A 48,670-nucleotide genomic window follows, 5' to 3' on the forward strand; every position below is an offset into this window, starting at 1 on the left:
AAATGGTACGGCCTGCCCGCCCAGGGCAGTCGGGCCCGCTGCCCCCGCCGACAGCGGCGGAGCGGCAGCGGGCCAGGGCGGTCGCTACGACGCCAGTCGGCAGTTGCTCAGCTCCATGCCGAACAGGGTCGGCATGACGGCCTGCGCGCCGTTGATGTCCGTCGTCTGGACCGTGGCCGTCGAGCCCGAGTCGCCGACGTTGCAGGTGTACGTCTGCGACGGGATGCTGCCGGTTTGGGTGTCGGTGTCGGCGGACGCCGTGGTCGGCAGCGTCGTCAGACCGACGATCGTCAGCAGCAGGCCGCCCGCCAGCACGGTTCCAAGACGACGGATCATGACCTCAGACCTCTCAGGAGTGAAGGGTGAAGGAAGAACGCGAGGAATTCGGTCAAATCCTCCAACCCGGACACTCGGAATCACTCGTGCGACACGAGTGAACCTCCGTCGAGCGGCGTTGACGTCGCCGGTTCGGGCTCGTCGCCCGCGGCGTCCTGGTCGGTGCAGTCGGTGATTTCGGCGCTCTCGGCGTTCTCCGAGACGTCGGCCGCGGTGGGCGGTTCCGCCGCTTCGGGGGACTCGTCGGTGCCCCTGCTCACGAGCGCGGCGCGGATCCGTTGCAGCAGCGCCTCGTCCACGGGGGACGAGGCGCGCAGCGACGCGGCCTCGGCGGGGGACATCGGGCGGTGCGGTCTGTCGTGCATCCGGGCACTCTACCCAAGCAAACTGGCTGATCAGCGCCCTGGGGTGGGGAGGGACCGTGCGCTGGTTGTGGAGATGCTGCGCACGCGCACGGAACCTCCCGCAGGAGCTGCTACGGGCTGCCGGTGGGCCCGACCTCAGGATGCCGACTCTCAGGATGCGGTCCTCAGGATCCGGTCCTCAGGATCCCGGGACGAGGACCCGGTCCAGGAACGGGCTGCCGAAGACGCCGTTCGGGTCCAGCGCCGTGAAGGTGGCCACCGCCGCGTTCCAGCCGTCGCCCGCCGCCTGGCCGTCGGAGTAGGAGGCGGGGATGGCCGCGCCGATCGCCGCGGTGTCCGTCCAGGCGCCGGAGGGGGTGTTGGCCCACTCCTTCGGCCACTCGTTGTGCACCGCCCCGTACGAGCCCGTGTAGTGCGAGCGGAACCACGTCTCCATCTCGCCCGTGAACTGGTGGCAGCCGGGTGTGATCGGCACCGTCGTCATGTCGAACCAGACGGAGGTGTCCCACTCGGGGTGGTCGGGGCGGGGGCGCAGCGGGGAGAGCTGGGCGCCGAGCGCGCCGGGGAGGGCGCAGTCGCCGGGCTGGTCGAGGCCGGTGACGCGGATCTCCAGCGGGGCGTTCATGGGGTACTGGCCCTGGGCCGCGTAGGCGGCCAGCTTCGCGCTGTACTGGGCGTAGAAGTCGCTCACCACCTGCTGGACGTTGGCCCGCGAGGTGACGACGTTGCAGCAGGTCGAGGTGATGCGCAGCGTCGTCGGGCGGACGTAGAGCAGCACGTCGCTGGACCAGCCCCAGATGTCCCAGGTGTCCGTCGCGATCAGGCCGGCGCTGATCGCGTCCATCTGCGCGGCGGTGAACTGCGGCGTCGCCGCCGCGTCCCCGGCGACGATCTGGGAGAGCAGGTCCGAGACGCTTTTGGGCACGATGTCGTTGAAGGTGAAGTCGTAGGGCCCGGTGACCGCGCGCGAGACCCACGGCTGGTTCGGCGTCGGCGTGAAGACCCGCAGCCAGGGCGATGTCGTGAACGGGAACCAGATGCACACCACGCGCCCGCACCGGTCGACGTAGGAGGCCAGCGACTTCGATCCGGCCGAGGTCGGGGGTGCGAACAGGTCGGTGGCCGCGACGTTGAACCAGCTCTGGCAGCGCAGCCGCTGGTCGGGGCCGACGCGCAGGGTGGCCTGCGTGACGAAGACCCGGCCGAGGTTCACCAGCAGCGCCTGGATCTGCGGGTCGGTCCGCTGGAAGGTGCGCAGCGTGTACGCGCCCTGCGTGGCGTCCCAGACGACGGCGGTCAGGCTCAGGATCAGGTTGCTGAGCGAGCCGTAGGTGTGGCCGGGGAGCCGGGCCTCTCCGACCGCCGGCACGCCCGTGCCGCGGCCGCCGGTCGCCAGCGCGCCGCCGACCGTCCCGGCGCCGAGCACCGGGAAGCCGGTGAAGCCGAGGCCGGCCGACTTGAGGGTGCCGAGCAGGGTGTCCATGGTCGCGCCGGGCTGGACGGTGACGCTCGCGCCGCCGCTTGCCGCGCCCGAGGCGTTGACGCTGATGCCCGTCAGGTTCGAGGAGTCGACCAGCACCACGTTGGCGGGCGTCCCGGCCGGGGCGACCAGCGGGGACCAGCTGTAGCCGCCGCCGCGCGGGCGCAGCCGCCAGCCGTTGGCGTGCGCCCAGTTGGCCAGCGTCACCACGTCCGCGGCGGAGCCGGGCGAGGCGCTCCACAGGCCCTCGACGACGACCTCCTCCGACCAGTTCTGGAAGGTCTGCTGGTACAGCGGGATCCCCGACGGGAACTGCGGCGGCGCGGGGATGGTGCTGGCCGCGCTCGCGGCGGCGACGCGGCCGAGCGGCGTCCACTGGGCGGCCGTCGCCGCCAGTGCCGCCGCGCCCGCGCCGAGCAGGGCCCGCCGCGTGAGCGCGGGGGAGCCCGGGCGGTTGCGGGCTGCGCGGTCCCGGGCATGTTCGACGTCGGCGGGGTCTGTGAAGTCTGTGAAGTCTGCGGAGTCCTTGCGCACGTGTCCCATGGCTTGCGTAGCCGTCCCTCCTGACGGGCCGCGCCGGGCTGCGTGCGGTCAGCTGACTGCGGTAGCTGATGTACCTGATGGAGCGTCAGATTGTACGGTGGGGCGGGATGTGCGAGAAGTCAAGCGTCGCCCGTTGGTGGGGTGGTCGGGCGCGCCGGTCATGGACGCGCGGTCGGCGGGGAAGACTGTTCGCATGCGTGTGGCACTGATGACGGCGGGCTCGCGAGGCGACGTCGCCCCCTACACCGGCCTCGGGCACGCCCTCGCGCGTGCCGGACACGAGGTGACGCTGGTGACCCACGGCCGGTTCGAGCACCTGGCCAAGGAGGCGGGCCTCGGATTCCACGCCCTCCCGGTGGACCCCCGCGCCGAGCTGGAGTCGGGCGCGGGCCGGGGCCTGCACCGCGCCACGACCGGCCCCGGCAAACTCGCCCGCATGATCGCGCTGGCGCGCTCCCTCGTCGCCGACCTCGCGGACGCGATGGTCGCCCCCGCGTGCCGGGCCGACGTCCTGCTGCTCTCCGCCGTGCTCGCCCCGATCGGCCACGTGCTGGCCGAGGGCCTCGACCTGCCCAGTCTCGGCGTCTACCTCCAACCCCTCGCCCCGACAAGCGAGTTCCTCGCCCCGGTGGTCGGCGTCCGGTCGCTGGGAGCCGCCGGAAACCGGCTCAGCGCGCGGGCCGTCAACGCCGCCCTGGACCTGATCTTCATCGAGGCCGCCCGGACCATGCGCGGCCGCCTCGGGCTCCCGCCCGAGGGGGTCCGCGCCACCCGCCACGCCCGCGAGCAGCAGCAGTGGCCCGTCCTGCACGGCTTCAGCCCGCTGGTCGTGCCGCGCCCGCGCGACTGGCGCGCGGGGCTCGACGTCTGCGGCTACTGGTGGCCGCACTGCCCGCCGACCGCGCAACTCCCGCCGCGGGTACGGGACTTCCTCCTGGCCGGGCCGCCACCGGTCTTCGTCGGCCTCGGCAGCGCGACCGTGCCCGACGCCGAGCGCACCTCCGCCGCGCTGGTCGCCGCACTGCGCGCGGCGGGCCTGCGCGGCATCGTCCAACGCGGCTGGGCGGGCCTCCACGCCGAGGGCGACGACATGCTCACCGTCGACGAACTCCCGCACGCCCTCGTCTTCCCCCACACCGCCGCCGTCGTCCACCACGCCGGCGCGGGCACCACCGCCGCCGCCCTCCGGGCCGGCGTGCCCTCCGTCCCGGTCCCGGTCCAGTTCGACGCGGCCTTCTGGGCCTCCCGCCTCGCATCCCTCGGCGTCTCCCCGGGCGCGGTCCCGCTGCGCCACCTGGACGCCCGCGCCCTCAGCACACTCCTCACCCGCGCCGCCCGCTCCGACGCCCACCGCGACCGCGCCCGCCACCTCGGCACCCTCATCCGCGCCGAGGACGGCTGCGGACCCGTCGTCTCCTGGCTGGACCGCCTGGGCTGAGCGGGGATCAGGTCCACCCACCCGTCCTCCCGGCCAGGGTCGGGCGTTGTCAGTCACGTCTGCCACGATCTCGCCATGCTCGACGACTCTCCGGTCACCGGGACCATGGACAGAGGCAGGCTCACCGTGGTGATCCCCGCGTACGACGTCTGGGCCGCCCCGCTGCGGGAGCGCGCCGGGCGGGCGGCGACGCCCGAACTCGGGGCGTTCCTGCGCCACATGACGGCCCTTTCCGGGCCGCGGCCGACGCTGCGGTGGCGGCGGGCGTGCAGGGAGCTCGCCGACGCGGCGTCGGGGGGCGACCTGGCGATGGAGGTGCTGCGCAGCCTGGCCGAGGACGAGCCGTTGTGCAGCAAGGAACGCGGCGCGCACGCGGAGTGGATGGGGGAGGGCTGGCACTACCACTTCCTGGTCCACCAGGACGACCGGGACCTGGCGCGGGGCCTGGTCTGGGCGGCGGCCCTCATCGGCGGGGCGGCGACGGTGCCTCACCTGGCCACCCTCGCGCTGCGCGTCGGCCTGCACGGCGGCAGTGGGGTGATCACCGACCTCAAGCTCGCGGGCGCGGCGATCAACGCTCTCGCGGAGGTCGAGGACGCGTCGGCACTGGATGCGCTGTGGCGCCTGCGGTCGCGGATTCGCGACCGGGCGCTGCGCAAGCAGGTGGACACCGCCCTGACCACGGCTGCCGCCCGAGCGGGCATCACGGCGGCCCAGCTCGTCGAGCGCACCGTGCCCGACCACGGGCTGGACCCCGGCGGTTCGTCGGAGCGGACGCTCACGGACGGCTACCGCGTCCGGCTGGCGATCGAGGACGGCACGACGGTCCGCCTGACCTTCACCGCGTCCGACGGCCGGACCTCCCGCACCGCTCCGGCGGCCGTCAAGGGCTCGGAGCAGCTCGCGCCGCTCAAGGCGCTGGCGAAGGAGGTGCGTGGCACGCTGTCCGGCGAGCGGGCCCGCCTGGAGGCGCTGATGTCGGCGGACCGCACCTGGCCCTACGAGGAGTGGTGCCGCCACTACCGCGACCACCCCGTCACCGGCACCCTCGTCCGCGGCCTGATCTGGGAGTTCGCGGACTCGGACGGCGGCCCCTGGCAGGCGGCGCCGCCGGGCGTCGACCCGGTCGGCCTCCCCGCAAGGGTCCGGCTCTGGCACCCGGTGCGCGCCACCGCGGACGAGGTCCGCTCCTGGCGCGAGCGGATCGTGGCGGACCAGCTGCGCCAGCCCTTCAAACAGGCATTCCGGGAGATCTACCTGCTCACTCCGGCCGAGGAGCAGACGGGCGGCTACTCCAACCGCTTCGCCGCCCACATCGTCCACTACCAGCGCCTCTACGCCCTCTTCAAGGAGCGCGGCTGGCAGGCCAACTACCTCTGCAATCACGACGGCGGCTGGGACGGCGAGGCCCGCGGCGAGTTCGGCGACGGCGGGTGGCGGGCCCGGTTCCACCACGAGCCGGCCGACGACGCGTTCCACGACAGTCCGGACCACGCGACGACGGACCAGGTCCGCTTCGACCGGCGCACCGGCCGCCGCTGGGAGCCGGTCCCGCTGCACGACGTACCGCCGATCGTCTTCACCGAGGCGATGCGCGACGTGGACCTGTTCGTCGCGGTCACGTCGATCGCCGCCGACCCCACCTGGACCGACCGCGGCGAAGGCCGCCATGCCGCCTACTGGCAGTCCGCCGTCTTCGGCGACCTCACTGCCACCGCGCAGATCCGGCGAGAGGCCTTGGGGCGCATCCTGCCGCGGCTGCGGATTGCGAAGAGGTGTTCGCTCGAGGGTCGTTTCCTGGTGGTGCGGGGTGAGTTGGCGACATACCGGATCCATCTGGGATCGGCGAACGTGCTGATGGAGCCGAGTGGCGCGTATCTGTGCGTGGTCCCTTCCCGGGGTGCGGGTGCGGGTGCGGGTGCGGGTGCGGGTGCGGGTGCGCGTGCGGGTGGCGGAGCGGGGCGGGTGTTCCTGCCGTTCGAGGACGAGCGGTTGTCGTTGGTGCTCAGCAAGGCGTTCCTGCTCGCGGACGACGCCCGGATCACGGACGAGTCCATCCTCACGCAGATACGGAGGGCGGTCTGATGGCCACCGTGATGTTCCGGGACGAGACCGCGACGGGGCGGGCCATCGCGGCGTTCGAGGTCGGCGGGCTGCCGGGGCGGGTGACGGTGCGCGAGTTGGTGCGGGTGCGGGTGCGGGAGGAGGTCGCACGGCACAACGCCCGGCCGGGCGTCCGCTTTCACGGGCTGGTGCGCCCCACCGACGCGGAGGTGGAGCTGAACGGCTACCGGCTGCGCGAGCCGCGGCGCCTCGACTGGGAGGAGCAAGCCGACGCCGCCGAGCGCGCGTTCGCGTCCAACGGGTTCTTCATCCTGCTCGGCGAGCGGCAGGTCGAGAGCCTGGACGAGGTGGTCGACCTGGACGCGGATCCGGCCCTGGTCTTCATCAAACTGGTTCCGCTGGTCGGTGGATGACGATTGGTCAGCCCGTGGTCGGTAACGCCTGCGAGTGATCTTCGTCTGTTACCCTCGGGCCGGACGACATCCAGTGGTCCATCGGGAGGGTTGGCGCGCATGTCGGTTCCCCAGTTCGACGCCGCGACGGTGGTGGCCCGGAACGAGCGCGACAGCAGCACCTTCGACGTGCTGCCGGCGGGCTCGGACACACCGGCGGTGCGGCTGTTCAAACCGTACTTCTACGACTCGCTGCACCCCATGGAGGCGTACGTCGGGCAGCGTCTCGACCAGCCGGTCGGATGGGTCACCACCGTCGGGGCCAAGGCGGTCGACGGGACGAAGCACGGCACCGTCAGCCATCACGCCGGCTCGCAGTTCCAGCTGGAGACCTGGACCGTCGAACAGCCCGGGTTACCGACGCTGACCGGCACCCCCCACGGCAAGGGCGCGCGGCTGCGCCACGCCGCGCCCCTCGCCGCCGTGCCGTTCGCGGGCGGGGCACTCGACCTCGTCCTCGACTACCGGATCTCCTTCGAGGGGCCCGGCAGCGACGGCTTCGAGCTCGCACGGCTCAAGGGCATGCACGCGCGCTACGCGCTGCAGTTGCACGACCGGCGGGTGAGCCTGCTGCTGGCCCTCGCCGTGGTCGTACGCTACGACTGGCTGCTCGCCCCGGACCCGAAGAAGGGTCTGCTGGACCTGACGTTCCCCAAGCGCAGCTAGGCCCGGCACAGCCGCGAGAACGACGAAGCGGCGCACCGGTGCGCCGACAGGACCCGGTGTGCCATGGTCGGGGGATGAGCGCGAGCGACGAGGTGGGACGTCCCGACGCGGTGGTGGTCGGGGCGGGGGTCATCGGGCTGACCACGGCGGTGGCGCTGGCCGAGGCCGGACTGCGGGTGCGGGTGGACGCCGATCGGCCGCCCCCGGCGACCACGTCCGCGGCCGCCGGGGCGACCTGGGGGCCGTTCATGATCGGGCCTGAGGACCGGGTCGGGGCCTGGGCGGCGACCAGCCTGGCGGTCTTCGAGGAGCTCGCCGCGGGCCCGCGGGAGACGGGCGTGGCCGTGATCGAGGGCACCCACCAGTCGCTGACGCCCGCCCGGCCGCCGCGCTGGGCCGTCTCCGCCGGCGCCCGGCCCTGCGCCGCCGCGGAGCTGCGCGCCGGTTACACCGTCGGCTGGCGGCTGCGGGCCCCCGTCGTCGACATGCCCCGCTACCTCGCCTGGCTGGAGCGGCGGCTCACCAGGGCCGGCGGACGCCTGCGCGCCCACACCTACCGCTCGCTGGCCGAAGCGGCGCACGAGGCCCCGGTCGTCGTCAACTGCTCGGGCTCCGGCGCCGCGACGCTCGTGCCCGACCCGGGTGTCACGCCCGTGCGCGGCCAGGTCGTCGTGGTCCGCCACGGCGGCGCGTTGCGCGAGTTCTTCGTCGACGAGACGCCCGACGCCCCGGAGCTGGTCTACGCGTTCCCGCACGGCGACACCGCCGTCCTCGGCGGCACGGCGCAGCGCGGGGACGCGACGCTCGAGCCCTCGCCGGCGCTCAGCGAGGCGATCCTGCGCCGCTGCCAGGCGGTCCTGCCCGAACTCCGCGACGCCGAGGCGGTCGGCACGCGCGTGGGCCTGCGCCCGGCCCGCGAGGAGGTGCGGCTGGAGACCGCCGAGGCTGCCGCCACCGGTCCGAACGCGGGGGTCCTGATCCACAACTACGGGCACGGCGGCGCGGGCGTCACCGTCTCCTGGGGCTGCGCCGCCGAGGTGCTGGACCTGGTCAAGCAGGGCCGGTCGGCCCCGCCGGCGGGCTGACGCGGCGTCGTGGGCCGCGTCCGTAGGGCGCTCCCACGCCAACGCTTCGGGCGGTACGTTGGTGGCAGCATCCCGCGCGACCCAGGAGGCAGGCGTTGAGCGTACAGCCGGTCCACCGAGCCGACGACGACCCGCGCGTCCCGGCCATCGCGCGCAGCATCCAGGCCGTCGGCAACGCGCTGAGCAGCGAGAAGCGCCTCGCCTTCTACGCCGAGGTGCTCGGCGCGGAGGCCGGTGAGCCGATCAACCTGGTGATCGAGACGTGGTGGCGCGAGGCCATGCTGGACCAGCTTCCCGGTCGTGCCGAACGCCTCGCCGACGCACTCGCGCGGCGCGGCGGCGTCACCCTGGAGGAGCTCACCGCCCGGGCCGGCGGGCTGGATTGACCGGGCCCGACCCGACGCCGCACCGCTGGAGCCTGGTCACCGGACCGGGCGTGGACGACGTGCTGCTCGACATGCTGAAATCCGACGACGCGGGCGAGGCGCTGTGCCGCTCCGTGCTGAGTTTCCTGCGCGCGCTCGCGCTGGAGGCGGGCGCGGCGGTCGACGCGGGTCGCGAGGCGCCGGGCGTACGGCTGTCCGACGGGCGGCTCTCGCTGGTGATACCGCGTGAGCCCGTGCTCGTCTCCTACGTGGTGCTGCCCGACCACCGCGAACTGCGCGTCACCGACGTGGTCTGGATGGCCTGAGCCTCAGCGACTGAGCGCCTCAACGTCGCAGCGCCGCAGCGCCGCAGCGGTGAGCCTCAGCCCGGCTGCGCCGAGGCTCACCGCCGAGCTCACCACGGAGCCTCACGCGAGCAGTGTCGCGGCCATACGCGGCAGCGTCCGACCCGGGATCGACGCGGAGGGGGAGGCGCCGACGACCTCGGCGCCCATCGCCCGGTAGAACGGCTCGGCGTTCGGATCCGCGTCCAGCTCCAGGCGCGTGCAGCCCAGCTCGCGCGCGGCCGCCGCCACGTGCCGGTAGAGCGCCCGGCCGACACCGCGCCCGATCGCCTCCGGGGCGACGAACAGCATCCCGAGCTCGCCCACCGGCGGCGTGCCCTCCAACGTGGCCAGCCCCAGCAGCCGCCCGTCCTGCTCCGCGACCACGGCGCGCCTCGCGGCCAGCTCCGCGCCGTCCAGGGTCAGCTCCTCCCGACACGCCGCCAGGAACGCCTCGCCGTATCCCCAGTAGCCCTTGGACCGCAGCGCGAGCTCGCTCAGCGCGGCGGCCTCCGCAGGCAGCGCGGGCCTGATCCGCATCACGACGTCCCTTCCCCTACCGTCCGCTGGGCGCGAGACGCTCGGTGTCCGCGCCGAACGGCAGGTGGACCGTGCGGACGGCGAGCAGCCAGCGCCCGTCGACCCTGCGGAAGACGTCCTCGTAGTGACCGACGTTGGCGGGCAGCCGCGGCTCGATCATGCCGCCGGTGTATCCGTCGACCCGGTACGTCGTCAGATACGAGACGGAGCGGGCCGTCGTCGCCGACTCGACCGTGACCAGGATGTTCGTCATCAGGCGCCGCGAGAGCCGGTCCGCCGGGCGTCCGGCGAAGTAGGCACGCAGCGTCTCGCGTCCCTCGACCCGGCGGTCGCCGTACGGCCAGTGCCACACCCCGTCCTCGGTGAACAGCTCCGCGACGGAACCGGGCTCGCCGAGGTCGAGGCGGTGGACGAAGTCGACGACGAGACGCTCGCAGGCCCGCTCGGCCAGCAGGGTCTCCAGGTCGCCGAGGGGAGTGGTGTCGGGAAGGCCGGCACGGTCATTCTCATTGAGCGTCATGGGCCCTTCCTACCAACCCGTTCGCGGCGTCGACCAGCGGATTTCCCCCGCCGGAGGGCCGGGCCGGGGTGAGGCCGCGTCCTCAGCCCATCCAGTCGAACGTGTCCGGGTCCGGGCCGATGCGCCCGCCGCGGTCGAGCTCCGCGATCACGGCCAGGTCCTCGGCGTCCAGGGCGAAGTCGAAGACGTCGAAGTTCTGCCGGATCCGCTCCGGCGTCACCGACTTGGGGATGACGACGTTGCCCAGTTGCAGGTGCCAGCGCAGCACGACCTGTGCGGCGGTCTTGCCGTGCTTCTTGCCGATCGCCACCAGCGAGGCGTCCTCCAGCAGCCCGCGGCCCTGCCCGAGGGGGCTCCACGCCTCCGTGGCGATCCCGTGCCTCGCGTGCAGTGCGCGCAGCTGCTTCTGGGGGAAGTACGGGTGCAGCTCGACCTGGTTGACGGCCGGCGCCAGGTCCGTCTCCGCGAACAGCCGCTCCAGGTGCTTGGCGTTGAAGTTCGACACGCCGACGGCCCGCGCCTGCCCGCCTGCGGCGATCTTCTCCAGCGCCCGCCAGGCGTCCACGTACCGGTCCCGCGACGGCACCGGCCAGTGGATCAGGTACAGGTCCACGTAGTCGAGGCCGAGTCGGGTCAGGCTGGCGTCGAAGGCGCGCAGCGCGTCGTCGTGGGAGTGCTCGGTGTTCCACAGCTTGGTGGTGACGAACAGCTCGTCGCGCGGCACGCCGCTCTCGCGCAGCGCGAGCCCGACGCCCTCCTCGTTCCCGTAGATGGCGGCGGTGTCGATGCTCCGGTAGCCGACACGCAGCGCCTCCGCGACGACGCTGCGGGCCTCCGCGTCCGGCACCTGCCAGACGCCGAAGCCCAGCTGGGGCATGGTCAGACCGTTGTTCAGCGTGATCGTCTGCATGGACGCCAGTCTGCCAGCCGGGACCCCGGACTCCCGCCAGGCACGGCCCGTGCCGCGGCGGAACCCGCCTCGCCCACGCCGTACGGTCGGTCAGTGACTGCCGTCCGGCGGGCAGTTGCCGTGGCCGCGCCGGCGACGCCGTCGCCCGACGCTCTCGGCAGCTGTGCGCAGCACGCGGTCAGCCGGGCGTTCGCCGTCCATTCGTCTGTGCGCTGCCGAGGGGCCCTTGCGCGTTCTCGTCAGCCTGCAGAGAATCCTCCGGGCGCTGTTCAACTTGTTCAGACAGGTTGGCGGGCCCGGAGATCCCGTAGCCGGCAGCACCAACACACCGGAGCCGACATGTCCTCGCTGAACCGACGCCGCTTCCTCCAGCTCGCGGGCGGTACCGCAGCCGCCACCGCCCTCTCGTCCAGCATCGCGCGGGCCGCATCGATCCCCGCGAACCGCGCCAGCGGGAGCCTGCGCGACGTCGAGCACATCGTCGTGCTGATGCAGGAGAACCGATCCTTCGACCACTACTTCGGCACGCTGCGCGGCGTCCGCGGCTTCGGGGACCCGAACCCGGTCACCCTGCCGTCCGGCAAGGCCGTCTGGTACCAGAACGACGGCGGCGCGAACGGCGGCAAGGACGTGCTGCCGTTCCACCCGGACGCGCCCGACATGGGCCTGCAGTTCCTCGAGGACCTGCCGCACGACTGGAACTCGACCCACGGCGCGCTCAACCACGGCCGCTACGACCGCTGGGTGCCCACCAAGAGCGCGACCTCGATGGCGCACCTGACCCGTGACGACATCCCGTTCCACTACGCCCTCGCCGACGCGTTCACCGTCTGCGACGCCTACCACTGCTCGCTGCTCGGCCCCACCGACCCGAACCGCTACTACATGTGGACGGGCTACTGCGGCAACGACGGCAAGGGTGGCGGCCCGGTCATCTCCAACGCCGAGGCCGGCTACGCCTGGACCACCTACCCCGAGCGCCTGGAGGCGGCCGGCGTCTCCTGGAAGATCTACCAGGACGTCGGCACCGGCCTGGACGGCAACGGCTACTGGGGCTGGACCAGCGACGCGTACATCGGCAACTACGGCGACAACTCGCTGCTCTACTTCGACCAGTACCGCAACGCCCAGCCCGGCGACCCGCTGTACGACAAGGCCCGCACCGGAACGAACGTCAGCGCCGGCGACGGCTTCTTCGACGTCCTGCGCGCCGACGTCAAGGCGGGCAAGCTGCCGCAGGTCTCCTGGATCGTCGCGCCCGAGGCGTTCACCGAGCACCCCAACTGGCCCGTCAATTACGGTGCCTGGTACCTCTCGCAGGTCCTCGACGCGCTGACGGCCGACCCGGAGGTGTGGAGCCGCACCGCGCTGCTGATCACCTACGACGAGAACGACGGTTTCTTCGACCACGTCGTCCCGCCGTTCGCGCCCGAGAGCGCGGCCCAGGGCGCGTCCACCGCGGACATCTCCCAGGAGCTGTACTCCGGCAGCGGCGGCGTCTCCGGCCCCTACGGCCTCGGGCCGCGCGTGCCGATGCTCGTGGTCTCGCCCTGGAGCACCGGCGGCTACGTCTGCTCGCAGACCTTCGACCACACCTCGATCATCCAGTTCATCGAGCAGCGCTTCGGTGTGCACGAGCCGAACATCTCGCCCTGGCGCCGCGCGGTCTGCGGCGACCTGACGGCCGCGTTCGACTTCCGCCGCCACCACGCGGCCACGCCGAGCCTGCCGTCCACGGCGGCCTATGTGCCCAAGGACGCCAACCGCCACCCCGACTACGTGCCGACGCTGCCCGCCAACCCGGCGCTGCCGACCCAGGAGCCCGGCACCCGGCCGGCCCGCCCGCTCCCGTACGACCTGCGCGTCGACGGCAGCGTGGACGCGCAGGGCGCGCTGACGGTGGACTTCGCCAGCCGCGGACACGTCGGCGCGCAGTTCCTGGCCACCTCCACCACCCGCACGGACGGCCCGTGGAGCTTCACGGTCGAGGCGGGCCGTGAGCTCTCCCACGCCTGGACGGCCCCCGCCAGCGGCCCGTACGAGCTCACCGTGCACGGCCCGGCCGGCTTCGTGCGCCAGTTCCGCGGCGAGGCGGGCGACCGCGGCGTCGAGGTGACGGCCCGTCACGACGGCTCCTCGGGCCACCTGCTGCTCACCCTCACCAACCACGCGCCGACCGCGCTGCGCGTCGCCCTCGTCGACGCCTACGGGTCGCAGCACCCGGCCACGGTCCAGCTGCGCGCCGGGGCCAAGGTCGAGCACCGCATCGACACCGGCCGCACCTCCGGCTGGTACGACATCTCCGTCCTGACGGAGCAGCACCCCTCGGCGCTGCGCCGCCTCGCCGGCCACGTCGAGACCGGGCGGGCCACCACCAGCGACCCGGCCATCGGCCGCCGCTGACGGTTTCCGCGTTCTGCACGCGTGCTGCCCCGGCGGACGACGTCCGCCGGGGCCGCACGCGTGACGACGCGCTGAGCGTGCCTGCCGGCCGCTGGCCGCTGGCCGCTGGCTGAGCGTGCCTGCCGTCGGCTGCCTCACGTCGGCCGCCTGACGCCTGATGCCCGCCGTCCCCGCTGACTGCCGCCCGGTCTCAGCCCCGGCAGAGGTGGGCCTCCAGCGGCCCCGGCAGCGGGTAGACGCGCTCCGGCGGGAGCAGCCGCTGCGCCTTGGCGGACTGCCCGCCCTGCACCAGCGCGGCGGTCTTGCGGACCAGCGGGGTGAGGTCGGTGAGGCCGACGCCCCAGTCGTCGGTGAACGTGCGGATCAGCCCGCGGCCGACACCGACCTGGATGCTGTAGTGGTTCAGCGCCGCCCCGCGGGCCGAGCGTTCCGGGTCCCACTGGACATGCACGGGCGCCCGCGCCACCGCCGCCGGGTCACCGGTCGTCAGGACGGCCTGGGACAGCGCCTCCTCCCAGCCCTGCCGGGTGATCCGTACGGCGAGGACGCGTTCCTGTCCGGGCTTGCGCGCCCAGTTGCTGCGGTGCATCAGCCACAGGAACGAGGGCTTGATCCACGTCATCCGCCCGAACGAGAACGGCGGGACGAAGTGCCCGGCGCGCAGCGCGGCGTCGGCCATCGCGGGCGGGTAGGCCTGGTAGACGGTGATCGTGCGGTCGTCGTAGTCGGCGCGAACCTGGAACCGGGGCGTCATGGGTCCGCACCCTCGCATCTACAGAACCCGCCCCGCCAGCTGTTTTCCACCCGAAACGGGGCAGCTGACGCGCAATCAGCCGAGCCATGTCACGGATGGCGTCACGTCTCTTGCCCTCTCGTGAACCAGTGGGTAACTTCCCGGTCGGTAACTTAGCGGAAACGTCGACGACACCTGATCTCTCCCCGGGCGCCGTCGATTTTTCTCCTGTCACGGCCCCACCCCCGGTTCAAGGAGACCCCGCATGTCGCTCAGTGCCCGCTCCCGTCGTCTCGCCGCGGCCGCCGCGGCCGTCTCCGCCGTCGCGGGGATGTGCCTCGCCGTCCCCGCCCAGGCGCAGGCGTCCTCCGCGCTGAACTACGTCGCGATGGGCGACAGCTACAGCGCCGGCTCCGGCGTGCTGCCGCTCGACCTGAGCGCGCCGCTGGAGTGCGCCCGGTCGGCCGTCAACTACCCCCACGACCTGGCGAGCAGACTCGGGCTCGACCTCACCGACGTCACCTGCGGCGGCGCGAAGACGCAGGACTACGCCGGCTCCCAGTACCCCGGCGTCGCCCCGCAGCTGGACGCGCTGAACGACAGCACCGACCTGGTCACCATGACCATCGGCGGCAACGACAGCAACACCTTCATCGACGCGGTCCTCGCCTGCGGCTCGGCGGGCGTGGTCACCCTCGGGTTCGGCCACCCGTGCCAGTCGATCTACGGCGACAGCTTCGACAACACCATCGACACCACGACCTACCAGTCCCTCGACGCCACGCTCGCCGCCGTCAAGGCCAAGGCCCCCAACGCGCGCATCGCCATCGTCGGCTACCCGTGGATCGTCCCGGCGCAGGCCGTGTCCGGCTGCTTCGCCAAGATGCCGATCGCCTCCGGCGACATCCCCTACCTGCGGGACCTCGAGGCCCACCTCAACGCCGCCGTCCAGCGCGCCGCCGCCGACAACGGCGTCACCTACGTCGACATGTCCGCCGTCTCCAACGGCCACGACGCCTGCGAGCCGGCGAGCACCCGCTGGATCGAGCCCATCCTCTTCGGCACCAACTACGTGCCGGTCCACCCGAACGCGACCGGCGAGGCCGCGATGGCCAACCAGATCGCCGCCACCCTCGGCCTCGGCTGAGCAGTCGTCGGCAGATCCGTCCGATCCGGGCCGGCCCTGCCGCACCGGGGCCGGCCCGGCCGCGCAAACCCTTCGACGATGCGCCGGGCCGCCTCTACCCTCCCTGGTCCCGCCTGTAAGCGGCTTGGATGCGGGATTGGACGCGGGGGAGAGGCGGCACGGCATGCGGCGCACCGATGCCGTCACAGCCGGTTCACAGCCCCCGGCCCGTGCGCGGCGCGGGACGTCACGCGTTCACCGAGTCGCCGTTCAGTGCTCATCCGAAACAGGACGGGGCGACTCCGGATCTCCCCTAGGCTGCGGCGCGAGACGTGAGGCCGCGCCCGACCGGTGACGGCCCGCGTCCGCCGTGCCTACCCCGGGCACCGTCCAGGCGTCATCGTCGTCGTCGAGCGGAAGATCCATGCAGGCTGTGCAGACCACCGCGCCCCCGGCCGCCGCCCCCGCGCCCCTCCACGTCCCCGCGCAGGCCACCCGGCCGCGCCGCGCCCGGCGCGGCGACGACGGGTGCGAGCGGCACCCCGCCTCGGCCGACCGGCCCCCGCGCGTGCTGGTCGTCACCGGCAGCGTCGGCGCCGGACACAACGGAGCCGCCAACGAGCTGACGCGCCGTCTGACCGACCTCGGCCTCGAGGTCAGCTGCCGCGACTACCTCGACACGCTGCCGCGCCGCTACCGGCGCCTGCTCCAGGACGGCTACGAGTTCAGCGCCGGGAAGATGCCCTGGTTCTTCGAGTGGCTGTTCCAGAACGAGGAGCACGACTCGGTGGTGCGCTCGCTCACCCTCTACCTGTGCAAGCTCGCCTCCCGCGAGCTGGGGCGCTGGGTGGACGAGGGCTGGGACGCGGTCGTCACCACCTTCCCGTTCGCCGCGCAGAGCATGGGCCTGCTGACGGAGGAGGGCGCTCTGACCGTCCCGACCGTCTGCTACCTCACCGACCCGGCCCCGCACCGCCTCTGGATCCACCCGAAGGTGCAGGTCCACCTCACCGTCACCGAGGCCACCGCCGCCGAGGGCCGCGACCGCTACGGCGTCCCGATGGCCGCCGCCGGACCGCTCGCCTGCGACAGCTTCGCCGCCTCGCTCCCCGCCGCCGAGCGCGCCGCGCTGCGGGCCGAACTCGGCGTGCCGGACGAAGAGTTGATGGCGCTGCTGATGACCGGCTCGATGGGGCTGGGCGACGTCACCGCCAGCGTCGAGGCGCTGCGCGCCGTCGACGGCGTGACGCCCGTCGTCCTGTGCGGCCGCAACGAACGCCTGCGGCAGAAGCTCTCCGCGCTCCCAAACGTGGTCGCGCTGGGCTGGCGCACCGACGTGCCCGCGCTGATGGGCGCGGCGGACGTGCTGGTCCACAACGCCGGCGGGCTCTCCTTCACCGAGGCGCTCGTCGCGGGCCTGCCGGCGGTCAGCTACGAGGTCATCTCCGGGCACGGTCGCGCCAACGCCGCCACCCTGGCCGCCTCCGGCCTCGCCCCCTGGCCGCGCGACCGCCAGGCCCTCGCCCACGCCCTCGCGGAGCAGGCGGCCCGGGGCCGCGTCCACCTGGAGCCCCTGCCCGAGCACCGCCAGGCCGCCCACGTCGTCGCCGACCTCGCCCGGGACTGGCACGCGAAGCACGCGGCGTCCCACGCCGCCGCGACCGGTACGGCGCGCGCGGGCTCCCGCGCCACCCGCCTCCTCACCGCGGGTGCCGAACGCCTCCGGCTCCGGCGGCCCGCCCCGCTCACCGAACCGGCGGCCAGGGTCCCGCGCCGCGCTTGAGGATCCCGCGCCGGACGACCCCGCCCGGGCGCGGCGGCGTGAGAAGGCGCCGCCTGCGCTTGTGCAGCAGCGCCGGCCGGACCGGGACGAGCCCCACCGACCACGGCCGCCACCACGCCCCGAAGACCGCCGGGCCGTGGTCGACCCGGACGGTCCCGGTGACGATCACCGGGGTCGGCCTGCCGAGCATGGGCACGGGCGGGATGGCGAGGCTGACACGCTGCCACCGCCGGACCGCTCGAGCCGCCGTGGATCGAACGGATGCCCGGGACGGGACCGTGCGCACGAGCGTAGCCCTGCCGCGGCCGCAGGACGCTCCTGCGGGTGACGTCAGTAGACGTACGGGATCAGCCGCTTCGTGCGGACCCGGTAGTCCGCGTAGGCGGGGCCGAGGGCGGCGAGCAGGAGCTGCTCCTCGGCCGTGATGCGCCAGACGTACGCGGTGCCGAGGATCGCGGCCGTGAGGAGCGTCGCGGGCCAGCTGCCCAGGCCGAAGGAGTAGCCGATCCACACCAGCAGGCTGCCGCAGTAGCCGGGGTGCCGGATCACCCGGTACGGCCCCTCCTGCACCACGCGCTGGTCGTCGACGGTGCGCAGGGTGCGGGTGTAGTACGCGGACAGGGTCCGCATGCCCCACGCGCGCAGGACCAGTCCGCCGGCCAGGACGACGACGCCGATCCAGCGCACGGCGTCCGGGACCATGCCGACCGAGGCCGAGCCGAAGGCGATGTTCACCAGGGCGGCGGCGAGGTAGCACCCGATCAGGAGCCGGGTGGATCCCCGGTCGCGCTCGTCGGTCTCCCAGGTCGCCGCGTCCGCGTCCTCGCGGCGGCGCAGCAGCACCTCGTAGCCGATCCAGCACAGCAGGCCCAGCACGGAGAAGAGACTCGGCAGATCCACGGCAGCGCTCCCCACGGTCGACGGCGGAATGCCTCCACGGTCTCCCGCCACCCAACTCGCGCACACCCCACCACGGGTGGACATGCCGCGCTCCACCCGCAGGTGGAGGAGGCCGGGCCGTTCGCCTGCCCCCCGGAATCGCACGGATGTCTTGATGCGCGGCCAACGAGGTGAACCTGGTCAACCCGCGGGCGGGGAAGACGCCGGACCGCGCCGAGGAGGAGTCTGATGGTACGCGAACAACTCTGGCGGTCGGCCCCGGCGCACGTCTGTCCTGATGCCGTCGTAAGGCCGTCCCGCCTCCCCATCGGCAACAGATCCGAGGAGCAGACACCACGATGGCATCCGATCCGGCAATCACCCAGGTGACCATGACCCTGGCCGCCCTTGCGGCCACCGCGAACACCCCGATCCCCTCCGGGGAGACCCCGGAGCACCAGACCGCGCGCATCATCCGCGGCATCGACGCGCAGTTGAGCGATACCAGCCTTGCCACGCGGGGCGTTTGGGAGCTGGCGTGGCTCGCCCTGAGCCCCGCCAACGCCAACATGGCCTTCATCGCACGCAGCACCGACGGCTCGAACCAGTTCGCCGTGGTCGCTCGCGGCACGGACGCCGATCTGACCGACATCCTCGAAGACCTCGAGGTCGGCATCGTCGTCCCGTTCCCCGAGAGCGGATCGCCGAAGCCCATCGACGTGTCCCTCGGGGCGAAGCAGGCGTTCGACCGGGTGGTCAACGCCTCCTCGATCGCCTCGCCCATCCCCAACCGCAAGCTCGCTGACGCGCTGGCCATCGCGGTGAACGCGGCGCCCGCCTCGCCGCCGCCGACCATCTGGCTGACCGGTCACAGCCTCGGCGGCTGCATCGCCAGCATGCTCGCGCTGCACCTGCAGGCCAAGCCCTGGCCGAAGGGGACGCAGTTCGCGGTGATGACCTTCGCCGCCCCCACCGCCGGCCTGCAGAACTTCGTCGACTACTTCGACTCCCGGTCGTGGGTCGTCGACGAGCGCCAGAACAACGCCTACGACCTGGTTCCGCACGCCTGGGCCGACCTCGCCGTCACCGAGGACTGGTACCCGAGCCCGGGGCCGCAGGCCACCGACGAGGTGAAGAGCAAGATCGACAAGATCTCCAAGCGCACCAACGGCCACGTCTACGTCCAGCCCGGCACGCTCTGCCTGATGAACCCCGGATACACACTCCTCGACGAGGACCTGGTCAACAAGACCACCCAGGACTTCCTCGGCCAGGTCGCCTTCCAGCACGCCAACGACACCTACCTGGAGCTGGTGGGGGCGCCTCCCGTCCCGGCCGGGCCGAAGGTGGAGTACGTGACCCCGACCTTCGGCGCACCGGGGGAGACGGTGACCGTCCACGGCAGCGGTTTCAGTGAGGACAGCGTGGTCGACTTCGGCCCCTTCGCCTGCAAGGACCCTGTCGTCGACCCCTCCGGCAGCACCATCACCGTTCGAGCCCCCATCGGGATCGGCGTCGTCCACGTCCGCGTCACCAACGACCTCGCCACCTCGCCCGCCGTCGCGATGGGGCAGTTCGCCTACGGCGGGCCCGCGCCCGTGGTGGTCGACAAGGTCGGCCCGCGCAGCGGCAAGGTCGGCACCCCCGTCACCATCGGCGGCTCGGGCTTCGCGGACGGCGCCACCGTGCACTTCGGGAACCAGGTGTCCGATTCCGTCAAGTTCGTCTCCACCGGCCAGCTCATCGCCACCGCGCCCGACCAGCCCGACGTGTCGCAGACGGTGGACATCACCGTGACCGTCGCCAAGAACACCTCTCCCACCAGCCCGCGCGACGAGTTCACCTACACCGGACGGTAGGGCTCGCGCGTCCCTTCCGGGGCGCCCGCCGAAGCGCGGGCACGGGCCTCGTGCGTGAACCCGGAAGCGGTCAGGGGGCCGCGGCAGGAGACCTCAGGATCGGTCTCCTGCCCGGCGGGATCCCTGCGCCGTCCGCGACGGGCTTCCCGCCCTGCGGCGCCGGGTACGCCACGTCGCCCAGTGCCCCGCCACCGCGACGACCACCAACGCGGAGACCGCGAGCCGCCCGTTGGTGTCGAGGCTGCCCCAGGTCGTGACGAGGAGCGTCCCGGCGAGCAGCGCGAGCGCGATGAGCAGCCAGTCCAGTGCGCGGCGCATGACCCTCCACCAGTCGTGGTGCTGCCGCGTGCCGGGTTCGTGGCGACGATGCGCGGTCAGGGTGTTCACAGTTCCCCCAAGTCCTGGGTCCGGGCTGACAGGTGGCGTGTATCCCGAAGCCGGTCCCGCCATGCGCGCATCGGCCTCCTTCATGCGCGGGCGTGACCTGGCCCACTTCCACGCCCGCGGGGCCCGCTGCCCGCCCGAGCCGCCACCGTTGGAACCGGGGCGGTGACCAGGACGTCGTCCGCCACGCGTAGCATTCGCGATCGTGATCCACACGAACAACGGTGTTCGACGGCCCCGACGGCGCGTGTCCCCGCGCGGATGCGTTCGGGAGCCCCTGCTGCCATGAGGCTCGTCTCTGCTTTCCTGCCGATCTGGCTGTTGGCCGCGGTCGGCTACGGCGCCCGGCGTCGCGGTCTGCTCGGGGACGAGGCGGTGTCGGTCCTGGGACGCTTCGTCTTCCACCTCGCGATGCCGGCGGCCCTGTTCCTCACGATGTCCTCGACGCCGCTGCCGCGCCTGTCGGTCCTGCCGCTGGTGGCCTTCACGGTCAGCACGGCCGTGGTGGTCGGATTCGGCTGGCTGGCTGTCAGCCGCCTGTTCCGCCGCCCGGCCGCGGAGCGGCCGATCTGGGGCATGACGGCGGGTTACGTGAACTCCGCCAACCTCGGCATCCCGGTGGCCCAGCAGGTGCTGGGATCGGTGTCCTTCCTCGCCGAGGTCGTGCTGGTGCAGAACCTGCTGGTCACTCCCGTCATCCTGATCGCCCTGGACCGGGCGGGCGACCCGCAGCGGCGGATCCGGATGCGGCGGATCGCGTCCCTGCCGTTGCGCAACCCGGTCATCCTGGGCTCGGCGGCGGGCCTGGTCTGGTCGGTCTGGAGACTGCCGGTCCCGCAGACGGCCCACACCACGCTGGCGCTGCTGGGAGCGGCCGCGGTGCCGACCGGCCTGGTCGCGCTCGGCGCGTCGTTGTACGCCGCACCCGCACCCGCGCCCGCACCCGTGCCAGCGCCTGCCCTCAGCGGGCAGCCGCGGCCGCTGCCGGACGCGGCCCGCGCAGCCCATGGTGAGCTTGCGGCGGTGGCGGCACTCAAGCTGGTGGGGCAGCCGCTGCTGGCCCTGGTCACCGGACTGGCCCTGCAGCTGACCCATGCCCAGCTGCTGACGGTCGTGGTGTGCGCGGGGCTGCCGACCGCGCAGAACGCCTTCGTCTTCGCCCAGGAGTACGACGTCGGCCAGACCCTCGCCAACCGCGGCGTCGCCGTCACCACCGCACTGTCCCTGGCCACTTTGGCCGCCGCTGCCGCCCTGCTCGGCGCCTGACCCCGCGGACTCCGTCCGCCGCACGGAAGGGAACCTCGTGCCCCTCACCCTCACCCTCGCCGACGTCGACCGGCTCGCCGCCGAGGCCCACCGGGATCAGTTCGACAAGATCGGCGTCCCGTACATCGAGCACGTCCGAGCCGTCAGTGCGGGCCTCGCACCGTTCGGGGTGGGACTCCGGATGGCGGGCCTGCTCCACGACGTCCTGGAGGACACCGCCGTGACCGTCGAGGACCTGGCGAGGGCGGGGGTCCCCTCCTCCGTCATCCAGCTGGTCCAGGCGGTGACGATGCAGAACTTCGACGGCTACGCGTCCATGCTCGACGCCGTCGCCGGCAACTACGGCGCGGCGCTCATCAAGATCAGCGACAACGCCCACAACAGCCACCCCGAGCGCCTCGCGCGACTCCCCGAGGACAAGCGGGCGCGTCTCGCCGCGAAGTACCACGCCGCCCGCGGCGTCCTGTGGCCCGCCGTCGCGCTCGAAGACGTCCGCGCCATCGTCGAGCGCGTCAACCCGAGCCTCCTGCCCGACGCGAACGGGCCTCAGCGGTAGGGGGCCTGCGGTTCCGGTCACCGACAAGCGCGCAGGCGGTCCGCCTCAAAGCCCCTTCAGGACACGATCGAGCGCCGATCGCCCAGCAGGTCCCCAGCTCGGCTTGCCGCCGGGCAGGCCTTGCTCGCCGTTCTGGCCCATCAGCATCAGGAACAGGCTCTTCATCGCGGCCAGTCCGCGTGCCCGCCGCACTGTGGCCTCGTCCGCCTGGGCGTGGCCGGCGAAGAAGCGTGCGGCGCCGCCTGCGGGGAGCAGCAGCCAGGCGGCGGAGAGGTCCCAGGCGGGGTCGCCGGCGAACAGGTCGCCGAAGTCGACGACGCCCGCCAGGGTCCCGTCCGCGACGACGACGTTGGCGGGATGCAGGTCGCCGTGCACCCACACACGGGGGCCTTCCCACGCGGGAGCCGTGACCGCGTCGTCCCATACGGCCCGCACGTCCGCCTGCGAGAAGCGTCCGAGGTCCACGGCCCGCAGGAAGTACTCGAAGTGCTCGGTGCATTCGCTGGGGTGACCGCCCCGGTCCCGGGAGTCCGGCGCCTCGGCGGGCGCCTCGACGTGCAGCGCCGTGAGGAACGCCGCCAGACTGTCGGCCGCGTGATCGCCGCGGGTGATCGACCCCTCGTCCAACGGCGTCCCCTGAACCCAGGTCATGACGGTCCAGATCTTGGGGAACCGTCTCGAAGGCGCACCGTCCCGCAGCGGGACCGGGATCGGCATCGGCAGGCTCGGGGCCAGGGTCGGCAGCCACCGACGCTCCTTGAGCTGCAGATCAGGGGTGGTGTCCATCCGCTGCATCCGGACCGCCAATTCGTCCCCGAGACGCCACATCTGGTTGCCCCAACCGCCCGCCACCGCGCGGATCGGCAGCTCGGCCAGATCCGGATGCTGGTCCCGCAGCAGGTCGCGAACCAGCTCGGCGCTGATCTCCGCCTCGGAATCGATCACGGGGATTCCTTACGGGGACTCGGGAGCAGGGGTGGCAGGAGGGTCCTGGGGGCGCAGCCGGGTGCGTCGGGTCTCCTCACGTTCGTGGAGGGCGGCCCGCGCGGTCTCGGCCTCGATCCGGGTGCGCTCGATCTCGGCGTCGAGTTCGTTCTTGCGACGTTGCGTCGTCGCCTCGATCTTCGCTTTCGCGACGGTGGAAGCCGCGGTGAAGGACGCGGCGACCGCGCCACCCGCCAGGAGCTCGTTGATCAGCCCCGGCTCTGCTGAACGCGCGAGAGCGTCCTTCGGCTTCTCGATCGCGGAGGGGAGGTGCTCGGGTAGGCCTTCGTAGACCACCTCGTCGTACGTCACCACCCACCTGGGCAGGGGCGCACGCTTCCAGAGCCTCCTGATCAAACGCCGCATGACGCCATGTTAGTCGTCGCACGGAGGCGCGGACCGGGCGTCACCGAATCGTCGACCACGCGCAAGAAGGGCTCGGCATCGGACGTCCGATGCCGAGCCCGGCCTCCGGCGGCGTCGTCAGCGGGCGCCGCCGTTGACGTAGAGGGTCTGGCCGCTGACGTACGAGGCGTCCTCGGAGGCGAGGAAGGCGACCACGGCCGCGATGTCCTCGGGCTGGCCGACGCGGCGCAGCGGGGTGCGGGCCGCGACCTCGGCCTGGTGGTCCTCGGCGGACGCGCCGACGCGCTCGGCGGTCGCGGCGGTCATCGAGGTGGCGATGTAGCCGGGGGCCACGGCGTTGACGTTGACGTTGAACGGGCCGAGCTCGATCGCGAGGGTCGCGGTGAAGCCCTGGATGCCGGCCTTGGCGGCGGCGTAGTTGGCCTGGCCGCGGTTGCCCAGCGCGGAGCGGGAGGAGAGCGAGACGATCTTGCCGTACTTCTGCGCGCACATGTACTTCTGCGCCACGTGCGAGCAGTTGTAGACGCTGGTGAGGTTGACCGTGACGACGGCGTCCCAGTCGGTCTTCGGCATCTTGAAGAACAGGTTGTCGCGGGTGATGCCGGCGTTGTTGACCAGGATGTGGACGGCTCCGAAGTCCTCGGCCACCTTCGCGAAGACGGCCTCCACGGCCTCGTAGTCGGTGACGTCGCAGCCGTAGGCGCGGGCGGTGCCGCCCTTGGCGGTGATCGCGTCGACGGTGGCCTGGGCGCGCTCGGCGGTCAGGTCGACGACGGCGACGCTCGCGCCCTCCTCGGCCAGACGCCGCGCGGTCGCGGCGCCGATGCCCTGGGCTGCGCCGGTGACGACGGCGACGCGGTCGGTGAAGCGGCTCATGATCTTAAAGACTCCTCAGCAACGGGGTGCGATGCGGTCGGTGAAGCTTCGAGGCAGGCCGCACGGCCCCGGATCGCGGGGCCGTGCAGGCAGTGGCAGTGGCAGGCCGTGGCGGGGGGATCAGTCGCGGTCGACGAGGACGGCGGTGCCCTGGCCGACGCCGACGCACATGGTCGCCAGGCCACGGGTGTCGCCGGTGCGAGCCATGCGGTGCAGCAGGGTGGTGAGGATGCGCGCGCCGGACGCGCCCAGCGGGTGGCCGATGGCGATCGCCCCGCCCTGGGGGTTCACCAGCTCCGGGTCGACGCCGAGTTCGCGCACGCAGGCCAGCGCCTGTGCGGCGAAGGCCTCGTTGAACTCGGCGGTCTGCACCGACTCCAGCGCGCGGCCGGTGCGGGCCAGCACCCGTCGGACGGCCGGGACCGGGCCGATGCCCATGACGTCCGGATGCACGCCCGCGCTCGCGCCGCCGACGTAGCGGCCCAGTGGCTCGACGTCGAGCGTCGCCAGCGCCTCCTCGCTGCACAGCACCAGCGCGGCCGCGCCGTCGTTCATCGGCGAGGCGTTGCCCGCCGTCACGGTGCCGCCGGGGCGGAAGACCGGCTTGAGGGTGGCGAGCTTCTCCAGGCTGGTGTCGGGGCGGATCGACTCGTCCTGGCTGACGACGGTGCCGTTCTTGAGGGTGACCGGCACGATCTCGGCGTCGAAGAGGCCGTCCTTGCGCGCGGCGGCCGCCGCCTGGTGGGAGCGGAACGCGAAGGCGTCCTGGTCCTCGCGGCTGACCCCGTAGCGGGCGGCGACCTCCTCGGCGGTCTCGCCCATCGACAGCAGGCCGTGCAGCTCCTTCATCTTCGGGTTGACCAGGCGCCAGCCCAGCTTGGTGTCGAAGATCTCCTGCCCGTGCGGCAGCGCCTCCTCCGCCCGGGGCAGCACGAACGGCGCGCGGCTCATCGACTCCGAGCCGCCCGCGACGACGACGTCCGCCTCCCCGGCGGCGATGGCGCGGGCGGCGGTGGTGACGGCCTCCAGGCCGGAGGCGCACAGCCGGTTGAGCGTCGCGCCCGGGACGGTCTCGGGCACGCCGGCCAGCAGGACCGCCATGCGGGCGATGTTGCGGTTGTCCTCACCGGCCTGGTTCGCGGCGCCCCAGTAGACGTCGTCGATCCGGGCGGGGTCGAGGGCGGGCACCGCGTCCAGCGCGGCGCGCAGCGCGGTGGCCGCGAGGTCGTCGGGGCGGACGCCGGACAGCACGCCGCGCAGGCGACCGATCGGGGTCCGCTTGGCGGCGGCGAAGTACACGGGGCGCATCGTCGGGCTCCTGGGCGGTGAAGGGGGTGCGAGGGTGGGTTGCCGGGGCAGGGGTCAGAACGCGTTGACGCCGGTCAGGGCCCGGCCGATGAGGAGCTTCTGGATCTGGCTGGTGCCCTCGTACAAGGTCATCACGCGGGCGTCGCGGACGTACTTGCCGACGGGGTACTCGTCTATGAAGCCGTACCCGCCGAAGACCTGAAGGGCGGTGTTGGCGGCCTTGACGGCGGCCTCGGAAGCGTAGAGCTTGGCGACCGAGGACTCGGTCTGGAACGGCTCGCCGCGCTCGATCAGGTCGGCGACCCGCCACACCAGCAGCCGGGCGGCGTCGAGCTCGACCTTGATGTCGGCCAGCATCTCCTGGACCAGCTGGTGGGAGGCGATGGGCTTGGCGAACTGCTCGCGCTGGGTGGCGTAGGCGACCGCGGCGTCCAGAGACGCCTGGATGATGCCGACGCAGCCGGCCGCGACCGACATGCGGCCCTTGGCCAGCGCCGACATGGCCACGTTGAAGCCCTTGCCCTCGGGGCCGAGCATCGCCTCGGCGGGCACGCGCACGTCGTCGAAGACCAGCTCGGCGGTGGGCTGGCCGCGCAGGCCCAGCTTGCCGTGGACGGTGGTGCGGGTCAGGCCCGGGGTGTCGGTGGGGACCAGGAAGGCGCTGACGCCCTTGTGCCCGGCCTGCTCGGGGTTGCCGGGCTCGCCGGTACGGGCGAAGACGAGGGCGACCTCGGCCCAGGTGCCGTTGGTGATGAACATCTTCGCGCCGTTGACCACCCACGTGTCGCCGTCGCGGACGGCCCGGGTGGTGAGGTTGCCGGCGTCGGAGCCGGTGCCGGGCTCGGTGAGCGCGAAGCAGCCCAGGGCGTCCCCGGCGCACAGGCGCGGAAGCCAGCGCTGCTTCTGCTCCTCGCTGCCCCAGTGGGCGATCGACTTCGCCACCAGCCCGAGGGAGACCGACAGCAGCCCGCGCACGGAGGAGTCGCCGCGGCCCAGCTCCTCGGTGACCAGCACGTAGGAGAGGTGGTCACCGCCGGAGCCGCCGTACTCCTCGGGGATGGTCAGGCCGAGGAAGCCCAGCGCGCCCAGCTTCTTCACGATGCCCTGGTCGACCTGCTCGGCCCGGTCCCAGGCGGCGGCGTGCGGGACGACCTCGCGGTCGACGAACTCGGCGGCCAGCTCGCGGACGGCGGCCTGCTCCTCGGTGAGTTCCAGGTTCACGGCATCTCCCGTAGCTCTGCGCGCCTGCGGTGGTCGGTGACGGCAGTTAAACTAGCACTGCAAGTTTTACGACGGTAACCCCATACGGCAGGCTTGGGGAAGTGCGTCGCCCGACACGCGCGAGACCCGCCCGCGGCCAGGCCCGCGACACAGACCCCCAGGTGAGGAGGGCCGGAGCCCGATGGCCAGGCCGCGCAACCCGCTGCTCAGCCACGAGCGCATCGTCGAGGCCGCGCTGCGCCTGGTGGACGACGAGGGCCTGGACGCGCTCTCCACCCGCCGCCTCGCCGCCGAGCTCGGCGTGAGCGGGCCATCCCTCTACCACCACTTCGCCACCAAGGACGCGCTGCTCGACGCCGTCGTCGACGCCGTGGTCGGCGAGGTGCGGCTGGACATGCTCGGCCGCGACCCCTGGCCGGAGGCGCTGCGCGCCTGGGCCCGCTCCTACCGCGCCGCGCTCGTCGCGCACCCCAACCTGGTGCCGGTCCTCGCCCACGGCCCCGGCCGCCGTCCCAACGCGCTCAGACTCGCCGACGCCGTCTTCGGCGCCCTGGTCCAGGCGGGCTGGCCGAGCGGCGAGGCCACCCGCATCGGCGCGCTGATGCGCTACCTGGTCTTCGGCTCCGCCCTCGGCTCCTTCGCCGGCGGCTTCGTCGACGACGCCGGCCTCTATGCCGACCAGTACCCGCACCTCGGCCAGGCCCACCTCCTGGCAGACCGTCAGCGCGCGGTGGACGAAGGCGCGTTCGAGCTCGGCCTGGACTCGATCCTGCTCGGCCTCGAAGCCCGCTTCGCGCACGTGGCATGAGCGTCCGGCGAGTTCAAATCGTTACCCGGCGCCGCTCGGAATCAACATTCTCCAACAACCTCGCAAAGGCCCGCTCATAAGCGCTTTCCCGAGAGTTGACGCGTCGAGCCCCCGCGGGAGCCGGTAAACCCCGCGCTGGGCTGCCACTTTGTGCCGTCAGGGCCCTTGACAGGGCGTCAAGCTGTTGGTGGTATCTGAACGCTCACGTTCGTTTGTGTGTTCATTAGCGTTCTTGAACGGCACTGCACCCCACGGGAGGGGACATGGCAACGCCCGGACCGCACGACCGCACCACCAGTAACAGCCCCACCAGAAGGTCGGTCCTGCGCGCCGCCGCGATCGGCGCCGGGGCTGTCACGCTTCCCTCCGTCCTCGCCGCCTGCGCCAGCGGGTCCGGCGCCGGAGGAGCAGGCGGGAAGACCGTCACCTTCGGCTCCAACTGGTCCGACCCGGTGCCGAAGAAGGGCATCGCCACGGCGATAGCCGGCTTCCAGGCCAGCAGCGGCTACACCGTCAAGACCAACACCGTCGACCACAACTCGTTCCAGGAGAACATCAACCGCTACCTCCAGGGCAACCCGGACGACGTGTTCGGCTGGTTCGCCGGCTACCGCATGCAGTACTTCGCCCAGAAGGGCCTGCTCGGCGACATCAGCGACGTCTGGTCGGGCTTCACCGGCATGTCCGACGCCATCAAGGCGCAGTCCACGGGCCTGGACGGCAAGCAGTACTTCGTACCGCTCTACTACTACCCATGGGCGGTCTTCTACCGGAAGTCGGTCTTCGCCCAGCACGGCTACCAGATCCCCACCACCTGGGACCAGTACATCGCCCTGGCCAAGCAGATGCAGAAGGACGGCCTCGTCCCCATCTCCTTCTCGGACAAGGACGGCTGGCCGGCCATGGGGACCTTCGACTACATCAACATGCGCCTGAACGGCTACGACTTCCACAAGTCGCTGATGGGCGGTCACGAGGACTGGTCCGACCCCAAGGTGAAGAAGGTCTTCGACACCTGGCGCGAACTGCTGCCCTTCTACCAGCAGGGCGCGCTCGGCCTCACCTGGCAGGAGTCCGCACAGGCCCTGCAGCAGAAGAAGACCGGCATGATGACCCTCGGCATGTTCCTCGGCCAGCAGTTCGGCACGGACGTGTCCGACCTGGACTTCTTCGCCTACCCGGCGATCGACCCCGCCAACGGCCAGGACGCCGTCGAGGCACCCATCGACGGCTTCCTGCTCTCGCGCAAGGCCAAGAACGTCACCGCCGCCAAGAAGCTGCTGGCCTTCCTCGGCACCGCCAAGGCCGAGAACGACTACCTGTCCATCGACCCGACCGAACTGGGCGTCAACTCCTCGGTCGTCACCACCGGTTACTCGCCGCTGCAGCAGTCCGGCGCCAAGCTCGTGTCCACCGCCAAGAGCATCTCGCAGTTCATGGACCGCGACTGCCGCCCGGACTTCGTCTCCACCGTGATGATCCAGGCGCTGCAGACCTTCCTCAACAACCCGAACGACGTCGACGGGCTGTGCAACTCCATCCAGCGGCAGAAGACGGCCATCTATGCGACCGAAGGCTGACCTCGAACCCGCCGTGAGCGTCGGCGAACCGACCGCCGGCGCGCCCGCGTCCGCCGCCGCCCCCGAGACGGGGCGGCGGCGCCCGCGCGCCGCACGGCGCAGGATCCGCCGGCTGACCACGCGCGACCGGCTCGTCATCACCGTGCTGCTCGGCCTGCCGCTGCTGTTCACCTTCGTGCTGGTGTGGGCGACCACGCTCGCCTCGGTCGGGCTGTCCTTCACCAACTGGGACGGCATCGGCTCGGCCAAGTTCGTCGGGATCGACAACTACAAGGAACTGTTCACCAACTACCCGCCGTTCGCGACAGCGATCTGGCACAACCTGCTCTGGCTCGGCTTCCTGGCGCTGGTCGCCACCCCGCTCGGCCTGCTCTTCGCGGTCCTGCTCGACCGCAAGATCCGGTTCGGCCGCTTCTACCAGAGCGCGCTCTACCTGCCCGTCGTGCTCTCGCTGGCCGTGATCGGCTTCATCTCGCAGCTGATCTTCGCCCGCGACGACGGCATCCTCAACACCCTGCTCGGCACCACCGGCCCGGGCCAGCACCCCGTCGACTGGATCGGCGACCCGCACATCAACATCTGGGTCGTGCTGGTCATGGCGGGCTGGCGGCACGCCGGCTACGTCATGGTGCTCTACCTGGCCGGACTCAAGGGTGTCGACCCGTCGCTCAAGGAGGCCGCCGCCATCGACGGCGCCAACGCGCGGCAGACGTTCTTCCGCGTCGTCTTCCCGGTGATGCGGCCCGTCAACATCATCGTCGGCGTGATCACGGTGATCGAGGCGTTGCGCGCCTTCGACATCGTCTACGCCATCAACGGCGGCACCAACGGCCTGGAGCTGCTCAGCGTGCTCATCACCGACAACATCATCGGCGAGGCCAGCCGGATCGGCTTCGGCTCCGCCATCGCGGTGGTGCTGCTGCTGATCTCCGTCGGCTGCATCGTCGCCTACTGCATGACCGAACTGCGGGAGGAGAAGTCGTGACCGCGATCGCCGCAGGCCCCGCGACGCCGAAGGCCACCGGCGCGAAGGGCCCCCGTGCGGCCGTGGCCCCGCGCCGCGTCGGCCTGCACGTCTTCCTCGCGGCCGTCTCGCTGCTGTGGCTCGCGCCGCTGCTGCTGGCCGTCTACGCGTCGCTGCGGCCCTACCAGGAGACGGCGAAGTACGGGTATTTCTCGCTGCCGCACCACCTCAGCTTCGCCTACTACCGCGAGGCGTTCACCCAGTCGGGGATGGCGCAGCACTTCCTGAACACGCTGCTCATCGCGGTCCCGGCCGTGCTGCTGACGCTGTTCTTCGCGTCCTTCGTCGCCTTCTGCATCGCCCGGGTCCGCATCCGTGGCGGGTTCTTCATCCTGATCCTGTTCACCGCCGGCAACCTGCTGCCGCCGCAGGTCATGGTGACCCCGGTGTACGAACTGTTCACCCGGATCCCGCTGCCGTACTGGATGTCCGACTCGCTGACGATGTACGACTCGTACTGGGGCGTCATCGCCATCCACATCGCCTTCCAGACCGGCTTCTGCGTCTTCGTGATGACCAACTTCATGAAGGCGCTCCCCGAGGAGCTGCGCGAGGCCGCGATCGTCGACGGCGCGGGCGTGTGGACCCAGTTCTGGCGGATCACGCTGCCGCTGTGCCGCCCGGCGCTCGCGGCCCTGGCCACGCTGGAGTTCGCCTGGATCTACAACGACTTCCTGTGGGCGCTGGTGCTGATGTCGTCGGGCGACAAGATGCCGGTCACCAGCGCGCTGAACAACCTGAAGGGGCAGTACTTCCAGGACTACAACCTGCTCGCGGCCGGCTCCGTGCTGGTCGCGCTGCCGACCGTGATCCTCTTCTTCATCCTGCAGCGCCACTTCATCGCCGGGCTGACCCTGGGCGCGACCAAGGGCTGAGCGAGGCGACGGAGGGCCGACGGGCCGGTGGGCCGGGGGATTCCTGCGACATCCCCCGGCCACTACGTGCGGCGCTCACTCGCCGCCCAGCGCTTTGCGTCCCGTGAAGTACGCGAAGGCCCGTGGGGCGTCCTCGTTGGCTGCGAGCTGCTCGTCGGGCGTCTCCCGGGGCTGTTCGTAGCACTCCCACGAGCAGCGCCCCCACGGGGTCCACTCGGTCACCGCGCCGCACCCGCCGCAGACCATCACGTTCACGCCGGGCGGCCCTGGATACTGCGATTCGCCCATGTCACCGATGGTCCCACCGGGCGGGCGCCGCCGCTACCGAGCTGTCCGGCGGCGGGAACCGAGGCGAGCGACCAGCCGCTGCGCGACCAGCAGGTTGATCGTCCAGGACAGCCACGCCCCGCTCATGTACGCCAGGTCGAAGGGAAGGCCGGCGCCGGAGCCGGCCGCCAGCCAGAGCCGGAAGGTGACCGCGGCGAAGATGAGGGCGTAGGACCTGACCATCCACCGCTGGTGTGCGGCGACCGCCCGGCGGCGGATCGCGGTGAACGCCTTGCCGGTGGTGACCAGCAGCGCCGTCGCCAGCGCGGCGAACCCGAGCGGCGCGACCGGCCAGTAGAGGCCCTTCGGCACCAGCAGCAGGCCGCCGGTCCCGGCCGCCAGGGCGCCGAGCAGGTAGATCCGCCCGACCGTCCGGTGCACGGCCGGATACCGCGTCCTGACCCCGGGCACGAACTGCCACGGACCGGTGGCCAACGCCAGGACGCCGCCGCCCACATGGAAGAGCAGCGGGACGAGGTTCGCCGCGTACACGGCACGTTGCTGAGCGAGGAACAGGGCGCGGTCGAGGGTGAAGTAGCGGGCGGCGACGACGGCCGTCACCGTGGCCAGGAAGGTCATGGCGATCCAGCCGGCCCGGCGGCGCGGGGTCCTCGTCCCCGGGCTCGTACCGGTCGGATCGGGCTGGGCGGAGGCGGACGGGCCGCTGGTGCGGCGAGAGACAGGCGTGGTCATGCCGCGAAGGTACGGATGGGCCGTCCGCGCCGCGTCCACCTGCCGGGGTCGGTTCCGGTACCCCGGTGGGGGTAGAGGCGGGCGGGAGCGCCCGTACCCCACCGGGGGTACCCGCCGCCTACTCTCCCGGGTCGATGTGCGTCCCGCCGAGGGTCGCTAGGCTCGGTTCGATCACGTCGCCGGGCAGCGGTGACACCCAGTCCCGGAGCAGTGATGAGTCGGCCGAGTCGGACCCGTGTACGCGCCGCGGCCGGGCTCCTCCGGTCCCTGCCGCCCACCGGAGTCGCCCGGCGCCCGCTGCCCCCGCGCCCCGCCCTGCGCGAAGTGACCCGGCGCGACGTGACCTGGCGCGACGTGGCCTCGCCCGAAGTGACATTGCCCGAAGTGACGTTGCCTGAAGTGACGTGGCCCGACCTGGCGTTGGCCGGCGCGTTCCTGGCCGCGATGCTGGCCGAGCGGTTCGGTGCGGCGGCGCGGATCGGCGGACACATGCCCGCGGCGCTCGCGCTGAGCGTGCTCATCGCCGGGGCGCTCGCCGCCCGCCGCCGGGTTCCGCTCGCCGCGTACCTGGTCGGCACCGCCGCGCTGTCCGCCGAGGCCCTGTTCGTGCTGCCCAGCCCCGTGTCGCCGTACGCGAACCTGCTCGGCCTGTACTCGCTCGGCCTGCGCGGCACCCGCGCACGGGCCAGGCTGGGACCGGTCATCGTGCTGCCCGGCATGATCGCGTACTTCTCCGGCCCCACGCACACCTACCAGTTGATGCCCGCCGCGGTCCTGTTCGTCTGGCTGCTGGTCTGGGCGCTCGGCTACGGCTGGGCCCGGCGGCAGGAGGAGCAGGAGACGGCACGCCGGGTCCTGCGCGACCAGGTGCTCGCCGAGGAGCGGGTGCGGATCGCCCGCGAGCTGCACGACCTGGTCGGGCACACGCTCAACGTGCTGCTCGTGCAGACCGGCGCCGCCCGACGGGTGCTCGACCGGGACCCGGAACAGACCCGCACACTGCTGGGCACGATGGAGCACACCGGCCGCCAGGCGCTGGAGGAACTCGACCGGGTGCTCGGCCTGCTGCGCCCGCAGGAGCCGTCGCCGTCGCCGGACCCGCAGCCGGGGCTGGCGCACCTCGGCGCGCTGACCGAGCGGATGGAGCAGGCGGGGATCCGCGTCACCGCGCGGATCGACCCGGCCGCGCACGGCATGCCGCGCACGCTCGACCTGTCGGCCTACCGGATCGTCCAGGAGGCGCTGACCAACACGGTCAAGCACGGGCGCGCGGCCCGCGCCGAGGTCGCGGTCCACCGCGAAGGAGACGTGCTCCACGTCGAGATCCGCGACGACGGCGTCGGCGCGCCCGACGGCTATCTGCCCGGCCGAGGCCTCAAGGGGATAGCGGAGCGGGTCCACGAGTTCGGCGGCAGCGTGGAGCACGGCGCGGGCGAACACGGCGGATTCCGGCTGCGCGCCGCACTCCCGATCCCGCGCACCCCGGCGTCGGTGGCACCGTGACCGTCAGGGTCGTCATCGCGGACGACGACGCCCTGCTGCGCGCCGGGGTCGCCCTGGTGCTCGGCACCGGGGACGGCATCGAGGTGGTCGGCGAGGCCGCCGACGGGCTGGAGGCGGTCGAGCTGTGCCGGGCGACGGCGCCGGACGTGGTCCTGATGGACGTGCGGATGCCCGGCATCGACGGGGTCGAGGCGACCCGCCGCATCGTCGCGGCGCGGCTGCCCACCCGGGTCCTGGTGCTGACCACCTTCCACCACGACGACTACGTGTGGGGCGCGTTGCGGGCCGGGGCGGCGGGCTTCCTGCTCAAACGGGTCCCGCCGGAGCGCCTGATCGACGCGGTCCGCACCCTCGCCGACGGGGAGTCGGTACTGGACCCCGCGGTGACCCGCGACCTGATGGGCCAACTCGCCGCCACCGGCCCGGGGCGGGAGCGTCCGGGACCGCGCGACCCGCGGCTGGCCCGGCTCACCGCCCGGGAACGGGAAGTGCTCCGACAGGCGGCCGAGGGCTACTCGAACGCGGAGATCGCCGGACTGCTCCTGCTCGCCGAGTCGACGGTGAAGACCCACCTGAAGCGGATCCTCGCGAAGATCGACGCGCGCGACCGCGCCCAGGCGGTCGCGATCGCCTACCAGAGCGGCCTGATGGCGTCCGAAGAGGACGGCCTGACGGAGCGGGGCTGACGCGGGCTCAGCGGAGGCCGCGGGCCTCTCGGCCGATCGGCCCGGGGTAGGGCCAGCCCCCGGTCCCGTCCGCCGGGCAGTCCCATGTCCCGGGGGGCCACAGGCCGGAAGGATCGAAGCGTTGCTCAAACAAGCTTCGTCCTTCGTAGGGGAGTCGGACCACCATGACGCTCGCCGACCGCGTTTCCCGGAGCCCTGCCGCCGACGTCCTGGCCGCAGGAGGGCCGCCCGCGCCGGTCCGGATCGCCCACGGGTTATGGGTCGTCGCCGTCGGCGCCGGGATGTTCGAGACGGTGCTGGCCGTGGGGCGGTTGCTCGCGCGCGGGCATGGGGCCGGGCCCGCCATCGCGGCCGGGCTCGCGATCCGGTTGCCGGTCTTCGCCGCCGCGCTCGTCGTGGCGGGCCGGATGCGGGAGGGGCGCGGATGGGCCCGGATCGCGCTGGCGCTCGGGCTCGGGATCCTCGGGACGGCGTCGATGGTCGTCCAACCGATCGAGGCGCTGGCCCACGGGCGCACCCTCGCCTCCGCGCTCACCAGGTCCAGCGCCGTGGACCTGCTCTTCGGCGCCAGCCGCACCGTGCACCTGGCGTGCGTGCTCGGTGCGGTCGCGCTGATGTTCCTGCCGGCCGCCAACGCCTGGTTCCGCGAGCGGCGACGTCGTCGCTGACCAGGGACGTTCAGCCCCCGTACGGCTCGCCCCAGGCGCCGTCGCGACGCAGGAACGCGGGGCGTGCGTGCGGGTCCGGCGGGTCGTAGTAGCGGTGGAACACCGCTGTCGCGCCGCCGGAGAGCGGCGGCACGATCCACGACCAGTCCGTGGGCACCGGGCGGCCGTGGCGTTGTTCGCGCTCCACGTGGGTGACGAACCGACGCGACTCGGTGTGGTGGTCGGCGATGGTGACGCCCGCGTCCGCGAAGGAGTGCAGCACCGCCGCGTTCAGCTCGACCAGCGCCCGGTCCCGCCACAGCGTGCGCTCGCTGGAGGTGTCCAGGTCGAAGAGCTCCGCGACCGCGCGCAGCCGGTCGTAGCGGTCGCGGTCGGCGAGGTTGCGCGAGCCGATCTCGGTGCCCATGTACCAGCCGTTGAACGGCGCGCACGGGTAGCGGACGCCGCCGATCTCCAGCGTCATGTCGCTCACCGCGGGAACGGAGTACCAGCGCAGCCCGAGGTCCGTGAAGCCCGGTTCGGTCGGATGGGTCAGCCGTACCTCGTGGACGGCGTCGTCCGGCAGTTCGTAGCAGTCCGGGGGCCGCTCCGGCGAGGACTGCACCAGGAGCGGCAGGGTCTCGAAGGGGCCCTCGCCGCCCTTCCAGCCGAGCTCGCGGGCGAGCGCCGCCCGTTCGGCGCTGCGCGGATCGCAGGCGTAGCGCACCAGTTGCTCGTTGAGCAGCCTGGGCGCCGGGCGGCCCGGGAGGTCGGGGGCGAGGACCGTGACGACCGGTCGGATCCGGCCCCCGTTGGCCGCGAGGCGCAGATGCTCGAAGCACTGCTCGGCGACGTCGTCCGGGCGGCGCACCTGCCGCAGGTCGCGGACGACGAGGCTGCGCCAGTACAGCCGCCCGATACAGCGGGCCGCGTTGCGCCAGGCGACGCGGGCGCCGAAGGCGAGCTCCTCCGGTGTGTGCGTGTAGGTGCCGTGCGCGGCCGACTCCGCGCGGATCTCGCGCAGTCTGGCCTCCACGTCCACCGGCTGCGTCGACTCGGCGGCGAAGCCGCGCACGAACTCCTCGGCGGCGACGAGCAGCGGCGTCGGCGGACCGAGCGGAGCCGACGGCACGGGCGGCGGTGTCGGTGCGAGCGGCGCCGGCGGTGCGGGCGGGCCCGGTGAGGCCGAGTGGGTCGGGTCGGGCGGCGGCTGGTGGATCACGGGACAGCCGCGCGGCACCGGCGCGTAGGGCGCGGCCTGAGTCGACGGCAGCTGCTTGCGATGGCGAGTGAGACGAGTGAACAGCAAGGACATCCCTCCCCGCACCATGGGTACCGTATGTGCGACGTCGCGCACGCAGAGTGCCGGATTCGGGGGACAGGCGGTCGACGGTGCGGCTATGCTCGCGCCCGATCGAACGAGTTCGCGGCCGTCCGACCAGGGAACCGCCGGAATCCGTAGACTCACCGCATGCTCAAGGCCGATCGCTTCGCCCGCATCCTCGACCACGTCGCCCGCGCCGGCAGTGCCGACGTGCACCAGCTCGCGGAGCTCCTCGACGTCTCCGGCGCCACCGTCCGCCGCGACCTGCAGGCGCTCGACGAGCAGGGCCTGCTGCGGCGCACCCACGGCGGCGCGGTCACCGGCACGGTCAACCTCGAGCTGCCGCTGCGTCACCGCGCGGGCCGCAGGCAGGAGGAGAAGCGCCGCATCGCCGAGGCGGCGGCCGACCTCGTCCCCGACGGCGCGGTCGTCGGCCTGACCGGCGGCAGCACGGTCAGCGAGCTCGCGCACGTCCTCGCCGAGCGCGTCGGCGGCGGCCAGGGGAGTCTCACCGTCGTCACCAACGCGGTCAACATCGCCGCGGACCTGGTCGTACGCCCCGAGATCCGCCTTGTGGTGATCGGCGGTCAGGCCCGCAGCGCCAGCTACGAGCTGGTGGGGCCCGCCGCCGACGAGCACCTCGCCCGCTACCGCCTCGACTTCGCCTTCATCGGCGTCGACGGTCTCAGCGCCGCGGCGGGCTGCACCACCCACGACGAGATGGAGGCCCACACCGACCGCTCCTTCCTCCGCGTCGCCGCCCACCGCGTGGTCCTCGCGGACGGCAGCAAGCTCGGCCGGGCCACCTTCGCCGCGATCTGCCCGCTGGAGGAGATCGACACCCTGGTCACGGACGTACAGCCGGCCGAGCCTGAGCACGCCGCCCTGGAGGCGGCGGCGGTCCGGGTGCTGACGGCGGCTCCGCAGGGGTGACGCACGGCCCGCTCCGGTGATGTGCGAACATGTGCGTCCCCTGAGAGATCGAACACTGGAACGCCTGATCATGCGCATACCCCCGCGTCGCACCCTGTCCGTGCTGGCTGTCGCCGCCACCGTCGTCCTGACCGCAACGTCCTGCGGCGGCGGCACGAGCAGTCAGCACCCCTCCGCCGACGCGAAGACGGCGCCGGGCGCCGCGACGTCCCCCTCCGCGAGCGCGGACCCGTTCGCGGGCGAGACCGCGAACCAGATCCTGACGGGTGCGACGGCCTCGTTGGCGTCCGCCGACTCGGTGAAGGTCGCCGGCACCATGAAGCAGTCGGGCGGCGAGATGAGCATCGACCTCTACATGGTCAAGAACGTCGGCTGCCAGGGCTCGATCGGCATGGGCAGCCAGGGCACGGTGACCATGGTGGCGCTGGGCAAGACCGTGTGGGAGAAGCTGGACCAGGCCACGCTGGCCGGCGCGGTCGGCAAGGACGAGGCGGCCGCGCTCAAGGGCAAGTACTTCAAGACCACAAGCACCGCCAAGGACTTCCAGGACCTGCAGTCCTTCTGCGACCTGAACACCTTCGCCAAGGGCATGGCCAACGGGAGCGACGACACCTACAGCAAGGGAGCGGTCACCTCGACCGGAGGGCAGCAGGTGCTGACCCTGGTCGACACCAAGGACCACTCGTCCGTGCTGGTGAGCCTCACGGCGCCGCACCGGGTCCTGCGCGCGATGGGCGCCACGCCCGCCGACGGCTCCATCACGATCGGCTACGACCTCGGCTCGAAGATCACCCCGCCCCCGGCGAGCGAGGTCGTGGACGCCTCCAAGTACGGCATGTGACGGCCCGGCGGCGCCCGTCCGGGCGCCGCCGAGGTTCGCGGGAGGCCAGGCCTGCGCGGTCGCTTCCGCGAGGTCAGGCCTACGCGGTCAGGCCTGCGTGATCAGGCCGAGCAGGCGGGCCACCTCGTCGGCGACGGCGGTGCGGCCGGGGGCGAGCCACTTGCGCGGGTCGACCAGCTTCGGGTCGGCGGCCAGCGCGTCGCGCACGGCGTCGGTGAACAGGCGGTTCAGGTGCGTCGAGACGTTGATCTTGCGCATGCCCGCCCCCACCGCCGCGACCAGCGTCCCGTCCGGCACGCCCGAACTGCCGTGCAGCACCAGCGGCACCGGGACGGCGTCGCGCAGACGGGCGATCAGGTCCAGGTCGAGCGAGGCGGTGCGGGCCGTCATCGCGTGCTCGCTGCCGACGGCGACGGCGAGCGCGTCCACCCCGGTGCGGGCCACGAACTCGGCCGCCTCGGCCGGGTCCGTGCGGACGCCCGGCGCGTGCGCGCCGTCCTTGCCGCCGACCTCGCCGAGCTCGGCCTCGATCGCCAGCCCGTTGTCGTGGCACCAGGCGGCGAGCTCGGCGGTCGCTTTGAGGTTCTCCGCCCAGGGCAGCGTCGAGCCGTCGTACATCACCGAGCCGAAGCCGCAGTCGGCGGCCTCGTGGATCAACCGGGGCTCGGTCGCGTGGTCGAGGTGGAGCGCGGCGCGCGCGCCGCTGCGCTCGGCGGCGAGCCGCGTGGCGGCGGCGAGCGGCGCGAGCGCGCCGTGGTAGCGGACCGCGTTCTCGCTGATCTGCAGCACCACGGCCGCCTTGGCCTGCTCCGCGCCCGCGAGGATCGCCTCGGCGTGCTCGATCTGGATGACGTTGAAGGCGAAGACCGGCCGGTCGGCCAGCAGGTGGGGGAGGGGGACGAGAGGCACGGCGGTTGGCTCCAGGGTCGGTTCGGTGTCGGTGGGTCAGGTCGCGTCGCGCACGGCGACGAGCGGTTCGAGCTCGGCGAGCACGGCGGGGTCGAAGTCCCCCGCGAGCGGCGCGGCCACGGCGGCGGCGGACAGCGCGACGGCGCGCCGGAGCGCCTCCTCAGGCGGCAGGCCGCGTGCGAGCGCGACCGCGAGCGCCGCGGAGGCGGCGTCCCCGGCCCCGGTCGCGTTCCCCACGACCACCCGCGGCGGCGCGGCAGCGAGCAACCGCCCGCCCCACCAGGCCGCCAGCCCCTCCGCCCCCGCAGACACCACCGCGGCACCCGCCCCAGCGGCGACAAGCCGGCGCGCGAGGTCGGCGGGAGCGCCTTCGTCGTCGCCGGTTCGCGCGACGTTGGGCCGGCCGCCCTCGGGCGGGGGCGGCGGGGAGTCGTCGACACCTCCTCCGACGAGACGCCGCTGGGGCGGCGCGGGGGAGGGCCGGCTGTCGGAGCGGCCCGCCTGAGCGGCGGCTTCGGCCGCGGCCCGGGCCGCGTACTGCGTGCCGCCTGGGTCGACGAGCCGCCGCGCGAGGGACGCGCGCAGCTCCTCGGGGCCGCCGGCCTCCCGCATCGCGCTCTGGGCCGGCCCGTTGCGCTCGGCCCCTTCGCCTACCGGCCGCTGCCTGCACGCGGCATGCGAGCTCTCGTCGTCGCGGCCGGCCGCCCTCGTCGCCTCGCCTCGCGTGCCGACGTCGGTGGGCCGGTCTTCCGCGGGCGCCACGTCGGGCGGCTGTTGCGTCAGCCGGGCGGCGGCGGCTTCGCTGTCGATCCCGCGTGCGGGGTCGGCGTGCCGGTCCTCCCGGCCCAGGGCGCGCAGGGCCTCCTCCGCGTTGGGCTTGACCAGCGTCGGCTGGGCGCGCAGCGCTTCGCGCAGGGCGGCGGCGTCGGCGTCGAGGAGGGTGGGGACGCCCGCGTCCGCCGCCAGGAGGACCAGCTCGGCGTAGGCGTCGCCGGGGACGCCCGGGGGGAGGCTGCCGGACAGGACGACCGCCCGCGCGGCGGGCAGCGCCGCGCGGAAGTCGGCGAGGAAGCGCGTCCACTCCGCCGCCGAGACCTGCGGCCCCGGCTCCCAGAAGCCCGTCACCCCGCCCGTCGCCGCGCCGTCGTCCGTGGCGTCCACGACCGCGACAGTGCGGCGCGTCGTGCCCGCGATCGGCGTGAAGCGGTGCGGGACGCCGGCCGCGTCGAGCTCCTCCCGCAGCTCCGCGCCGGAGGCGCCGCCCGCCAGGCCGAGGGCCAGGACCGGCTCGCCCAAGGCGGCCAGGACCCGCGCGGTGTTGACGCCCTTGCCGCCCGCGCGCGCCGCGACGGAGCGCACGCGGTGGGTCGCGCCGGGGCGGACGCCGCCCGCGACGACGTAGGTGACGTCGAGGGCGGCGTTCAGGGTGACGGTGACGATCACGCGGAGAGCACCACCGAACGGGTCAGGTGCTGCGGGTTGTCCACGTCCCGGCCGAGCCGGCCGGCTAGGGCGACGCCGAGCCGCTGCACCTTGACGAGCTCCGCCAGCGGGTCGTGACGGGCCGTCACCAGGTGCGCGCCGGTCGCCCGGACCTGCTCGGCGAGGCCGTCCGGCAGCGGGCCGAGGCTCCAGACCGCGCGACCGGGACGGGCGACGCTGATGGGGCCGTGGCGGTACTCCATCGCGGGGTAGGACTCGGTCCACCACGCGGCGGTCTCGCGGACCTTGAGCGCGGCCTCGCGCGCGACGCCGTAGCTCCAGCCGCGGCCGAGGAAGGAGACCTGCTCGGCGTCGAGCAGCTCGGGCGCGAAATCCTCCTCGATCGCCTCCTGCGCCTGGGCGGGCAGGTGGTCGACGGACTCGCCGAGGTGGGCGCGGAGCAGCACCAGCTGCGAGGTGGGGAAGCGGGTCTGGACGACGGAGCGCTCGTCGGCCCAGTCGAGCACGACGAGGTCCTGCGCGAGGTCGGCGATCGGCGTCGCCGGGTCCGCGGTGATCGCGGTGGTGGCGACCTTTCCGCGCACGGCCTCCAGCAGGCTGAGCACCTCCGTGGTGGTGCCCGAGCGCGTCAGCGCGAGCACCCGGTCGTAGCGGCGGGCGAAGCCCTCGCCGAGCGGGGCCTCGGAGGCGGCGAACGCGTCCGTCTCCCCGACGCCCGCGCCCTCGCGCAGCGCGGCGTAGGCCTGGGCCATGAACCACGAGGTGCCGCAGCCGACGACGGCGACACGCTCCCCGGGGCGCGGCAGCAGGCCGGAGACCTTCGGCAGCAGGTCCAGCGCGCGCTGCCAGCACGCGGGCTGGGACTCGATTTCCGACGAGGTCTGTGAGGCGGCGGTCACCGGCGGCACCTTCTTCCGAATCAGTTGCGCATGTACACGCTTGCGCACTTTGCGCACTACTGCTCACTTGAGCGTACAGATGAACAAGACCGAGCATAGCGAGCCGCGCCGGAAAGCGAAACGCCTCGCCCGGCGAAAGCCGGACGAGGCGCTGGCGCAGTGGGCGTGCCCAGGACTCACTCCTCCTCGACGATGCCGGTCTCCTCCAGGTCCAGCGCGCGCTGGAGCCGCCGCCTGGTCCCGTCGGTGATGCGGCGCTCCTCGTAGAGCCGGGCCAGCTCCGCCGACTCGGCGCGGATCAGCTCGTGCCGCAGGTCCCGATGGGCGGCCATGAGCGTGGAGTCGGCGTCGAGTTCCTCGTCCAGCAGCGCCCTGGCGTGGTCCAGGCGGGCCTGGAGGCTGCGGCGCAGCTGCTCGACGACGACCTCCGGCGCGGCCTCGACGTCGGCGACCTGCTCGAGCCGGGCCAGACCCGCGCGGGCGAGGCGGTCGCGCGCCTCGGCCTCCTCGCGGGCGGTCGCCGCCGGCTCCAGCGCGATGCGCGAGGCGCGCACGACCGGGGCGAGCGTGAAGCCTTGGAGCACCAGCGTCAGCACCACCACCCCGGTGGTCAGCACCAGCACCAGCGAGCGGTGCGGCAGAGGCTGCCCGTCGTCCGCGACCAGCGGGATCGAGAGGGCGGCCGCCAGCGGCATGACGCCGCGCGTCCCCGCCCAGGAGATGACGGCCGGCACCCGCCACGAGACCGCGGCGACGCCGCGACGCCGCTGCATGGCCGCCGACATCGGGAAGACCCAGAGCATCCGGGTGGCGATCAGCAGCGCCGCGATGGCCACCACGACGAGCGGCCAGGTCATCGCGTCCGCGCCCAGGCCGTGGATGAGCGACGGCAGTTCCAGCCCGATGACGGCGAAGACGACGCTCTCCAGCAGGAAGACGACGGTCTGGTAGACGGCGTGCACCTGGAGCCGGATGCGGGCGCCGGTCAGGCGGTGGCCCATCGAGCCCAGCGTCACGCCCGCCACCACGACGGCGGTGACGCCGGAGGTGTGCGCGTCCTCGGCCAGCACGTAGGCGGCGTAGGGGGTGACCAGCGCGATCACCGTCTCCAGGACCGGGTCCTCGGTGCGCTTGCGGATCTGCGCGACCGCGAGCGCGACCAGCCACCCGACGACCGCGCCGCCGCCGCCCAGCAGCGCGAACTCGCCCGCCGCGCGCGGCAGGGAGAAGGCTCCGCCCGCCACGGCCGTGCCGACCGCGACCTTGAACAGCACCAGGCTGGTCGCGTCGTTGAACAGGCTCTCGGCCTGCACCATGACCTGGATCCGCGGCGGCAGCGAGAGCCTGCGTCCCAGCGCGGTCACCGCGACGGGGTCGGTGCTGGCCAGCACCGCGCCGAGCACGAAGGCCATGGGCGCGGAGAGCGGGGTCAGCGCGCCCGCGAGCAGGCCCACGGCCCCGGCCGAGGCCAGCACCAGTCCGAAGGCGAGCAGCGCCACCGGCCGCCAGACCAGCCGCAAGTCGCGCACGGATATCTCCTCGGCGGAGGCGTAGAGCAGCGGCGGCAGCACGCCGATGCTGATGACCTGCGGCGGCACGTGCAGATCGGGGGTGAAGGGCAGTGCGCCGATCACGACGCCCGCGACCACGAGCAGCGAGGGCGCGGGCAGACTCCATCGCCTGGCCCCGGTGGCCACCAGGGTGGCCAGGGCCACCAGCAGCAGAATGGCGGTCAGATCGGTCATCGGCGCGGGGCTTCCGGTCTCTCGTGCGGCAACAGACGGGTCCCGGGGCGTCTCGGCCCCGGCTCGCCGACCAGGCTTCCCGGCTCACCTCGCGCGGGTCCGGCGCGCTGGCGCGCACGGACTCCGTAAAGATCCTGTCAAGACGGGGCGGTCGAACGCAAGCCCGAACGGGTGAGAGCGTCGGCAGAGCTCCCGTCGAGGACCCGCAGAGCACCGGAGGGGCCGCTGACGCGGGCCGGTGACGCCGGCCGCGCCGCGCAGCGGACCGCCCCCGGCGCAGCGGCGCCGGGGGCGGTGGTGACGGGGTCTCAGCGGAGTCCGTCGGGTGCATCGCACGGGTCGGGTCCTCGGGTCAGCCCTTGACCGACCCGTACGGCGCCGAGCCGTCTCCGGTCGCGACGCGCGGAGCGTCGGAGCCCGGCTGTGCGAGCGGCTGCTCCATCGCCCGGCGAGGCGACGGGGCTCCGCCCGCCGTGCTGGAGATGTCCCCCAGGTCGTGGTGGACCTGGAGCGCGACGCGCTCGATGGTCGTGATCCCGTACTCCATGGTCGACTGGTTGTCGGTCAGCACGACCATGCGGTAGTCACGGCCGCCGCCGTTGAAGATGCCCAGGCTGTTCACGCGCCAGCCGAGGGTGGCGCGCGGCAGCCAGCCGTTCTTGACGTGGGCCGTGACGCCCTTCGGGGTCCCGTAGGGCGTGCCCCAGCGCTGGTCGCTCTCGACGCTCGCCATCAGGCTCTGCGCGAAGGCCTTGCCGTTGGCGGTGAGCACGTCCGTGCGGTCGGTCAGCGCGTCGAGCAGCATCATCTCGTCGTGGGCGGTGATCTGGGTCAGGCCCCAGTAGCCGCCCGGCCCGAGGACCGTGTGGGTCATGCCCACCTTCTTGAGGAAGGCGTTGATCTCGGAACGGCCCAGGTAGTTCCACAGGTTGGTGGCGGCCTGGTTGTCCGAGTTCTGGATCATCGGGCGCAGGTTGCTGAGCTCGTACTCGTTGAGGTACTTGCCCTTCTCCTTCCACAGCACCGTCCCCATGATCGCCGCCTTGACGACGCTCGCTGAGTCGAAGTGGTAGGTGGCGTGCAGGGAGCAGGAGACCCCCGTGTGCGGATCCCACACGTCCAGCGCGTAGGTGTCCGTGCGGCCGTGCAGCGCTGACGTGATGTCACGCGAGAGCTTGGCCGCGAGCGAGGGGTGGCTGGTGGAGGTGCAGACGGGGGTGGTCGCCGCGGCGGCCGGCTGGGCGAGGCCCAGCGGGGCCAGGGTGGCGACGGCGACGGCGCCGAGCCCCCCGGCCAGCGCGCGCTTCGCGCGCGCCTTGAAGGATGATGCCACCGAAATGGATCCTTCCGACGTCGGAACAGGTCGCATGTGCTAGACGAGTGTGCGAGTTGACGCCTCGTCTACACAGCAGACTTTCCGAAAGTCGGATCGGGTTGCAGCAAAGTTGCACCGAAAAGGGTAACGATCAGGTGATGAGCTCCGGCTCGGGCTGATGACCGGTGCCGTCCCTGGCCACCAGCGCCGCGTAGTGCCCGCCGAGGGCCAGCAGCTTCTCGTGCGTGCCGCGTTCGACGATCCGGCCCGCGTCGAGCACCACGATCTCGTCGGCGTCGCGGACGGTGGAGAGCCGGTGCGCGATGGTGATGGTGGTCCGGCCGGCGGTGAGGTGGTCCAGCGCCTGCTGGACGGCCTGCTCGGTCTGGGTGTCCAGCGCGCTCGTCGCCTCGTCCAGGACCAGGACCGGCGGATCGCGCAGGATGGTCCGGGCGATGGCCAGGCGCTGCTTCTCGCCGCCGGAGAAGCGGTAGCCGCGCTCGCCGACCAGCGTCGCGTAGCCGTCCGGCAGTGAGGCGATGTGGTCGTGGATCTGCGCGGCGCGCGCCGCCGCCTCCAGTTCCGCGTCGGTCGCGTCGGGCTTGGCGAAGCGCAGGTTCTCTGCGACGGAGGCGTGGAACAGGTAGGTCTCCTGGGAGACCACGCCGACCGCGTCCGCGAGCGCCGCGAAGCTGAGGTCGCGCACGTCCGTCCCGTCGATGGTGACCCGGCCCTGCGTCACGTCGTACAGGCGCGGCACCAGGTAGCTGAGCGTGGTCTTGCCCGAGCCCGTCTCGCCGACCACGGCGAGGCTGCCGCCGGGCGGGACGGTCAGGTCGACGTCCTCGAGCGTCGGGCGCTCCTGCCGGCTCTCGTAGCGGAACCCCACGCCCTCGAAGCGCACCTCGCCGCGGGCGCGACCGGCCGGGGTGAGCGCGTCCGGGCGCTCGGTGATGTCCGGCACCAGGTCCAGGTACTCGAAGATGCGCTGGAACAGCGCCAGCGAGACCTGCACGGCGACGCCGACCTGGAGCAGCGAGACCGCCGGTCGGAACAGGCTCTGCTGGAGGGAGGTGAACGCGACCAGCGTGCCGAGCGAGATCGCGGCGCCGTGCGCGCCGGCGAGCCCCGCCGCCCAGTAGATGACGGCCGGCATCGCGGCCATGACGATCTGGATCGTCGACTGCCGCCAGCGCCCGGCCATGTCGGCGCGCACCTCGAGGTCGGCCAGCGAGGCCGACTCGCGGGCGAAGTCCTGGCTGAGGGCGCGCGAGCGCCCCATCGTGCGGCCCAGCAGGATGCCGGAGACCGACAGCGACTCCTGCATGATCGAGGAGATCGACGCGAGCTGCCGCTGCCGGTCGCCCGCTATCCGCCGCCGCTCGTTGCCGACCCGGCGGCTGATCCAGACGAACACCGGCAGCAGACACAGCGAGACGATCGTCAGCTGCCAGTCCAGCGCCGCCATGGCGATGACGGTCGCGACGACCGACGTCGAGTTGGAGACCAGGGAAGTGGCCGTGGAGGTGACCGTGGCCTGCATTCCGCCGATGTCGTTGGCGATCCGCGACTGCACCTCGCCGGTGCGGGTGCGGGTGAAGAACGCCAACGGCATCCGCTGCAGGTGCGCGTAGACGGCGGTGCGCAGGTCGTGCATGACGTGCTGGCCGACGCTGGTGGACAGGTACGTCTGCCAGACGTTGAACACCGAGTTCGCGACGGCCACAGCGATCATGCCGGCGGCCAGCAGGGTCAGCAGACCCGTGCGCCGCTCGGGGATCGCCACGTCCAGGATCGCCCGCAGCAGGAACGGCGAGGCGACCGACACCAGGGACGACAGGCCCACCAGCACCGCGACCACGGTGAGCCGCCCCCGGTAGGCACGGAACAGCCGCAGGATGCGTCGCAGCTGCCTCGGCGGCCGTGGCGCGTCGGGATCGCGCGGCGGGGGAGTCCAGCCGGGACCGGGAGGTTTCATGCCGTCGAGCATAGCTCATTATTGCTGTCGCTAATAGTGAGTTTTGCTCAGTACATTGCCTCGGGGGCATCGCTCAGTGCCGCAGGCTGTCCGCGCCCCGGTAGCCCTGCGGGACGCCCGGGACCAGGATCACGTCGGCGACCATGTGGCGGGTGCGCAGCTCCAGGATGTCGCGGTAGACGGGGGAGTCGTACCAGGCCCGGGCCCGCTCGATGTCGGGGAACTCGATCAGGATCAGGTCGCCGACCCAGCTGCCCTCCCGGGCCTCGGCCGGGTTCCCGTGGATCAGGAACCGGCCGCCGAAGGGGTCGAGGGTGGCGTCGATCCGCTCCAGGTACTCGACGATGTCCGGGCCGAACTCGACGGAGTGGACGTGGGCCATGGCGTAGGCGGTCATCTCGCTGCTCCTCAGCGCTCTGCGGTGCTCCGGCTTCCCGGTGCCCCGGCTTCGATGACTCCACCCTCGCGGACGGCGCGCGACGGCGAATCCGTCGTGCTTAGGTACTGCCCTCAGGCTGGATCGGCATCCGCCTCGGCGTCGGCCTCGGCCTCGGCCTCGGCGAGGTTGTGCTCCAGGCGCTCCAGCGTGCGCAGCGCGTCGGCGCGCTCCTCGGGGGTCAGGTCCGCGGTGACGAGGTCCTCGAGCCTGCTCCAGCTCTGTTCGACCTCGCGGCGCAGGGCGTGGCTGGCCGCGGTGGGCTCGATGAGGGAGGCGCGCCCGTCGGTGGGGTCCGGGTGGCGGCGGACGAAGCCCGCCTGCTCCAGGCGCCGGACCGTGCGCGTCATGGTGGCGGCGTCGGAGTCCAGCAGTCGGACCAGGTCAGTCTGGCGCTGCGGCCCGAGCTCCCACAGGTGCATCATGACCAGCTCCTGTCCGGGGTGCAGGCCGATGCGGCGCAGGAGTTGGCCGGCGTGCATGCGGTGCAGCCGGGCGAGGCGGAAGATCGCGTGGCTGATGGGCCCGCCGCCGGCCGCGGCCGGCACCGGAACGCTGGCGCTCAGCCCGCGTCCTGCCGGACCGTCTTCCGCCGGGCCGTCTGCGGCAGCCGGTGTGGACTGGGTCATCTCCGCCTCTGCTCCGTTTTCCTGATCGGTCAATTAAATCTACCGCGTTGTGGGGGGTTGCTGCCGTCACACCTGCGCGTTTCTGCAAACATGCACGTCAATGTGCGTGACACAGGTCACATCGCGCCTCAGGAATGGCCCGCGAGGATTTACTTGTTCGGACAGGCATCCGTTCCATGCTTGAGGGAGAGATCATGACTACTGCGTTCGATCCGATCGTCGTCGGCGGCAAGCCCCTGGCCAGCCGGATCGCGATGGCGCCGATGACCCGCAGCCGCGCCTACGGGCCCGGGGCGGAGCCGACGGAGCTGATGGCGACGTACTACGCCCAGCGCGCCGGGGCCGGGCTGATCGTCACGGAGGGCATCCAGCCCTCGGTGGTCGGGCAGGGCTACCCCGACACCCCCGGGCTGCACACGGCCGGGCAGGTGGCGGCCTGGCGACAGGTGACCGACGCGGTGCACCGCGAGGGCGGGGTGATCTTCGCGCAGCTGATGCACACCGGCCGGATCGGCCACCCGAGCCTGCTGCCCGAGGGCCTGACGCCGGTGGGGCCGTCGGCCGTGGCCGCCCAGGGCCAGGTCTTCACCCACGAGGGACCGAAGGACTTCGTGACGCCGAAGGAGCTGAGCGAGGCGGAGATCCGGCAGACCATCACCGACTTCGTCGCCGCCGCCCGTGGCGCCGTCGAGGCCGGCTTCGACGGGGTGGAGATCCACGGCGCCAACGGCTACCTGATCCACCAGTTACTCGCACCGAACTCGAACCGGCGCGCCGACGCGTGGGGCGGTGACGTGGAGGGCCGGATCCGGTTCGCCGTCGAGGTCACCACGGCCGTGGCCGAGGCGATCGGCAGCGACCGCGTGGGCCTGCGGATCTCGCCCGGCAACCCGTTCAACGACATCGCCGAGGACGCCCCCGCCGAGGTGTACGAGGCGCTGCTGGCGCAGCTCGCCGACCTGGACCTGGCCTACCTGCACCTGTTGGAGGGCCCGGACCGCGAGCTGACCGCGCGGCTGCGCAAGGCGTGGTCCGGGCCGTTCGTCCTCAACCCCTTCACCCACCCCGAGGCCACCGGCCCCGACGCGCTGAAGCTGGTCGAGGACGGCACCGCCGACATGATCGCCTACGGGGCGCTGTTCCTGGCCAACCCGGACCTGCCGGCCCGCCTGGCCGCAGGCGGGCCGTTCAACACCCCGGACGCGGCCACCTTCTACGGCGGC

At 72.7% G+C, this 48,670-nt stretch carries 48 protein-coding genes; 23 read left to right on the forward strand and 25 right to left on the reverse strand.

Translation table 11 applies throughout. From position 1 onward, the window contains the following. Nucleotides 1–84: 84 nt before the first annotated feature. The 3 genes from TR50_RS19850 to TR50_RS19860 all read right to left on the reverse strand — a co-directional run bounded on the left by TR50_RS19850 (nt 85) and on the right by TR50_RS19860 (nt 2,715). Nucleotides 85–336, reverse strand: coding sequence for a hypothetical protein (locus TR50_RS19850; RefSeq protein ID WP_152648497.1), 252 nt, complete (start codon nt 334–336; stop codon nt 85–87). An 80-nt stretch (nt 337–416) separates the two neighbouring features. Further along, entirely contained in the window at nt 417–701 is a 285-nt protein-coding gene (locus tag TR50_RS19855) for a hypothetical protein (RefSeq protein ID WP_152648498.1), read from the reverse strand. Between the two features lie 178 nt (nt 702–879). Then, complete coding sequence (locus TR50_RS19860) at nt 880–2,715, reverse strand: cholesterol oxidase substrate-binding domain-containing protein (RefSeq protein ID WP_236654493.1); 1,836 nt, start codon at nt 2,713–2,715, stop codon at nt 880–882. Between the two features lie 202 nt (nt 2,716–2,917). Between TR50_RS19860 and TR50_RS19865 the strand changes: the two genes are divergently transcribed. The 7 genes from TR50_RS19865 to TR50_RS19895 all read left to right on the forward strand — a co-directional run bounded on the left by TR50_RS19865 (nt 2,918) and on the right by TR50_RS19895 (nt 9,120). Further along, entirely contained in the window at nt 2,918–4,162 is a 1,245-nt protein-coding gene (locus tag TR50_RS19865) for a glycosyltransferase (RefSeq protein ID WP_236654494.1), read from the forward strand. Nucleotides 4,163–4,237: 75 nt separating this feature from the next. Further along, a complete protein-coding gene (locus tag TR50_RS19870) occupies nt 4,238–6,247 on the forward strand; it encodes a DUF4132 domain-containing protein (protein ID WP_052441121.1) in 2,010 nt (669 codons plus the stop codon). Then, entirely contained in the window at nt 6,247–6,639 is a 393-nt protein-coding gene (locus TR50_RS19875; RefSeq protein ID WP_042422915.1) for a hypothetical protein, read from the forward strand. Before TR50_RS19870 ends, TR50_RS19875 begins: the two co-directional genes overlap by 1 nt. A gap of 99 nt (nt 6,640–6,738) precedes the next feature. Further along, nucleotides 6,739–7,344, forward strand: coding sequence for a hypothetical protein (locus tag TR50_RS19880; RefSeq protein WP_042422918.1), 606 nt, complete (start codon nt 6,739–6,741; stop codon nt 7,342–7,344). 74 nt (nt 7,345–7,418) lie between these two features. After that, the gene (locus TR50_RS19885) at nt 7,419–8,429 is read left to right on the forward strand and encodes an FAD-dependent oxidoreductase (RefSeq protein WP_042422921.1); all 1,011 of its coding nucleotides are present in this window, start codon (nt 7,419–7,421) and stop codon (nt 8,427–8,429) included. Nucleotides 8,430–8,524: 95 nt separating this feature from the next. After that, a complete protein-coding gene (locus tag TR50_RS19890; protein ID WP_042422924.1) occupies nt 8,525–8,815 on the forward strand; it encodes a hypothetical protein in 291 nt (96 codons plus the stop codon). After that, nucleotides 8,812–9,120 (forward strand): hypothetical protein, encoded by a 309-nt coding sequence (locus TR50_RS19895; RefSeq protein ID WP_042422928.1) that lies wholly within the window; start codon nt 8,812–8,814, stop codon nt 9,118–9,120. The genes TR50_RS19890 and TR50_RS19895 overlap by 4 nt, the downstream gene beginning before the upstream one ends. 102 nt (nt 9,121–9,222) lie before the next feature. Here the strand turns inward: TR50_RS19895 and TR50_RS19900 are convergent, their stop codons facing one another. From TR50_RS19900 to TR50_RS19910, 3 genes are all read right to left on the reverse strand, one after another. Next, nucleotides 9,223–9,678: a GNAT family N-acetyltransferase gene (locus TR50_RS19900; protein ID WP_042422931.1), complete on the reverse strand. Its 456-nt coding sequence runs from the start codon at nt 9,676–9,678 to the stop codon at nt 9,223–9,225. A gap of 16 nt (nt 9,679–9,694) precedes the next feature. Continuing rightward, nucleotides 9,695–10,198: a nuclear transport factor 2 family protein gene (locus TR50_RS19905; RefSeq protein ID WP_042422934.1), complete on the reverse strand. Its 504-nt coding sequence runs from the start codon at nt 10,196–10,198 to the stop codon at nt 9,695–9,697. 82 nt (nt 10,199–10,280) lie between these two features. Continuing rightward, a complete protein-coding gene (locus TR50_RS19910; protein ID WP_042422937.1) occupies nt 10,281–11,108 on the reverse strand; it encodes an aldo/keto reductase in 828 nt (275 codons plus the stop codon). 339 nt (nt 11,109–11,447) lie between these two features. Between TR50_RS19910 and TR50_RS19915 the strand changes: the two genes are divergently transcribed. Next, nucleotides 11,448–13,511: a phosphocholine-specific phospholipase C gene (locus TR50_RS19915; RefSeq protein ID WP_042422940.1), complete on the forward strand. Its 2,064-nt coding sequence runs from the start codon at nt 11,448–11,450 to the stop codon at nt 13,509–13,511. Nucleotides 13,512–13,701: 190 nt separating this feature from the next. On the opposite strand, the gene TR50_RS19920 is transcribed toward TR50_RS19915, so the two are convergent. Beyond that, nucleotides 13,702–14,265, reverse strand: coding sequence for a DUF4291 domain-containing protein (locus TR50_RS19920; protein WP_042422943.1), 564 nt, complete (start codon nt 14,263–14,265; stop codon nt 13,702–13,704). Nucleotides 14,266–14,509: 244 nt separating this feature from the next. Between TR50_RS19920 and TR50_RS19925 the strand changes: the two genes are divergently transcribed. Beyond that, entirely contained in the window at nt 14,510–15,391 is an 882-nt protein-coding gene (locus TR50_RS19925; protein ID WP_042422944.1) for an SGNH/GDSL hydrolase family protein, read from the forward strand. 403 nt (nt 15,392–15,794) lie between these two features. After that, nucleotides 15,795–17,153, forward strand: a complete 1,359-nt coding sequence (locus TR50_RS19930; RefSeq protein WP_052441122.1) for an MGDG synthase family glycosyltransferase — start codon at nt 15,795–15,797, stop codon at nt 17,151–17,153. Nucleotides 17,154–17,483: 330 nt separating this feature from the next. Here the strand turns inward: TR50_RS19930 and TR50_RS19940 are convergent, their stop codons facing one another. Next, a complete protein-coding gene (locus TR50_RS19940; RefSeq protein ID WP_052441123.1) occupies nt 17,484–18,053 on the reverse strand; it encodes a methyltransferase family protein in 570 nt (189 codons plus the stop codon). A 338-nt stretch (nt 18,054–18,391) separates the two neighbouring features. On the opposite strand from TR50_RS19940, the gene TR50_RS19945 reads away from it, so the two are divergent. Further along, on the forward strand, nt 18,392–19,891 hold the full coding sequence (locus tag TR50_RS19945) for an IPT/TIG domain-containing protein (protein WP_042422955.1): 1,500 nt from the start codon (nt 18,392–18,394) through the stop codon (nt 19,889–19,891). Between the two features lie 93 nt (nt 19,892–19,984). Here the strand turns inward: TR50_RS19945 and TR50_RS19950 are convergent, their stop codons facing one another. Next, nucleotides 19,985–20,209 carry a hypothetical protein gene (locus TR50_RS19950; RefSeq protein WP_152648499.1) on the reverse strand — a complete coding sequence of 75 codons (225 nt, stop codon included), beginning with the start codon at nt 20,207–20,209 and terminating at the stop codon, nt 19,985–19,987. Nucleotides 20,210–20,560: 351 nt separating this feature from the next. On the opposite strand from TR50_RS19950, the gene TR50_RS19955 reads away from it, so the two are divergent. Together TR50_RS19955 and TR50_RS19960 are read left to right on the forward strand one after the other, a co-directional pair. Beyond that, the gene (locus tag TR50_RS19955; RefSeq protein ID WP_042422961.1) at nt 20,561–21,541 is read left to right on the forward strand and encodes an AEC family transporter; all 981 of its coding nucleotides are present in this window, start codon (nt 20,561–20,563) and stop codon (nt 21,539–21,541) included. A 37-nt stretch (nt 21,542–21,578) separates the two neighbouring features. After that, nucleotides 21,579–22,097: an HD domain-containing protein gene (locus tag TR50_RS19960; protein ID WP_042422964.1), complete on the forward strand. Its 519-nt coding sequence runs from the start codon at nt 21,579–21,581 to the stop codon at nt 22,095–22,097. Nucleotides 22,098–22,142: 45 nt separating this feature from the next. Here the strand turns inward: TR50_RS19960 and TR50_RS19965 are convergent, their stop codons facing one another. From TR50_RS19965 to TR50_RS19985, 5 genes are all read right to left on the reverse strand, one after another. Beyond that, on the reverse strand, nt 22,143–23,042 hold the full coding sequence (locus TR50_RS19965) for an aminoglycoside phosphotransferase family protein (RefSeq protein WP_042422967.1): 900 nt from the start codon (nt 23,040–23,042) through the stop codon (nt 22,143–22,145). A gap of 9 nt (nt 23,043–23,051) precedes the next feature. Further along, a complete protein-coding gene (locus TR50_RS19970; RefSeq protein ID WP_152648500.1) occupies nt 23,052–23,447 on the reverse strand; it encodes a hypothetical protein in 396 nt (131 codons plus the stop codon). Between the two features lie 117 nt (nt 23,448–23,564). Beyond that, nucleotides 23,565–24,323 carry a beta-ketoacyl-ACP reductase gene (locus tag TR50_RS19975; protein ID WP_042422970.1) on the reverse strand — a complete coding sequence of 253 codons (759 nt, stop codon included), beginning with the start codon at nt 24,321–24,323 and terminating at the stop codon, nt 23,565–23,567. Between the two features lie 120 nt (nt 24,324–24,443). Beyond that, nucleotides 24,444–25,631 carry an acetyl-CoA C-acyltransferase gene (locus TR50_RS19980; RefSeq protein WP_042422973.1) on the reverse strand — a complete coding sequence of 396 codons (1,188 nt, stop codon included), beginning with the start codon at nt 25,629–25,631 and terminating at the stop codon, nt 24,444–24,446. 54 nt (nt 25,632–25,685) lie between these two features. Further along, nucleotides 25,686–26,852, reverse strand: a complete 1,167-nt coding sequence (locus TR50_RS19985; protein WP_042422974.1) for an acyl-CoA dehydrogenase family protein — start codon at nt 26,850–26,852, stop codon at nt 25,686–25,688. A 181-nt stretch (nt 26,853–27,033) separates the two neighbouring features. Between TR50_RS19985 and TR50_RS19990 the strand changes: the two genes are divergently transcribed. From TR50_RS19990 to TR50_RS20005, 4 genes are all read left to right on the forward strand, one after another. Beyond that, the gene (locus TR50_RS19990; protein WP_042422978.1) at nt 27,034–27,660 is read left to right on the forward strand and encodes a TetR/AcrR family transcriptional regulator; all 627 of its coding nucleotides are present in this window, start codon (nt 27,034–27,036) and stop codon (nt 27,658–27,660) included. Between the two features lie 263 nt (nt 27,661–27,923). After that, entirely contained in the window at nt 27,924–29,240 is a 1,317-nt protein-coding gene (locus TR50_RS19995; protein WP_042422980.1) for an ABC transporter substrate-binding protein, read from the forward strand. Then, nucleotides 29,224–30,225 carry a carbohydrate ABC transporter permease gene (locus tag TR50_RS20000; protein ID WP_042422983.1) on the forward strand — a complete coding sequence of 334 codons (1,002 nt, stop codon included), beginning with the start codon at nt 29,224–29,226 and terminating at the stop codon, nt 30,223–30,225. Before TR50_RS19995 ends, TR50_RS20000 begins: the two co-directional genes overlap by 17 nt. Further along, complete coding sequence (locus TR50_RS20005) at nt 30,222–31,139, forward strand: carbohydrate ABC transporter permease (protein WP_084700590.1); 918 nt, start codon at nt 30,222–30,224, stop codon at nt 31,137–31,139. The genes TR50_RS20000 and TR50_RS20005 overlap by 4 nt, the downstream gene beginning before the upstream one ends. A gap of 75 nt (nt 31,140–31,214) precedes the next feature. Here TR50_RS20005 and TR50_RS20010 read toward each other — a convergent pair whose 3' ends face one another. Together TR50_RS20010 and TR50_RS20015 are read right to left on the reverse strand one after the other, a co-directional pair. Next, nucleotides 31,215–31,427: a hypothetical protein gene (locus TR50_RS20010; RefSeq protein ID WP_152648501.1), complete on the reverse strand. Its 213-nt coding sequence runs from the start codon at nt 31,425–31,427 to the stop codon at nt 31,215–31,217. 33 nt (nt 31,428–31,460) lie between these two features. Next, nucleotides 31,461–32,159, reverse strand: a complete 699-nt coding sequence (locus TR50_RS20015; RefSeq protein WP_152648502.1) for a DUF2306 domain-containing protein — start codon at nt 32,157–32,159, stop codon at nt 31,461–31,463. A gap of 384 nt (nt 32,160–32,543) precedes the next feature. Here TR50_RS20015 and TR50_RS20020 point away from each other — a divergent pair, with 384 nt between their 5' ends. From TR50_RS20020 to TR50_RS20030, 3 genes are all read left to right on the forward strand, one after another. Further along, entirely contained in the window at nt 32,544–33,662 is a 1,119-nt protein-coding gene (locus TR50_RS20020; protein ID WP_160311137.1) for a sensor histidine kinase, read from the forward strand. After that, nucleotides 33,659–34,348 (forward strand): response regulator, encoded by a 690-nt coding sequence (locus TR50_RS20025; RefSeq protein ID WP_042423003.1) that lies wholly within the window; start codon nt 33,659–33,661, stop codon nt 34,346–34,348. Before TR50_RS20020 ends, TR50_RS20025 begins: the two co-directional genes overlap by 4 nt. A gap of 164 nt (nt 34,349–34,512) precedes the next feature. Further along, nucleotides 34,513–35,016: a hypothetical protein gene (locus TR50_RS20030; protein WP_052441126.1), complete on the forward strand. Its 504-nt coding sequence runs from the start codon at nt 34,513–34,515 to the stop codon at nt 35,014–35,016. Nucleotides 35,017–35,026: 10 nt separating this feature from the next. Here the strand turns inward: TR50_RS20030 and TR50_RS20035 are convergent, their stop codons facing one another. Beyond that, nucleotides 35,027–36,127: a nitric oxide synthase oxygenase gene (locus TR50_RS20035; RefSeq protein ID WP_236654495.1), complete on the reverse strand. Its 1,101-nt coding sequence runs from the start codon at nt 36,125–36,127 to the stop codon at nt 35,027–35,029. Between the two features lie 339 nt (nt 36,128–36,466). Between TR50_RS20035 and TR50_RS20040 the strand changes: the two genes are divergently transcribed. Together TR50_RS20040 and TR50_RS20045 are read left to right on the forward strand one after the other, a co-directional pair. After that, on the forward strand, nt 36,467–37,252 hold the full coding sequence (locus tag TR50_RS20040) for a DeoR/GlpR family DNA-binding transcription regulator (RefSeq protein ID WP_042423006.1): 786 nt from the start codon (nt 36,467–36,469) through the stop codon (nt 37,250–37,252). Between the two features lie 70 nt (nt 37,253–37,322). Then, nucleotides 37,323–38,093, forward strand: coding sequence for a hypothetical protein (locus TR50_RS20045; RefSeq protein ID WP_042423009.1), 771 nt, complete (start codon nt 37,323–37,325; stop codon nt 38,091–38,093). 87 nt (nt 38,094–38,180) lie between these two features. Here the strand turns inward: TR50_RS20045 and TR50_RS20050 are convergent, their stop codons facing one another. The 8 genes from TR50_RS20050 to TR50_RS20090 form a co-directional block, all read right to left on the reverse strand. Next, nucleotides 38,181–39,002 carry a class II fructose-bisphosphate aldolase gene (locus TR50_RS20050; RefSeq protein ID WP_042423012.1) on the reverse strand — a complete coding sequence of 274 codons (822 nt, stop codon included), beginning with the start codon at nt 39,000–39,002 and terminating at the stop codon, nt 38,181–38,183. 36 nt (nt 39,003–39,038) lie between these two features. Continuing rightward, on the reverse strand, nt 39,039–40,445 hold the full coding sequence (locus TR50_RS48970) for a 1-phosphofructokinase family hexose kinase (protein ID WP_052441128.1): 1,407 nt from the start codon (nt 40,443–40,445) through the stop codon (nt 39,039–39,041). Then, nucleotides 40,442–41,344, reverse strand: a complete 903-nt coding sequence (locus TR50_RS20065; protein WP_042423013.1) for an SIS domain-containing protein — start codon at nt 41,342–41,344, stop codon at nt 40,442–40,444. The genes TR50_RS48970 and TR50_RS20065 overlap by 4 nt, the downstream gene beginning before the upstream one ends. A gap of 176 nt (nt 41,345–41,520) precedes the next feature. Then, nucleotides 41,521–43,089, reverse strand: coding sequence for a Na+/H+ antiporter (locus tag TR50_RS20070; RefSeq protein WP_042423021.1), 1,569 nt, complete (start codon nt 43,087–43,089; stop codon nt 41,521–41,523). A 352-nt stretch (nt 43,090–43,441) separates the two neighbouring features. After that, nucleotides 43,442–44,422 carry a serine hydrolase gene (locus tag TR50_RS20075; RefSeq protein ID WP_063775108.1) on the reverse strand — a complete coding sequence of 327 codons (981 nt, stop codon included), beginning with the start codon at nt 44,420–44,422 and terminating at the stop codon, nt 43,442–43,444. A 133-nt stretch (nt 44,423–44,555) separates the two neighbouring features. After that, nucleotides 44,556–46,382, reverse strand: coding sequence for an ABC transporter ATP-binding protein (locus TR50_RS20080; RefSeq protein WP_042423146.1), 1,827 nt, complete (start codon nt 46,380–46,382; stop codon nt 44,556–44,558). A gap of 73 nt (nt 46,383–46,455) precedes the next feature. Next, complete coding sequence (locus TR50_RS20085) at nt 46,456–46,779, reverse strand: DUF1330 domain-containing protein (RefSeq protein WP_042423024.1); 324 nt, start codon at nt 46,777–46,779, stop codon at nt 46,456–46,458. A 113-nt stretch (nt 46,780–46,892) separates the two neighbouring features. Continuing rightward, nucleotides 46,893–47,447 (reverse strand): MarR family winged helix-turn-helix transcriptional regulator, encoded by a 555-nt coding sequence (locus TR50_RS20090; protein WP_084700600.1) that lies wholly within the window; start codon nt 47,445–47,447, stop codon nt 46,893–46,895. A 194-nt stretch (nt 47,448–47,641) separates the two neighbouring features. Between TR50_RS20090 and TR50_RS20095 the strand changes: the two genes are divergently transcribed. Next, a partial coding sequence (locus TR50_RS20095) for an alkene reductase (protein WP_042423027.1) occupies nt 47,642–48,670 on the forward strand: 1,029 nt, incomplete at its 3' end.

Source organism: Streptacidiphilus anmyonensis (genome assembly GCF_000787855.1).
Lineage (GTDB): Bacteria > Actinomycetota > Actinomycetes > Streptomycetales > Streptomycetaceae > Streptacidiphilus > Streptacidiphilus anmyonensis.

Excerpts from the sequence above, each read along its gene's own strand:
- TR50_RS19855 (WP_152648498.1), bottom strand. The coding sequence starts at position 701 with ATGCACGACAGACCGCACCGCCCGATGTCCCCCGCCGAGGCCGCGTCG.
- TR50_RS19920 (WP_042422943.1), bottom strand. The coding sequence starts at position 14,265 with ATGACGCCCCGGTTCCAGGTTCGCGCCGACTACGACGACCGCACGATC.
- TR50_RS20085 (WP_042423024.1), bottom strand. The coding sequence starts at position 46,779 with ATGACCGCCTACGCCATGGCCCACGTCCACTCCGTCGAGTTCGGCCCG.
- TR50_RS20090 (WP_084700600.1), bottom strand. The coding sequence starts at position 47,447 with ATGACCCAGTCCACACCGGCTGCCGCAGACGGCCCGGCGGAAGACGGT.
- TR50_RS19865 (WP_236654494.1), top strand. The coding sequence starts at position 2,918 with ATGCGTGTGGCACTGATGACGGCGGGCTCGCGAGGCGACGTCGCCCCC.
- TR50_RS20010 (WP_152648501.1), bottom strand. The coding sequence starts at position 31,427 with ATGGGCGAATCGCAGTATCCAGGGCCGCCCGGCGTGAACGTGATGGTC.
- TR50_RS19885 (WP_042422921.1), top strand. The coding sequence starts at position 7,419 with ATGAGCGCGAGCGACGAGGTGGGACGTCCCGACGCGGTGGTGGTCGGG.
- TR50_RS19905 (WP_042422934.1), bottom strand. The coding sequence starts at position 10,198 with ATGACGCTCAATGAGAATGACCGTGCCGGCCTTCCCGACACCACTCCC.
- TR50_RS19925 (WP_042422944.1), top strand. The coding sequence starts at position 14,510 with ATGTCGCTCAGTGCCCGCTCCCGTCGTCTCGCCGCGGCCGCCGCGGCC.
- TR50_RS19980 (WP_042422973.1), bottom strand. The coding sequence starts at position 25,631 with ATGCGCCCCGTGTACTTCGCCGCCGCCAAGCGGACCCCGATCGGTCGC.
- TR50_RS19970 (WP_152648500.1), bottom strand. The coding sequence starts at position 23,447 with ATGCGGCGTTTGATCAGGAGGCTCTGGAAGCGTGCGCCCCTGCCCAGG.
- TR50_RS20030 (WP_052441126.1), top strand. The coding sequence starts at position 34,513 with ATGACGCTCGCCGACCGCGTTTCCCGGAGCCCTGCCGCCGACGTCCTG.
- TR50_RS20000 (WP_042422983.1), top strand. The coding sequence starts at position 29,224 with ATGCGACCGAAGGCTGACCTCGAACCCGCCGTGAGCGTCGGCGAACCG.
- TR50_RS20070 (WP_042423021.1), bottom strand. The coding sequence starts at position 43,089 with ATGACCGATCTGACCGCCATTCTGCTGCTGGTGGCCCTGGCCACCCTG.
- TR50_RS19990 (WP_042422978.1), top strand. The coding sequence starts at position 27,034 with ATGGCCAGGCCGCGCAACCCGCTGCTCAGCCACGAGCGCATCGTCGAG.
- TR50_RS19955 (WP_042422961.1), top strand. The coding sequence starts at position 20,561 with ATGAGGCTCGTCTCTGCTTTCCTGCCGATCTGGCTGTTGGCCGCGGTC.
- TR50_RS20045 (WP_042423009.1), top strand. The coding sequence starts at position 37,323 with ATGCGCATACCCCCGCGTCGCACCCTGTCCGTGCTGGCTGTCGCCGCC.
- TR50_RS19880 (WP_042422918.1), top strand. The coding sequence starts at position 6,739 with ATGTCGGTTCCCCAGTTCGACGCCGCGACGGTGGTGGCCCGGAACGAG.
- TR50_RS19875 (WP_042422915.1), top strand. The coding sequence starts at position 6,247 with ATGGCCACCGTGATGTTCCGGGACGAGACCGCGACGGGGCGGGCCATC.
- TR50_RS19950 (WP_152648499.1), bottom strand. The coding sequence starts at position 20,209 with ATGCGCCGCGCACTGGACTGGCTGCTCATCGCGCTCGCGCTGCTCGCC.
- TR50_RS20040 (WP_042423006.1), top strand. The coding sequence starts at position 36,467 with ATGCTCAAGGCCGATCGCTTCGCCCGCATCCTCGACCACGTCGCCCGC.
- TR50_RS19945 (WP_042422955.1), top strand. The coding sequence starts at position 18,392 with ATGGCATCCGATCCGGCAATCACCCAGGTGACCATGACCCTGGCCGCC.
- TR50_RS19975 (WP_042422970.1), bottom strand. The coding sequence starts at position 24,323 with ATGAGCCGCTTCACCGACCGCGTCGCCGTCGTCACCGGCGCAGCCCAG.
- TR50_RS19910 (WP_042422937.1), bottom strand. The coding sequence starts at position 11,108 with ATGCAGACGATCACGCTGAACAACGGTCTGACCATGCCCCAGCTGGGC.
- TR50_RS20080 (WP_042423146.1), bottom strand. The coding sequence starts at position 46,382 with ATGAAACCTCCCGGTCCCGGCTGGACTCCCCCGCCGCGCGATCCCGAC.
- TR50_RS20015 (WP_152648502.1), bottom strand. The coding sequence starts at position 32,159 with ATGACCACGCCTGTCTCTCGCCGCACCAGCGGCCCGTCCGCCTCCGCC.
- TR50_RS19915 (WP_042422940.1), top strand. The coding sequence starts at position 11,448 with ATGTCCTCGCTGAACCGACGCCGCTTCCTCCAGCTCGCGGGCGGTACC.
- TR50_RS19870 (WP_052441121.1), top strand. The coding sequence starts at position 4,238 with ATGCTCGACGACTCTCCGGTCACCGGGACCATGGACAGAGGCAGGCTC.
- TR50_RS19900 (WP_042422931.1), bottom strand. The coding sequence starts at position 9,678 with ATGCGGATCAGGCCCGCGCTGCCTGCGGAGGCCGCCGCGCTGAGCGAG.
- TR50_RS19995 (WP_042422980.1), top strand. The coding sequence starts at position 27,924 with ATGGCAACGCCCGGACCGCACGACCGCACCACCAGTAACAGCCCCACC.
- TR50_RS19930 (WP_052441122.1), top strand. The coding sequence starts at position 15,795 with ATGCAGGCTGTGCAGACCACCGCGCCCCCGGCCGCCGCCCCCGCGCCC.
- TR50_RS19850 (WP_152648497.1), bottom strand. The coding sequence starts at position 336 with ATGATCCGTCGTCTTGGAACCGTGCTGGCGGGCGGCCTGCTGCTGACG.